Annotated in this window: 46 protein-coding genes (1 of these 46 only partly in view); 32 read left to right on the top strand and 14 right to left on the bottom strand. The window is 71.3% G+C overall.

Features of this window, described 5'->3' with window-relative positions; all coding sequences use genetic code 11:
• The first annotated feature begins 30 nt into the window (after window positions 1-30).
• From ACIO3P_RS33690 to ACIO3P_RS33680, 3 genes are all read left to right on the top strand, one after another.
• Complete coding sequence (locus tag ACIO3P_RS33690; protein WP_401851149.1) at window positions 31-225, top strand: DUF397 domain-containing protein; 195 nt, start codon at window positions 31-33, stop codon at window positions 223-225.
• 11 nt (window positions 226-236) lie between these two features.
• Window positions 237-551, top strand: coding sequence for a hypothetical protein (locus tag ACIO3P_RS33685; protein WP_401791341.1), 315 nt, complete (start codon window positions 237-239; stop codon window positions 549-551).
• A gap of 101 nt (window positions 552-652) precedes the next feature.
• A complete protein-coding gene (locus ACIO3P_RS33680; protein WP_401851151.1) occupies window positions 653-1,900 on the top strand; it encodes an NlpC/P60 family protein in 1,248 nt (415 codons plus the stop codon).
• Here the strand turns inward: ACIO3P_RS33680 and ACIO3P_RS33675 are convergent.
• The gene (locus tag ACIO3P_RS33675; protein WP_401851154.1) at window positions 1,897-2,754 is read right to left on the bottom strand and encodes an SDR family NAD(P)-dependent oxidoreductase; all 858 of its coding nucleotides are present in this window, start codon (window positions 2,752-2,754) and stop codon (window positions 1,897-1,899) included. The genes ACIO3P_RS33680 and ACIO3P_RS33675 overlap by 4 nt on opposite strands.
• Window positions 2,755-2,843: 89 nt before the next feature.
• Here ACIO3P_RS33675 and ACIO3P_RS33670 point away from each other — a divergent pair, with 89 nt between their 5' ends.
• The gene (locus ACIO3P_RS33670) at window positions 2,844-3,293 is read left to right on the top strand and encodes a MarR family winged helix-turn-helix transcriptional regulator (protein ID WP_401851156.1); all 450 of its coding nucleotides are present in this window, start codon (window positions 2,844-2,846) and stop codon (window positions 3,291-3,293) included.
• Between the two features lie 120 nt (window positions 3,294-3,413).
• Here ACIO3P_RS33670 and ACIO3P_RS33665 read toward each other — a convergent pair whose 3' ends face one another.
• Complete coding sequence (locus ACIO3P_RS33665; protein ID WP_401851159.1) at window positions 3,414-4,205, bottom strand: helix-turn-helix domain-containing protein; 792 nt, start codon at window positions 4,203-4,205, stop codon at window positions 3,414-3,416.
• A 95-nt stretch (window positions 4,206-4,300) separates the two neighbouring features.
• On the opposite strand from ACIO3P_RS33665, the gene ACIO3P_RS33660 reads away from it, so the two are divergent.
• Complete coding sequence (locus ACIO3P_RS33660; protein WP_401851161.1) at window positions 4,301-5,152, top strand: NAD(P)H-binding protein; 852 nt, start codon at window positions 4,301-4,303, stop codon at window positions 5,150-5,152.
• A gap of 30 nt (window positions 5,153-5,182) precedes the next feature.
• Here ACIO3P_RS33660 and ACIO3P_RS33655 read toward each other — a convergent pair whose 3' ends face one another.
• The 5 genes from ACIO3P_RS33655 to ACIO3P_RS33635 form a co-directional block, all read right to left on the bottom strand.
• Window positions 5,183-6,418, bottom strand: a complete 1,236-nt coding sequence (locus ACIO3P_RS33655; RefSeq protein WP_329829418.1) for a styrene monooxygenase/indole monooxygenase family protein — start codon at window positions 6,416-6,418, stop codon at window positions 5,183-5,185.
• Between the two features lie 88 nt (window positions 6,419-6,506).
• Entirely contained in the window at window positions 6,507-7,145 is a 639-nt protein-coding gene (locus ACIO3P_RS33650; RefSeq protein WP_401791583.1) for a GTP-binding protein, read from the bottom strand.
• 121 nt (window positions 7,146-7,266) lie between these two features.
• A complete protein-coding gene (locus ACIO3P_RS33645; protein WP_401791349.1) occupies window positions 7,267-7,680 on the bottom strand; it encodes a DUF742 domain-containing protein in 414 nt (137 codons plus the stop codon).
• Window positions 7,677-8,183, bottom strand: a complete 507-nt coding sequence (locus ACIO3P_RS33640; protein ID WP_401791351.1) for a roadblock/LC7 domain-containing protein — start codon at window positions 8,181-8,183, stop codon at window positions 7,677-7,679. The genes ACIO3P_RS33645 and ACIO3P_RS33640 overlap by 4 nt, the downstream gene beginning before the upstream one ends.
• A complete protein-coding gene (locus tag ACIO3P_RS33635) occupies window positions 8,180-11,113 on the bottom strand; it encodes a nitrate- and nitrite sensing domain-containing protein (protein WP_401851746.1) in 2,934 nt (977 codons plus the stop codon). Before ACIO3P_RS33635 ends, ACIO3P_RS33640 begins: the two co-directional genes overlap by 4 nt.
• Before the next feature lie 458 nt (window positions 11,114-11,571).
• Between ACIO3P_RS33635 and ACIO3P_RS33630 the strand changes: the two genes are divergently transcribed.
• The gene (locus tag ACIO3P_RS33630; RefSeq protein WP_401851163.1) at window positions 11,572-12,354 is read left to right on the top strand and encodes a hypothetical protein; all 783 of its coding nucleotides are present in this window, start codon (window positions 11,572-11,574) and stop codon (window positions 12,352-12,354) included.
• Between the two features lie 70 nt (window positions 12,355-12,424).
• Here the strand turns inward: ACIO3P_RS33630 and ACIO3P_RS33625 are convergent, their stop codons facing one another.
• Window positions 12,425-12,919, bottom strand: a complete 495-nt coding sequence (locus ACIO3P_RS33625) for a MarR family winged helix-turn-helix transcriptional regulator (protein WP_401851165.1) — start codon at window positions 12,917-12,919, stop codon at window positions 12,425-12,427.
• A gap of 208 nt (window positions 12,920-13,127) precedes the next feature.
• Between ACIO3P_RS33625 and ACIO3P_RS33620 the strand changes: the two genes are divergently transcribed.
• Window positions 13,128-13,976, top strand: coding sequence for a lysozyme (locus ACIO3P_RS33620; RefSeq protein WP_401851167.1), 849 nt, complete (start codon window positions 13,128-13,130; stop codon window positions 13,974-13,976).
• Between the two features lie 78 nt (window positions 13,977-14,054).
• Here the strand turns inward: ACIO3P_RS33620 and lon are convergent, their stop codons facing one another.
• Complete coding sequence (gene lon / locus ACIO3P_RS33615) at window positions 14,055-16,484, bottom strand: endopeptidase La (protein ID WP_401851169.1); 2,430 nt, start codon at window positions 16,482-16,484, stop codon at window positions 14,055-14,057.
• A 335-nt stretch (window positions 16,485-16,819) separates the two neighbouring features.
• Here lon and ACIO3P_RS33610 point away from each other — a divergent pair, with 335 nt between their 5' ends.
• The 14 genes from ACIO3P_RS33610 to ACIO3P_RS33545 all read left to right on the top strand — a co-directional run bounded on the left by ACIO3P_RS33610 (window position 16,820) and on the right by ACIO3P_RS33545 (window position 33,322).
• Window positions 16,820-17,395 carry an RNA polymerase sigma factor gene (locus ACIO3P_RS33610; RefSeq protein WP_401851172.1) on the top strand — a complete coding sequence of 192 codons (576 nt, stop codon included), beginning with the start codon at window positions 16,820-16,822 and terminating at the stop codon, window positions 17,393-17,395.
• Window positions 17,392-18,345, top strand: a complete 954-nt coding sequence (locus ACIO3P_RS33605) for a zf-HC2 domain-containing protein (RefSeq protein ID WP_401791357.1) — start codon at window positions 17,392-17,394, stop codon at window positions 18,343-18,345. Before ACIO3P_RS33610 ends, ACIO3P_RS33605 begins: the two co-directional genes overlap by 4 nt.
• 26 nt (window positions 18,346-18,371) lie before the next feature.
• Window positions 18,372-19,205: an ABC transporter ATP-binding protein gene (locus tag ACIO3P_RS33600; RefSeq protein WP_401851175.1), complete on the top strand. Its 834-nt coding sequence runs from the start codon at window positions 18,372-18,374 to the stop codon at window positions 19,203-19,205.
• Entirely contained in the window at window positions 19,202-20,641 is a 1,440-nt protein-coding gene (locus tag ACIO3P_RS33595) for a hypothetical protein (protein ID WP_401851177.1), read from the top strand. Before ACIO3P_RS33600 ends, ACIO3P_RS33595 begins: the two co-directional genes overlap by 4 nt.
• A gap of 77 nt (window positions 20,642-20,718) precedes the next feature.
• Window positions 20,719-21,318, top strand: coding sequence for a hypothetical protein (locus ACIO3P_RS33590; RefSeq protein WP_329829701.1), 600 nt, complete (start codon window positions 20,719-20,721; stop codon window positions 21,316-21,318).
• Window positions 21,319-21,433: 115 nt separating this feature from the next.
• Complete coding sequence (locus ACIO3P_RS33585; RefSeq protein ID WP_329829405.1) at window positions 21,434-22,180, top strand: spermidine synthase; 747 nt, start codon at window positions 21,434-21,436, stop codon at window positions 22,178-22,180.
• Window positions 22,181-22,279: 99 nt separating this feature from the next.
• Window positions 22,280-23,017 carry a response regulator transcription factor gene (locus ACIO3P_RS33580; protein WP_329829404.1) on the top strand — a complete coding sequence of 246 codons (738 nt, stop codon included), beginning with the start codon at window positions 22,280-22,282 and terminating at the stop codon, window positions 23,015-23,017.
• 143 nt (window positions 23,018-23,160) lie between these two features.
• On the top strand, window positions 23,161-24,243 hold the full coding sequence (locus ACIO3P_RS33575) for an ATP-binding protein (protein WP_401791364.1): 1,083 nt from the start codon (window positions 23,161-23,163) through the stop codon (window positions 24,241-24,243).
• Window positions 24,244-24,535: 292 nt separating this feature from the next.
• Window positions 24,536-28,387: a multifunctional oxoglutarate decarboxylase/oxoglutarate dehydrogenase thiamine pyrophosphate-binding subunit/dihydrolipoyllysine-residue succinyltransferase subunit gene (locus ACIO3P_RS33570; protein WP_401851179.1), complete on the top strand. Its 3,852-nt coding sequence runs from the start codon at window positions 24,536-24,538 to the stop codon at window positions 28,385-28,387.
• Window positions 28,388-28,836: 449 nt separating this feature from the next.
• Entirely contained in the window at window positions 28,837-30,612 is a 1,776-nt protein-coding gene (locus ACIO3P_RS33565) for an ATP-binding protein (protein WP_401851182.1), read from the top strand.
• An 83-nt stretch (window positions 30,613-30,695) separates the two neighbouring features.
• Window positions 30,696-31,115 (top strand): roadblock/LC7 domain-containing protein, encoded by a 420-nt coding sequence (locus ACIO3P_RS33560; protein WP_329829399.1) that lies wholly within the window; start codon window positions 30,696-30,698, stop codon window positions 31,113-31,115.
• The gene (locus tag ACIO3P_RS33555; RefSeq protein WP_329829398.1) at window positions 31,112-31,465 is read left to right on the top strand and encodes a DUF742 domain-containing protein; all 354 of its coding nucleotides are present in this window, start codon (window positions 31,112-31,114) and stop codon (window positions 31,463-31,465) included. The genes ACIO3P_RS33560 and ACIO3P_RS33555 overlap by 4 nt, the downstream gene beginning before the upstream one ends.
• The gene (locus ACIO3P_RS33550) at window positions 31,446-32,060 is read left to right on the top strand and encodes an ATP/GTP-binding protein (protein WP_329829397.1); all 615 of its coding nucleotides are present in this window, start codon (window positions 31,446-31,448) and stop codon (window positions 32,058-32,060) included. Before ACIO3P_RS33555 ends, ACIO3P_RS33550 begins: the two co-directional genes overlap by 20 nt.
• On the top strand, window positions 32,057-33,322 hold the full coding sequence (locus ACIO3P_RS33545) for a cytochrome P450 (RefSeq protein WP_329829396.1): 1,266 nt from the start codon (window positions 32,057-32,059) through the stop codon (window positions 33,320-33,322). The genes ACIO3P_RS33550 and ACIO3P_RS33545 overlap by 4 nt, the downstream gene beginning before the upstream one ends.
• On the opposite strand, the gene ACIO3P_RS33540 is transcribed toward ACIO3P_RS33545, so the two are convergent.
• Complete coding sequence (locus ACIO3P_RS33540) at window positions 33,303-33,971, bottom strand: TetR family transcriptional regulator (protein ID WP_401851185.1); 669 nt, start codon at window positions 33,969-33,971, stop codon at window positions 33,303-33,305. The genes ACIO3P_RS33545 and ACIO3P_RS33540 overlap by 20 nt on opposite strands.
• A gap of 168 nt (window positions 33,972-34,139) precedes the next feature.
• Window positions 34,140-34,745: a dihydrofolate reductase family protein gene (locus ACIO3P_RS33535; RefSeq protein ID WP_401851187.1), complete on the bottom strand. Its 606-nt coding sequence runs from the start codon at window positions 34,743-34,745 to the stop codon at window positions 34,140-34,142.
• Window positions 34,746-35,105: 360 nt separating this feature from the next.
• Here ACIO3P_RS33535 and ACIO3P_RS33530 point away from each other — a divergent pair, with 360 nt between their 5' ends.
• Window positions 35,106-35,852 carry an SDR family NAD(P)-dependent oxidoreductase gene (locus ACIO3P_RS33530; RefSeq protein ID WP_401851190.1) on the top strand — a complete coding sequence of 249 codons (747 nt, stop codon included), beginning with the start codon at window positions 35,106-35,108 and terminating at the stop codon, window positions 35,850-35,852.
• A 60-nt stretch (window positions 35,853-35,912) separates the two neighbouring features.
• Here ACIO3P_RS33530 and ACIO3P_RS33525 read toward each other — a convergent pair whose 3' ends face one another.
• The gene (locus ACIO3P_RS33525) at window positions 35,913-37,046 is read right to left on the bottom strand and encodes a hypothetical protein (RefSeq protein WP_401851192.1); all 1,134 of its coding nucleotides are present in this window, start codon (window positions 37,044-37,046) and stop codon (window positions 35,913-35,915) included.
• A 421-nt stretch (window positions 37,047-37,467) separates the two neighbouring features.
• On the opposite strand from ACIO3P_RS33525, the gene ACIO3P_RS33520 reads away from it, so the two are divergent.
• A complete protein-coding gene (locus tag ACIO3P_RS33520; protein WP_329829387.1) occupies window positions 37,468-38,208 on the top strand; it encodes an NUDIX domain-containing protein in 741 nt (246 codons plus the stop codon).
• A gap of 2 nt (window positions 38,209-38,210) precedes the next feature.
• Here the strand turns inward: ACIO3P_RS33520 and ACIO3P_RS33515 are convergent, their stop codons facing one another.
• The gene (locus ACIO3P_RS33515; protein ID WP_401791380.1) at window positions 38,211-39,584 is read right to left on the bottom strand and encodes a hypothetical protein; all 1,374 of its coding nucleotides are present in this window, start codon (window positions 39,582-39,584) and stop codon (window positions 38,211-38,213) included.
• 191 nt (window positions 39,585-39,775) lie between these two features.
• On the opposite strand from ACIO3P_RS33515, the gene ACIO3P_RS33510 reads away from it, so the two are divergent.
• The 9 genes from ACIO3P_RS33510 to ACIO3P_RS33470 all read left to right on the top strand — a co-directional run bounded on the left by ACIO3P_RS33510 (window position 39,776) and on the right by ACIO3P_RS33470 (window position 47,492).
• Window positions 39,776-40,567, top strand: a complete 792-nt coding sequence (locus ACIO3P_RS33510; RefSeq protein ID WP_329829384.1) for a fumarylacetoacetate hydrolase family protein — start codon at window positions 39,776-39,778, stop codon at window positions 40,565-40,567.
• Between the two features lie 70 nt (window positions 40,568-40,637).
• Entirely contained in the window at window positions 40,638-41,495 is an 858-nt protein-coding gene (locus tag ACIO3P_RS33505; RefSeq protein ID WP_329829382.1) for an acetaldehyde dehydrogenase (acetylating), read from the top strand.
• Window positions 41,496-41,509: 14 nt separating this feature from the next.
• Window positions 41,510-42,535 carry a 4-hydroxy-2-oxovalerate aldolase gene (gene dmpG / locus ACIO3P_RS33500; RefSeq protein WP_329829380.1) on the top strand — a complete coding sequence of 342 codons (1,026 nt, stop codon included), beginning with the start codon at window positions 41,510-41,512 and terminating at the stop codon, window positions 42,533-42,535.
• The gene (locus ACIO3P_RS33495; protein WP_329829379.1) at window positions 42,532-43,536 is read left to right on the top strand and encodes a beta-ketoacyl-ACP synthase III; all 1,005 of its coding nucleotides are present in this window, start codon (window positions 42,532-42,534) and stop codon (window positions 43,534-43,536) included. The genes dmpG and ACIO3P_RS33495 overlap by 4 nt, the downstream gene beginning before the upstream one ends.
• Window positions 43,526-43,756 carry an acyl carrier protein gene (locus ACIO3P_RS33490; RefSeq protein WP_329829378.1) on the top strand — a complete coding sequence of 77 codons (231 nt, stop codon included), beginning with the start codon at window positions 43,526-43,528 and terminating at the stop codon, window positions 43,754-43,756. The genes ACIO3P_RS33495 and ACIO3P_RS33490 overlap by 11 nt, the downstream gene beginning before the upstream one ends.
• A 7-nt stretch (window positions 43,757-43,763) precedes the next feature.
• Window positions 43,764-44,609: a CoA ester lyase gene (locus tag ACIO3P_RS33485; protein WP_329829377.1), complete on the top strand. Its 846-nt coding sequence runs from the start codon at window positions 43,764-43,766 to the stop codon at window positions 44,607-44,609.
• The gene (locus ACIO3P_RS33480; protein ID WP_329829376.1) at window positions 44,606-45,136 is read left to right on the top strand and encodes a MaoC family dehydratase; all 531 of its coding nucleotides are present in this window, start codon (window positions 44,606-44,608) and stop codon (window positions 45,134-45,136) included. The genes ACIO3P_RS33485 and ACIO3P_RS33480 overlap by 4 nt, the downstream gene beginning before the upstream one ends.
• 9 nt (window positions 45,137-45,145) lie before the next feature.
• The gene (eis, locus tag ACIO3P_RS33475) at window positions 45,146-46,315 is read left to right on the top strand and encodes a GNAT family N-acetyltransferase (protein WP_329829375.1); all 1,170 of its coding nucleotides are present in this window, start codon (window positions 45,146-45,148) and stop codon (window positions 46,313-46,315) included.
• 274 nt (window positions 46,316-46,589) lie between these two features.
• Complete coding sequence (locus ACIO3P_RS33470) at window positions 46,590-47,492, top strand: TIGR03619 family F420-dependent LLM class oxidoreductase (protein ID WP_401851198.1); 903 nt, start codon at window positions 46,590-46,592, stop codon at window positions 47,490-47,492.
• A 33-nt stretch (window positions 47,493-47,525) separates the two neighbouring features.
• Here the strand turns inward: ACIO3P_RS33470 and fxsT are convergent, their stop codons facing one another.
• A protein-coding gene (fxsT, locus tag ACIO3P_RS33465) for an FxSxx-COOH system tetratricopeptide repeat protein (RefSeq protein ID WP_401851200.1) crosses the window boundary here: on the bottom strand, window positions 47,526-48,481 show its 3' portion. It continues 2,563 nt past the right edge of the window; 956 of the gene's 3,519 nt are visible here — the last part of the coding sequence; its start codon lies beyond the right edge, outside the window — the gene reads right to left on this strand; it ends in the stop codon at window positions 47,526-47,528.

Below are 48,481 nucleotides of genomic sequence, written 5' to 3'. Positions count from 1 at the left end.
CGCACGTAGGCCCACCGAGGAGAACTAGGCGTGTCCGCCCTCCACTGGCAGAAATCCTCCTACAGCGGCGGCGGGAACGGCTGCGTCCACCTAGCCGCTGCCCCCGACGGCACCATCAAGCTCGTCGAAAGCGACGACCCCGACGTCATCGTCACCACCACCCCCGACAAACTCCACGCCTTCATACTCGGCGTCAAAGCCGGAGAGTTCGACCACTTCGTCTGAGACTGGGACCCGTGAGAAGCGAAAACACCCCCTTCACCGGCGGTCCGCTCGACGGGCGCGTCCTGCCCGTGCTGACCGGACCGACCGGGAATCCGCCGAAGTGGTACGAGGTCCCCGTACCGGCCGCCGACGGCGGGGCGCCCACCGTGTACGCGTATCTGCGTGAGCCCGCCGGGTACACCAAACGCCTCGGGATCCAGCGCGGCTGGAAGTACGTGTACGTCCCCGAGGGGCGCGGGGAGCGGGGTCCCAGGTGGCCGTGGTCGAAGCCACGGGGCTCTGTGGCGTCGCGGCAGGATCCTCCGGCGGAACCCCCGCAGGGGTGATGTCGTTGCGCCACCCCGCCCATTAGTCCGCTCTTCTCATCATCCGACGCCTCGTCATCTCTTAGTACTGGACGCCTCGTCCCGCAACCCGAGGTGATGACGTGTCAGGAAGACTGCTGCGATCCGTCTGTACGGCGGCGCTGGCCGCCGCGACCCTCCTCGTCGCGGTGCCGTTCCCCGCGTACGCCGCCCCGGAGCCCCCGCTCCCGCTCCCGCCCGTACCGTCGGCACCGAGCGCTTCGGCTCCGGCGGCCGGCGCCCTCGGCGCGCCGCCCGCCACCGTCTCCGGGCTGCTCGGCCGGCTCCAACTCCTCTACCGGCAGACCGAGCAGGCCACCGAGGCGTACAACGCCACCGAGGTCGAGCTGATCCGGCAGCGCGTCGAGGCCAAGAAGCTGGCGGCCGATCTCGCCCGGGCGCGGGCCGCGCTGGAGCGGAGCCGGGGGGACGCGGGGCTGCTGGCTCGCCGGCAGTACCAGGGGCAGTCCGACCTCTCCGACTACCTGCGGCTGCTCCTCTCCCCCGACGCCGCGCACATCCTGGACGACGGCCATCTGCTGGAGCGCGTGGCGCGCTCCCGGGCCCGCACGATGCGGGGGCTGACGGCCGGCGAGCAGCGCGCCGACGCCCTCGCGAGCGCGTCCCGTACGGCACTCGACCGGCAGCAGCAACTCGTCGCGCGGCAGAAGAAGCAGCGCGACACGGTCGGCGACCGGCTCCGGGAGGTCGAGAAGCTGCTCGCCTCCCTCAGCGGTACGGAGATCGCCTCGATCGCCGCGCTGGAGAAGTCCGGCACGGAGCGGGCCCAGCGCGAGCTGATCGGCTCCGGCGCCCTCGGGGACACCGTCGGTGCGGCCGGTGCGCCAGGGGCGCCGGGTGCCCCCGCCGGGGCGCGCGGCACGCCGTCCGCCGCGGGCGGCCGGGCGGTGGAGTTCGCCGCCGGGCAGATCGGCAAGCCGTACGAGTGGGGCGCGGAGGGGCCCGGTTCGTACGACTGCTCGGGGCTCACCTCGCAGGCATGGGCGCACGCCGGGCTCGCCATCCCCCGTACCAGCCAGGAGCAGTGGCGCGACCTCCCCCGGATCCCGCTGCGCGAGCTGCGCCCCGGCGACCTGGTGATCTACTTCCCGGAGGCCACGCATGTCGCGATCTACCTGGGCGACGGCATGGTGATCCAGGCGCCGCGCCCCGGGGCGTACGTCAAGGTCTCCCCCATCGCGGCCAACCCCCTGCTGGGCGCCGTACGCCCGGACCCGGGCGCTGCCGCCCTGGCCCCGGCGGCGTATGTGCCGCCTCTTCTGCCGGAGGGCGCGACGGAGGGGTCCGACGCCGGGTTCGGGGAGAGTTAGCGAACGAGTTCGGCCGTGGTCTCCCACAGGGAACGCTGCACAGCTTCGTCCCGCCCGATCTCGGGACAGCGCAGGGGCTTGGCAGTCCTGGCGGCGAAGTAGCCACCGGTACCGCGGGCGAACGCGGGGTCGGTCGCGAGCTTCACGATGATGTCGGCCCCGTGCCGGGGGTCGCCGATGTTCAGCGCGGTGAGGGCCCTCTCCAGGGCCCCGGCGAGCGGGAGTTCACGCCCCAGGCCGGTGGCGTTGAAGCCGGGGCAGCAGCAGGTCACCGCGACGCCCGTGTCCTGGAGCTGACGGCCGAGTTCCTGGGTGAACATGATGTCCATCAGCTTGGACAGGCCGTACCGCGGGCTCGACCCCCGACGCGTGAAGTCTGCCGTGTCGGTCAGGTCCTTCAGCGGGTCGACGGCGCCCGCCCGCAGCGAGGCCCGGGACGCGACGGTGACGATCCGGGCGGGTGCGGATGCCGTGATCCGTCCGCGCAGGGTGTCGGTGAGCACCCAGGGCGCGAGATAGTTCACGGCGGTCATCTCGGCATAGCCCTCGGAGGTGACCCGCTGGGAGAAGGCGTGCAGGCCCGCGTTGTTGATCAGCACATCGATCCGCGGGTAGTGCGCGGCGACCTCCTCGCCCGCCCGGCGGACCTCGGCGAGCAGGGACAGATCGGCCAGGAAGACGTCGATCGGGCTCCCCGGCGCGACCCGCTCGATCTCCTGCCGCAGCGCATCTGCCTTCGGCCGACTGCGGGCGACGATGCCGAGGCGGGCGCCGCGGCGGGCCAGGTCGAGAGCGGCGAGCCGGCCGATGCCGTTCGTCGCACCGGTCATGACGATGACGGGGCGCGCGTCCATGCGGATCTCCCTCTCGGGTAATGTTGAGGTACCTCATCAACATAACACTGAGGTACCTCAACAGTTGAGAGACCGGAGGAGCGGTGGCCGTGAGCGGTCGGAAGGTGACCCCCGTAGAGGTCGGACTGCGGTACCTGTCGCTCGGGTACCACCTGCGGAAGGTGGTCGACGGCGGCATGACGGCGGGCGGTCTCTCCCTTGCCCGTACGAAGGTTCTGCAGGTGCTCGACCGCCAGGGCGCCGTACGGCAGTCGGTGTTGGCACGGGAGCTCGGTCAAGCCCCTCGTTCCGTCACCCAGTCCGTTGAGGCACTGGAGCGTGGGGGGCTGGTCGAGCGGACGGCGGATCCTGCCGACGGGCGCTCCAAGCTGGTGCGCCTCACCCCGGAGGGAGCCGAGGCGCTCGCCGCGGGGACGGCGGCGGGGGAACAGGTGCTGCGAGAGGTGTTCGGGGCGATGGGACGCGAAGAGCTGGCGAACCTGGACCAGTTGCTCGACGCTCTCCAGGCGGGCCTGCCGGGAGCCGCCGGGGATCTTTGACGGCCGGGGTGTCCGAGCCGGCGGTACGGCGGAGTTCCGCGGGAAGCAGGTCGGTCAGTTCCCGAACTGTTCCGAGCGCCAGGAGAGGCCCGTCTCGTACGTCCTGTTCACTGCCGGGTGTCAGCACGGCTGGGCCGCGGGCAGGCGGCCCGCGTGGAAGGCATGGGGAGGGGCTCCCATCACGTCGTGGAAGTCGGCCGTCATGTGGGACTGGTCGTAGTAGCCGGATTCGGTGGCCAGTTGGGCCCATTGGCGCTGGCCGGGGCGGCGGGCGAGCACGCTGCGGACCCGTTCGATGCGGGCCAGGTGCTTGGGCGAGAGGCCGACGCCGTCGGTGAAGAGGGTGCGCAGGTGGCGTTCGCTGACGCCGAGTCGCTCCGCGAGGGCCGGTACGCGTTCGGGGCGCTGGTGGGCCCGGGTGGTCAGGGCCTGGGTCGCCGTGTGGAGGAGGTCGCTCCGTGACAGGTCGGCGGGTGTGCGGGTGGTGAGGCGGGCCAGCAGTTCCGCCTCCAGGTGTTCCAGGACGAGCGCGGGGTCGGGGCCGAGGCGGGCCAGTTCGTGGGCCAGGCGGTCGGCGGGTTCGCCCCACAGGTCGCCGAGCGGGACGACCCGGTCGGCGAGTTCACCGACGGGCACGCCGAGGAGGGGCCGGGCGCGGCCGGGCCGGATGCGGACCTTGAGGCAGAACGGCACGTCCTTGCCGGTGCGGTACGAGGCGCGGGTGCGTGGCCCCATGACGAGCAGGTCGCTGCGCCCGGCGGCGGTCGTACGGAACACCAGCGCAGTCGCCGGGTCCGGCAGGTGGGTGAAGGGCCGCTGCCCGAATCCGGCGACGGTCAGGACGCTGATGTCGGCGATCCACGGCCGCAGAGGTGCCGACGGAGTCGGTGCGCTCTCGTTGGTGACGGTCACCGCCCCACGGTAGTCGGCCCGGAGTGCGCGCCCCAGGCCGCGGGAGTGCCGAAACTTCCTAGAGGCCGGGGCGTCGCGCTGGCAGCGTGGCCGACATGATTCTGGTGACGGGTGCCACCGGCACCATCGGCAGTGAAGTGGTCCGGCTTCTGGCGGAGCGGGGTGAGCCGGTCCGCGCCCTGACCCGGGACCCGGCCCGGGCGAGCGTGCCGTACGGCGTCGAGGTGGTACGGGGCGACTTCGACGACCCCGCGTCCCTGGAACGGGCGGCGGCCGGGGCCGCGGCGCTCTTCCTGCTGAGCGCGCCGGGGCCCGCGGTGGCGCTCCACGACCGGGCGATGCTCGCCGCGGCGCGGGCGGCGGGCGTCGGCAGGGTGGTGAAGGTGTCGGCCATCGGGACCGGTGAGGCCGACCAGGCCGCGGTGGGGTCCTGGCATCTCCCGGGGGAGGAGGCCGTGCGGGCGAGCGGTATGGCGTGGACGCTGCTGCGCCCGTCGAGCTTCGCCTCGAACGCCTTGGCGTGGGCCCGGTCGGTGCGTACGGGAGAGCCGGTCCCGAACATGACGGGGACCGGCGCCGTGGGCGTCGTCGACCCGCGTGATGTGGCGGCGGTCGCGGTCGAGGCCCTGGTCTCGGCGGGGCACGACGGTCGGGCCTACACCCTGACCGGCCCCGAGTCGCTGAGCGTCCCGGAGCAGACCGCGCGGCTCGGCCGGATCCTCGGACGGGCGATCGGGACCGTGGACGTACCTCCCGATGTGGCCCGCGCGCAGTTGCTCGGCTCCGGAATGGACGCCTCCTTCGTCGAGGTCGTCATCGACGGCAACGCGTTCATCCGGTCAGGACGCGGCGCCGTCCTGACCGGTGAGGTGGAACGCGTCCTGGGGCGCCCGCCTCGCGCCTTCGACACCTGGGTGGACGACCACCGGGATGCCTTCAGCACCTGACCGGCGGGGCGGCGGCGGGCCCGGTCGCCGTCAGGCGGCGCCGGCCTCGGCCAGGTACGCGGCCGTCTTCTCCGGCTCGTAGAAGTAGTTCTCGAAGTCCGACGGGTCGTCGAAGCCGTTCGCGAACCGGTCCGCGACCGGCTGGAGCTGCCCCGCCGCGCCGATCAGGCCGAGGACGTGCTCCGGCGGCTCGCCCAGCATCGCGTTGGTCCACTTGGTGACGTGTCGCGCCACCTCCCAGTAGCGGTCGAACGCCGTGCGCATCCACGCCTCGTCGAAGGGCCGGTCGCCGTGTTCCACGATCGAGTCGAGGTACGAGGCGGCGCACTTGGCGGCCGCGTTGGAGCCCTGCCCGGTGACCGGGTCGTTGGCGACGACGACGTCCGCGACGCCGAGGACGAGCCCGCCGCTGGGCAGCCGGCCGACCGGGTTGCGTACGGTCGGCGCGTACCGTCCGGCGAGGGTGCCGCCGGCGTCCGTCAGCTCGACCTTCGTGGCGCGCGCGTACTCCCAGGGGATGTGGCGCTCCATCAGCTCCAGCGTGAGCGAGAGGTGTTCCGCCGGGTCCTTGACGCCCCGGAAGACGTCGAGCGGGCCGCCGGGTATCCCCTCCCAGAAGAGGATGTCCGCGCGGCCCGAGGTGGTGAGGGTCGGCATCACGAAGAGTTCGCCGACGCCCGGCACCAGGTTGCAGCGGACCGCGTCGAACTCGGGGTGCTCGGGGCGCGGCCCGAGCCCGTGGACGTAACTGACCGCCAGCGCGCGCTGCGGGGTGTCGTGCGGCGAGCGGGCCGCGTCGCGGCCGAACATCGAGACGAGCTCGCCCTTGCCCGCCGAGACCAGGACCAGGTCGTACGTACGGGAGAAGTAGTCCAGGTCGGAGACCGCGGCGCCGTGGATCACCAACTGGCCGCCGCGCTGCGCGAAGGTGTCCAGCCAGCCGGCCATCTTGACCCGCTGGTCGACGGATTGGGCGTAGCCGTCCAGCGTGCCGACCCAGTCGATGGGGCGCGAGGCGTCGGGGGCCGCGACGGAGACGCCGAGGCCCTCTATGCGCGGCGCGTGCGACTCCCAGAAGTTGAGCTGGAGGTCGCGTTCGTGCTGGAGCGCGGTGGCGAACATGACCTGGGTGGACATGATCCGGCCGGACCGTATCTCGTCCGCCGTACGGTTGGACATCAGGGTGACCTCGTACCCCCGTGACTGGAGTCCGAGGGCGAGCTGGAGCCCGGACTGACCGGCTCCGACGATGAGTATCTTCCGCATGGGCGGTTCTGTCTCCGTTGCGTGCGTGGTGCGGCGGCGTGCGGCGCGTGGTGCGGCGGCCCGGACGCGTGGCCGGCGCCGGCCGGCACTACTCGGGAGAGAACTCCAGGGCATGGCGTACCAGCGCGAGCAGCGAGTCGACGGCCGTGCTCCGGTCCCGCGCGTCCATGATCAGTACAGGGATGCCCGGCGGAATCGTCAAGGCGTCCCGTACATCGTCCGGGTCGAACGCGTCGGTGCCGTCGAAGCGGTTGACGGCCACGACGTACGGCAGCCCGCAGCTCTCGAAGTAGTCCAGCGCCGGGAAGCAGTCGGAGAGCCGGCGGGTGTCGGCCAGCACGATGGCGCCGATCGCGCCGCGCACCAGGTCGTCCCACATGAACCAGAAGCGCTGCTGGCCGGGCGTGCCGAAGAGGTACAGGACGAGGTCGTCGTCGAGGGTGATGCGCCCGTAGTCCATCGCCACGGTGGTGGTGAGCTTGTCGGGCGTCGCGCTGAGGTCGTCGATGCCGGCGCTGGCCTCGGTCATCAGCGCCTCGGTCTGGAGCGGGGCGATCTCCGAGACGGCGCTGACGAAGGTCGTCTTGCCGACGCCGAAGCCGCCCGCGATCACGATCTTGGTGGAGATCGGTGCGCGGGTACGGTCCAACTGCCAGGTCTGGACCTTCTCCTCGGGCTCGGGCTCTGGCTCCGCCTCGGGCTCCGGCTCCCGTACGGGGTCGAGCACGGTCTCCCGTACGGGATCGGGCCCGGTTTCCCGTACGGGCGCCGGTGCGGCCTCCTGTACGGAAGCGCGCCCGGAGGCGGCGGTGACGTCCGACACTTCGGAGACGTCGGAGTCGGCGACGTCAGAGACGGCGGAGTCCACTCAGCACCCTTTCCAGCAGCGTATGGTCCGGTTGGCCGGTGCCATGACCGGTTCCGTACACACGGATCTTTCCCTGATCGGCCAGGTCGCTGAGGAGCACCCGGACCACGCCCAGCGGTATCTTGAGCAGCGCCGAGACCTCGGCGACGGTACGCATCCGCCGGCACAGCTCGATGATGGCGAGCATCTCCGGCATGACGCGGGACGGGGCCCCGCCGTCCGTCAGTTCCCTGCGGACCTCGCCCGGTTCGAGCGCGGCGACGAACGTCTCCACCAGCAGGACGTGCCCGGAGCGGGTCCGTCCGCCGGTCAGCGAGTACGGGCGCACGCGGGAGGGCCTGCGGTCCGCCCCGCGCACGGGCAGCCGGGGCGCTCCATCGGCGGCCGGGGTCATCCGGTGCCCTCCACCGAGGCGCGTAGTTCGTCCCTCAGCTCCGGGGTCAGCTTGTGTCCGGCCCGGCCGACGAAGAGCGCCATGTGGTAGGCGACGACGCTCATGTCGCAGTCCGGGGTGGCGTGCACGCCGAGCAGCGAGCCGTCGCTGATGGCCATGACGAAGACGCTGCCCTCCTCCATGGCGATCATGGTCTGCTTGACCCCGCCGCCGTCCATCAGCTTGGCGGCGCCGAGGGTGAGGCTGCCGATGCCCGAGACGATGGTGGCGAGGTCGGCGCTGGAGCCACGCGGGCCTTCTCCGCGTTCGGTGGGGGCGGTGGCCGCCTCGGCGGTTCTGTCGGGGTCGGAGGAGAGCAGCAGCAGTCCGTCGGACGAGACGACGGCGACCGCGTGGACGCCAGGCACCTCCTCGACGAGGTTGCTCAAGAGCCAGTGCAGATTACGCGCTTCGTTGCTCAGCCCGTATGTGCCTGTGTCTGTGCCTGCGCCGGTCGCAGTCAACTGCGTGCCTCCTTGACTGTCTCCCCCGTGGTCTCTCCGGTGTCCAGCTCTGGGGTCCGCTCCGAGGGTGGGGTCTGCTCCGGTAGTTCCGCCGCGGCAGCCGGTGCCGCCTCGGCGCTCAGTTCCGCCTCGGCGTTCAGCTCCGCTCCCAGTTCCGCCTCGACATCGCGGCGGCCCTCGATCACTCCCTGCTGGAAGCCGCCGAGCCTGCGCCGCAGGTCTTCCGCGTCGACGCTGCCGGTGCGCGCGGTGGGCGCTGCGGCGGGCTTGACGATGCGGGGGGTGCGCTTCGGGAGCCCTTTGTCGGTGCGGGGTTCGGCGCCAGAGGTGGGAGCGGCGGGGCCGGTGGTGCCGGCGGCCGTTCCGGCCGGGTGCTGGGGCTGCGGCTGCGTGGGCTGCTGGGGCAGCCGCATCAGGAAGGTGTCCTGGTCGACGCCGGCGGTCCGGGGTGCGTCGTCGGGGACGCGCTCGTGGCGGTCGGGGCCGATGCCGTACGGGGCGGCGGGCTCGGCGGGGGCGGGCTGCGCCTGCGCCTGGGCCGCGGCCCGCTCGTCCTCGGCGCGCTTCGCCTCCTCCGCCCGGCGGATCGCGGCCTCGGCCGCGACCACCAGCGGATCGCGCTCCCCGTCCTGGTCCCTGCCCCGGCCCGTACGGGTCGGCAGGGCGGGCGCGCATGCCTCGGCCGGTGCGGCGTCGGGAGCGGGCTGGACCATGACCGGCGGTACGGGGGCGGGCGGCGCGGCCGGGAGCAGCGACTTCGGCAGGACGACGATCGCCGCGACCCCGCCCTGCTGGTGCTCCCGCAGCTCGACCTGTACGCCGTGGCGCGCCGCGAGCAGCGCGGCGACCCGCAGGCCCAGGCCCTCGTTCTCGGCGCCGCTCCCGCCGCCCCGCGCCGGGCGCGGCGGCTCTCCGGGGCTCTCCGGGTCCGCGAGGCGCTCGTTGAGCTCGGCGAGCCGGTCCACGGACATCCCGATGCCCTGGTCCTGCACGGAGAGCATCACCTCGCCGCTCTCCAGCATCCAGCCGGAGAGCCGTACCTCGGTCTCGGGCGGCGAGAACGACGCGGCGTTCTCCAGCAGTTCCGCGACGAGGTGGCTCAGGTCGTCCGCGGCGAAGCCGGCCACCTGGCTGTGCGAGGGCAGTTCCTGGATGATGACGCGCTCGTACCGCTCGATCTCGCTGACCGCCGCGCGCAGCACGTCCACGAGCGGGACGGGCCCGGTGGAGCCGTGGCCGTGGTCGTGGCCGGCGAGCACGAGCAGGTTCTCGCTGTGGCGGCGCATGACGGTCGCCATGTGGTCGAGCTTGAAGAGGGTGGCGAGACGTTCGGGGTCCTGCTCGCGGTCCTCCAGGCCCTCGATGACGCCGAGCTGACGCTCCACCAGGCCGAGGGTGCGCAGCGACAGGTTGACGAAGGTGTGGTGGACGGTGTGGCGCAGCCGCTGGAGCTGGGCGGCGAGTTCGGCCGTACGGTCCTGGAGTTCGGCGCGCTGCTCGGCGACCTTCTCGCGGGCGCCGAGCAGGTCGCTGCGGTCGCTGTCGAGCCGGTCGGCGCGGCCCGCGAGGTCGACCAGCTTGCCGTGCAGGGCGTTGACGGACCGTACGACCTGCGCGAACTCGTCGTTGCGGCCGGTGAAGCGGATGGGCTCCTCGGTGGCGGGCGCGGAGGAGAGCCGGGCGGCACCGATCCGTACGACCGCGAGCGGCCTGGTGAGCGTACGGGCGACGGCGGTGGAGACGCCGACCGCGATGATCAGGCAGCCGCCGAGAAGGGCGAGCTGGAGTTCCAGGCCGGTGACATCGTCGTCACGGAGCTGTTCGAGGCGCTCGATCTGGGCGGCGCCGAGGCTCGACTCGACGCCGCGCATCTGGTCGATCCTGGCGGAGAGCGCGGACTCGACCTCGTCCTGGTCGGCCTTGCGGTCGGCCGCGGAGAGTTCGGGCCGGTCGGTGAGGCGGGTGAGGTAGCCCTCGGCCGTCTTGACGTCGGGCCCGGTGACGGTGGAGGTGAGGGATTCGCGCGCCGCGGTGTCGGCGCTCTGGTCGAAGTCGGCCAGCGCGCCGAGTTCGCGGACGCGTGACTTCTGGGCGTCGGCGCTGAGTTCGTCGCGTACCTGGTCGTTCTTCTTGTTGCTCGCGTCGGCCGAGGACTCGACGGGCAGCCCGGTGACCGGGTCGTACTGGGGGGCCGAGGCGGTGGGGCCCGGCACGGCGAGCGCGGCCAGCAGCAGCCCGCGGGTGGCGGACGCCTGCTCGACGGCGCGGCCGAGCGCGCCGGGGGCGCGGGTGCCGTCGGCCGCCTCGGGCGGGGTGTTCTCGGCCAGCTCGTCGGCGAGGGCCTGGAGTTTGGCGATGACCTCGGAGTACGCGCGGTACGCCTCCATCGCCGAGCCCTTGCCCGTGAGGGCGGCGCGCCGGATGGAGGGGACGGTGGAGAGGTCGCGCAGCAGTCCGGGGGAGGCCGAGGCGGCGGCGTGGATCTCGTCGATCTGGCGGTCGACCCGGGCGCTGCGCGTCTCGGAGATCGTGTACTTGGCCTTCTCCGGGTCCGTACCGCCGGGCTGCGCGTCGCGTCCTGCGGCGATGTAGACGATGACCTCGTCGCGTTCGTCCGCGAGGGAGTGGCCGAGGGTGACGGCCTGCTGGTTCAGCTCGGCGAGGGTGACCAGGTTCTGGGCGTCCTTGAGCTCGGCGGACGCGCTCAGTACGGCGGGGGTGCCGGCCACGACGACCGTGACGCCCACGAAGGCGACCCCGGCGACGAGCCGGTTGCGTACCCGCACCCGGCGTCCTTCCTGAGGCTTCCCGCCTGCTGCGCCGGTGGCCGCGGTGGCCTCACCGGGCGTGCCGGTACCGGTAGGGGTCACAGCGCTGGTGGCCGTGCCGGTGGCCGTGACACTGTTGCCCCGAGGCCGCTTCTTCTGCACCGGTGCTCGCATTCTTGACTCGTCCGCCCATGAAGCAGAGGTGACGGCCGGTCCGGTCTGACAACGCGGTAACCCCACCCCCACCCCTGGTTTGGCTTTCGGCTGTCGACCATTCCAGCGCTCCGGGGGAGGAAGGCGCGCATCGGCCGCTCCGCCACCTGGACGAGTGAACATCACGAGGAGGGGGCGAACAACTCTTCCCCGCCGGGCGGCTGCTGGAACATGGCGTGCCAGGTGGACCTTCCGGGCGGGCTTTGGCAAGATGCCCGCCCGCAGCTCGCCGGGGCCGCCGGTGCGGCCGGCCGGGTCGGCTCGATCCGCTCCTCCGGCGCTCTCACGCGCGCTGATTCTGACCGAATCACAGCGGTTGACCTGGCGTGACGTGGAGACCGACATGACGTGTGGATCATGTGGAGAAACCCTGCGGGTGGTGCGGGGAGTCAGGCAGACTGGAGCGCATGCGCGTCGAACAGGCCACCGCCCCCGGTCACACCGCCCGCCCCAATGAGGACTGGGCAGGCGTGGTGCTGCCCGCGGCGGGCGAGGGCGGGGCGCTGGTGATGCTGGACGGGGTGACGCCGCCCACCGGCGAGGACGGTTGTGTGCACGGTGTGCCGTGGTTCACGTCCAGGCTGGGCGGGGCGCTCGCGGAACTGTCCGGTTCACGACGGGATATGACGCTGGCACAGGTTCTCGCCGCGTCGATCGGCCGCACGGCGGATGCCCACCGCGACACCTGTGACCTTTCTCACCCGCGCACTCCGCAGGCCACGGTCGTCCTGGCGCGCTGGGGCCGGGAGGCCGTCGAACATCTCGTACTCTCCGACTCCACGCTGCTGCTGGAGTCCCCGGACGGGGCGGTACGGGCGGTGCTGGACGACCGCCTCGACCGGGTCCCGCGCGAGGTGCTGCGCTCGGTCGCCGCGACGGACGCCCTGCGCAACGCGGAGGGCGGCTTCTTCACGGCGGCGGCGGACCCGTCGGTCGCGGAGCGCGCCGTGACGGGCCGCACCCCGGCGGCGGAGGTACGGTCCCTGCTCGCCCTGACGGACGGGGCGACCCGGTGGGTGGAGGTGTTCCGGGAGGGCGGCTGGGCGGACTGTCTGGCGCTGGTGCGCAAGAGCGGTCCGCAGGAGCTGCTCGACCGGGTGCGGGCGGCGGAGTCGGCGGATCCGGACGGTACGGCGTTCCGCAGGGGGAAGACGAGCGACGACGCGACGGTGACGTACGTGGAGCTGTGAGGCGGCGCCCGCCTGCCCCTGCTTCCGGTGGCTCGTGGTGCCCCAGCTCTGGACGGTCAGCTCTCGGCGGTCAGCTCTCGGCGGTGGCGTTGAGCTGGTGCAGCAGCCGGGCCAGTTCGGCGATCTCGGCACGGTCCCAGCCGGCGAGCTGCTGTACGTACCGCTCCCGGCGCGCTCCCCGGACCCGGCGGAAGCGGTTCCCGCCCTCGTCGGTGATCCGGATGAGCCAGGCGCGCCCGTCGGCGGGATCGGGCTCGCGGCTGACCAGGCCCAGTTCCTCCAGGGCGCGCAACTGGCGGCTCATGGTGGCCTTGCCGACGCCGAAGTACGCGGCGAGTTCGGTGGCGCGCTGGGGGCCGCCGAACTCCAGACGTACGAGGAGCCCATAAGCCGCCGGTTCCAGGTCCGGATGGACTTCGCGCGCCATTTCCCCGGAGTTGGCGCGGGCGCGGCGCAGAAAGACCGCCAGTTCCCGTTCGAGGGCGAGGAATTCCTGGTCCACACCACTCGTCACCGCGGGGTCCGGTTCCGGTTCCGTACCGCTTCCGTGCACGTCAGCAGCCATCGTGCGCTTTTCCACTCCTGAAAGTTTCTTTCGCCGACGGCCATTGCCGCAGCTTGTTCAGTATTTCAGGGGTTTATACCAACGGCACCGGCGTGGCACCCTTCCGCCGTCCGGGTCTACGTGCGTAGCTTCAATACTGACATGTTCACTCCACTGACATGTCGCCAGGTCATGATCTCCCCCCACCGAGGTCTTCGGAGGCACACCCATGCCCGTCCCCAGATCCCGCGTCCCAGGCCGCTCCAGGGTCGCCGCGGCCACCGCCCTCCTCTCCGCTCTCGCCCTGCTCCTCGCTCTCCCCGGTGCGGCGAGCGCGGCCCCCCACCCGGCGGGCCCGCCGGCGCCCATCCCCCCGCGCGGCTCGGCCCACATGGGCATGGGCGTCCTCGCGCACGACGGCCAGGGCCCGCTGCCCCAGGGCGACCGGGCCGCCCAGACGGAGGGCGTCGACGTCTCCAGCCACCAGGGGAACGTCGACTGGCCGGCCCTGTGGAGCAGCGGGGTGAAGTGGGCCTACGTCAAGGCCACGGAGGGGAACTACTACAAGAACACCTCCTTCACCCAGCAGTACAACGGCTCGTACAACGTCGGCATGATCCGCGGCACGTACCACTTCGGTACGCCCAACGACTCCAGCGGCGCCAACCAGGCCAACTACTTCGTGGACGGCGGGGGTGGCTGGTCGCCCGACGGCAGGACGCTGCCGGGCGTGCTCGACATCGAGTGGAACCCGTACGGGGCGACCTGCTACGGCAAGACGGCGTCGCAGATGGTCGACTGGATCCGCGACTTCGTGAACACCTACCGGGCGCGCACCGGCCGGGACGCCGTGATCTACACGGCGACGAGCTGGTGGAAGACGTGCACGGGCAACTACGCGGGCTTCGGCACCACCAACCCGCTCTGGATCGCCCGCTACGACTCGACCGTCGGTGAGCTGCCCGCGGGCTGGGGGTTCCAGACGATCTGGCAGTACACGTCGACGGGGCCGATCGTGGGCGACCACAACCGGTTCAACGGGGCCCTGGACCGGGTCCAGGCGCTGGCCAACGGCTGACGCGCCCCGCACGCACGAGACTGCCCGGCCCCCCTCCGCCGAGGGGCCGGGCAGTCCGGTGTCGCGGCCGGTGATGGATCAGGCCGCCGCGGGGACCCGTACGGGCTGCTCCGCGGGGGCGAGCGCCAGCTCCAGGACCTGGCGGACGTCCGTCACCGGGTGGACCTCCAGCTTGCCGAGGATCTCGGCCGGGACATCGTCCAGGTCGGCCTCGTTCCGCTTGGGGATCACGACCGTCGTGATGCCCGCGCGGTGGGCGGCCAGCAGCTTCTGCTTGAGGCCGCCGATGGGCAGGACACGGCCGGTCAGCGAGACCTCGCCGGTCATGGCCACATCCGTACGGACCTGACGGCCGCTCAGCAGCGAGGCCAGCGCCGTCGTCATCGTGATGCCCGCGCTCGGGCCGTCCTTCGGCACCGCGCCCGCCGGGAAGTGGATGTGCACGCCCCGGTCCTTCAGATCGGCCACCGGCAGTTCCAGCTCCGCGCCGCGCGAGCGCAGGAAGGAGAGCGCGATCTGTGCCGACTCCTTCATCACGTCCCCGAGCTGGCCGGTCAGGGTCAGCCCCGATCCGCCCGTCTCGGGGTCGGCGAGTGACGCCTCCACGAAGAGGACGTCGCCGCCCGCGCCCGTGACCGCGAGGCCGGTCGCCACCCCCGGGACCGCCGTACGGCGCTCCGCCGGGTCCTGCGCCGACTCCGGTACGTGGTGCGGACGCCCGATCAGGGCGCGCAGGTCGTCGGCGCCGAGGGTGAACGGCAGCTCCCGGTCGCCGAGTTCGTGTTCGGCCGCGACCTTGCGGAGCAGCCGGGCGATGGAGCGCTCCAGGTTCCGTACGCCCGCCTCGCGGGTGTACTCGCCCGCCAGCCTGCGCAGCGCTCCGTCCTCCAGGGTGACCTCGCCGGGCTCCAGGCCCGCGCGCTCCAACTGCCGGGGCAGCAGGTGGTCCCGGGCGATGACGACCTTCTCGTCCTCCGTGTAGCCGTCGAGCCGCACCAGCTCCATGCGGTCGAGGAGAGCCTCGGGGATGGCCTCCAGGACGTTGGCCGTGGCGAGGAAGACCACGTCGGAGAGGTCGAGTTCGACCTCCAGGTAGTGGTCGCGGAAGGTGTGGTTCTGCGCGGGGTCGAGGACTTCGAGCAGCGCCGCCGCGGGGTCGCCGCGGAAGTCGGAGCCGACCTTGTCGATCTCGTCCAGCAGGACGACCGGGTTCATCGAACCGGCCTCCTTGATGGCCCGCACGACACGCCCCGGCAGCGCGCCGACGTACGTACGCCGGTGGCCGCGGATCTCCGCCTCGTCGCGTACGCCGCCGAGCGCGACCCGGACGAACTTCCGCCCCATGGCGTGCGCGACGCTCTCGCCCAGCGAGGTCTTGCCGACCCCGGGCGGGCCCACGAGGGCCAGGACGGCGCCGCCGCGACGGCCGCCGACGACCCCGAGACCACGGTCGGCGCGGCGCTTGCGGACGGCCAGGTACTCGGTGATGCGCTCCTTCACGTCCTCCAGGCCCGCGTGTTCGGCGTCCAGGACGGACTGGGCGCCCTTGATGTCGTAACTGTCCTCGGTCCGCTCGTTCCACGGCAGTTCCAGGACGGTGTCGAGCCAGGTGCGGATCCAGGAGCCCTCGGGGCTCTGGTCGGAGGAGCGCTCCAGCTTCTCGACCTCCTTGAGCGCGGCCTCCCGTACCTTCTCGGGGAGGTCGGCGGCCTCGACGCGCGTCCGGTAGTCGTCGGACTCGTCCTCGCCCTCCTCGCCGTTCAGCCCACGCAGCTCCTTGCGTACGGCGTCGAGCTGACGCCGCAGCAGGAACTCGCGCTGCTGCTTGTCGACGCCCTCCTGGACGTCCTTGGCGATGGACTCGGCGACGTCCTGCTCCGCAAGGTGCTCACGGAGCTGCTGGGTGGCGAGCTTCAGCCGGGCGACCGGGTCGGTGGTCTCCAGCAGGGCGACCTTCTGGGCCGTGGAGAGGAACGGCGAGTAGCCGGAGTTGTCGGCGAGCGCCGACACGTCGTCGATCTGCTGCACCCGGTCGACGACCTGCCAGGCCCCGCGCTTCTTCAGCCAGTCGGTGGCCAGCGCCTTGTACTCGGTGACCAGCTCGGCCACGGCGCCGGGCAGCGGCTCGGGCGCGCTCTCGTCGACGCCGACCCCCTCCACCCACAGGGCGGCACCGGGCCCGCTCGTACCGGCCCCGATCCTCACCCGGCCACGGCCGCGGATCAGGGCACCGGGATCCCCGTCGGAGAGCCGGCCGACCTGCTCGACGGTCCCGAGCACACCGGTCCCGGCGTAACTCCCGTCGATACGCGGCACGAGCAGCACCCGGGGCTTGCCGCCGCCCCCGCCGCCCTCACCGTCATCGGCACGGACGGCCGCCTGCGCGGCCTCGACGGCGGCACGGACCTCGGCATCGGACAGATCGAGCGGCACGACCATGCCGGGCAGCACGACCTCGTCGTCGAGCGGCAGTACGGGAAGCGTGAGCGGTGTGGACGTGGAAGCCATGGTCTCCCCTTCGGCGTGAACAAGGCAGGTAAGGCAGGTAAGGCAGGTAAGGCAGATAAGGCGGTACAGCGGATGAGTCGGTGAGGTGGTGAGGTGGTGAGGTGGATCAAGCAAGTTGAGCTATACCGACTCAATGCTTATGAGCCTGGGATTGTTCCCCCACCTTTGTTCGCTCTGAGCGATCGCTCGGTGCTCGTCCGCACAGCGACAGCGCCTGTCCCCACAGCGCCTGTCCGTACGGCGGCATTCCCCGGGGGCACCGCGGTCCCCGGCGCGCGTGCGTGAACCGGTTCGGGCGCTGTCGGCGATAGAGGGGCGTGAGACTGTTCCGCCCCATGAGGGGAGACCGCGACGACGCCGCGCTGTTGCGTGCCGTCGCGAAAGGTGACGCGGCGGGGGCCGAGGCACTGGCCGAGTTGTACGACCGGCATTCCGGCTGGCTGCTCGCTCGGCTGACGCGGCGGTGTGCCGATCCCGAGACCGTGCGGGAGGTTCTTCAGGACACCTTCGTGACCGTATGGCGCTCGGCCGGGACGCATCGCGGTGGTGAGGCCGGCGGCTGGTTGTGGGTGATCGCGGCGCGGCGGCTGGTCGACGCGGTGCGGGCGAGTTCCCGGGCGGAGCGTGCCGCGTACGGGCGTCCCGGGTACGAGGCGCCGGCCGTCGCGCCCTCCGCCGAGGAGCGCGTGCTGGCCGGGCTGGAGTACGGCGATGTCGGCGCGGCCCTCGACCGGATCTCCCCCGAGCTGCGCGACGTGCTGCGCGCGACGGTCGTCGACGGGCTCACCACCCGCGAGACCGCGCGGCTCCTGGGCATACCGGAGGGCACCGTCAAGACCCGCGCGATGCGGGCGCGCAGGGAACTGCGTGCCGCGCTGGAGCGCATCGCGCCGCTGGGAGGCACCGCATGAGGGACAGAGCAGCCCGGTCGGCCGGGGCGTGGCACGTGGACGAGGCGCTGGCCGCCCGGTACGTGGCGGGCTCGGCCCCGGAGCCCGACGCCTGGTCGCTGGAGAAGCACATCGAGACGTGCGGCGCGTGCGCCGTCCGGGTGTCCGCGGCGGTACGGGGGACCGCCGCGGGCACCGTACTCGCCGACGTACGGGGAGCGGTGCTGGCCGCTGTGGCGCCACCGCCACCGCCCCCGGACGTCGGCCGGGCCCCGGCGATCGGGTTCACCGCGCGTGTCCTGTGGGCGGCGGGGCCCGCGCTGCGCGGGTCCTGGCTGGCGGCGCTGGTGCTGGTCGTGGTGGGGGCGGTCGGGCTGGCGTACGCCACCGGCTTCGCGGGCGCGCGCCCGCTGCTGCTGGCGCTGGCGCCGGTGCTGCCGCCCGCGGGGGTCGCCGTGTCGTACGGGCGGTACGCGGACCCGATGCACGAGATCGGCGCGGCCACCCCGGGCGGCGGGCTGCGGCTGCTGCTGATCAGGACCGCCGCCGTGCTCGCGGTGAGCCTGCCGCTGCTGACGGTGGCCGGGGCGCTGCTGCCGGACGACACGCTCGGCACACCGGGCGCGGCGGCCTGGCTGCTGCCGGGGCTGACGCTGACGCTGGCCGCGCTGGCGCTCGGCTCGTACGTGGGGTGCCGCGCGGCGGCCTGTGCGGTGGGCGCGCTCTGGGTGCTGGCCCTGGCCGTACCGCTGCTGACCTCGGCGTCCGCCGGGGCGGTCGGGGTGTCGCCGTCGGCGCTGACCGGACCGGCCGCGCCGGCCGAGCTGTCCGGGTATCTGGCCCGGTTCCTGTCCGGGGCGGCGGCGCAGGGCCTCTGGGCCGCGGGGGCGGCGGGGTGCGCGGCGTTGCTGGTGGCGCGGCGGCGCTCGTTCGACCGGCCCTCCTTCGGGGGCGGGGGATTCGCCCGATGAACGTACGTGAGGGAAAGCGTGTGGGAATGAGAGAGACCGACGTGACAGCGGTGGCGGTACACGGGTTGACGGTCAGGCATCGCAAGAAGGTCGCGCTCGACACCGTCGATCTCGGCTTCGGCGGTGGCGTGCACGGCCTGCTCGGCCCGAACGGGGCGGGCAAGACCTCCCTGATCCGGGTGCTGGCGACGGTCGCCGCGCCGGCCGGGGGCCGGTTGGAGCTGCTGGGCCGTGATGTCGCGGAGCACCGGGACCGCGCGGCGGTACGGCGGCGGCTCGGCTACCTGCCGCAGGAGTTCGGCTACTACCCGGGGTTCACGGTGCGCGAGTTCGTCGCGTACGTGGCGTGGCTCAAGGAGATGGACGCGGCGCGCGTGCCGGAGGCGGTGGAGCGGGCGGTCGAGCGGGTGGGGCTCGCGGACCGGATCGACGCGAAGGTGCGGACGCTGTCGGGGGGCATGGTGCGGCGGGTCGGCATCGCGCAGGCGATCGTCAACGAACCGGATCTGCTGCTGCTCGACGAGCCGACGGCCGGTCTGGACCCGGAGCAGCGCGTCGAGTTCAGGGCGCTGCTGCGGGAGGTGGGCACCGCGTCCACGGTGATCGTCTCGACGCACCTCGTGGAGGATGTCGCGGCGGCCTGTACGGAGGTGACGCTCCTGGAGGCGGGCCGGGTGGCGTTCCGGGGGACGACCGCGGAGCTGACGGCGCTGGGCGGGAACGCCGGGGACGGCGCGGCCGAGTTCGGTGACAACCCGATCGAGCGCGGGTACACGGCGGCGCTGCGCTCCCATCGGGCGACGGGCGCGGTACGGGGCCCTGCGGCGACCGCCCGCGCCGTCGCGGAGGGGGCCGAATGAGCGCCACCGGATCCATCGAATCCGCCGAATCCGCCGGGGCTTCCTCGGTCGAAACGGCGGACGCACCCGCGCCTGCCACGCCTCCCCCGCCCCCGCCTCCGCACCGGCGGCCCCGCCGCGTCCTGTGGACGGAGCTGCGCCGCGGGATCGGGCCCTGGTCCGCGGTCGCCGTGGTCGCGGTCTGCGGGGTGACGATGTACAGCAAGACGCCCCAGTGGCAGGGCCGCTGGACCGGGACCACCGATCTGCTGCGCGTCATGCTGCTGCTCTGCGGGCCGCTAGCCGTCGCCGTCGGCTGCTGGCAGGGCGGCCGGGAGCGGCGCCGCTCCACCGGGGATCTGCTCGCCTCGCTCCCCCGCGCCCCGCTGCGCCGGGCGCTGCTCGCCGTGGCGCCCGCCGCGCTGTGGCCGCCCGCCGGATATCTCGTCGCCGCGGCGGGGTGCGCGCTGGCGACCTGGCCGTACGCGGGCGGGGGACGGCCGTTCCTGTCGCAGACCGCCGCCGACGCGGTGGCCCTGGGGGCGCTCGGGGTGCTCGGTTTCGTGGCCGGCCGGCTGGTCCCCTGGCGGCTGGCGGCGCCGCTGCTCGCCGCCGTCAGCTACGTCGGGCTCGGCATCCCCGCGTACACGGACTCCCCGGCCCGCTGGCTCGGCCCGGCCTACGACCACGTGTACGAGTGGGACCGGCCGGTGTGGTGGTTCGGGCCCGCCTCGATGGTGTGGACGGCCGGGCTCGCCGGGGCCGCGCTGCTCGCGCTCGCCGCCCGGCGCCGTATCTCCGCGCTGCTGCCGCTCACGGCCGCCTGCGCCGCCGCCGTGGTGCTGACGCTGACCGGCGACGGGCTGTGGCGCCCCGACCCGGCGGCGGCCCGGCTGGTCTGCGACGACGGCACCCCGCAGGTGTGTGTCACCGCCGTCGACCGGAAGCTGCTGCCGTCGGTGTCCGCCGCGCTCGCCGACGTCAACGCCAGGCTGCGCGGCATCCCCGGCGCACCGGACCGCTGGGTCGACGGGCCCCACGTGTCCCAGCCCGGGAGGGAACAACTCGACGCCGCACCGGGCGTGATCGTCCGCAAGGTGGGGGAGCCTGTCCTGCTCGGATCCCGGGAGGCGCAGCTCCCCAACCCCTTCGGGCTCTCCGAGCGCGGGGTGGTCTCCGATCCGGTGCTGTACGCCAACTGGGCCGTCGGGTATCTCTTCTCGCAGGAGTGCTCGGGCACCGACTTCGACACGCCGGCCGCCCGGCGGGCCGCCGGCATCCACCTCGCCGTCAGCTACTGGCTCGCGCCGCCTCCGAACGCCGCCACCGTCCCGCCGTACCAGGGCGAGGCCCATCTCCGGCGGCTCCATGCCATGGACCCGGCGGAGGGGCGCGCCTATCTCGCGCGCTATCTGGCCGCGGATCGCTGCCTGGCCGACGAGGTGCCCGTCCCGTGAAACCCTCCACGCCCGTCTCCGCGCACCACTCCGCCCGCTCCCCCGTCCGCTCCCGGCGTCTCACGTCCTGGCGTCTCGTGCCGCTCGGGCTGTACGCCCGGTCGCGCGCCCTGCCCGCCACCCTCGGCACGCTGGCCGGGGTCGCGCTCACCGCCGCGTGGGCCGCGTGGTGGCTCCAGGCGCAACCGCGCTTCGACCATACCGCCCGGGTTCCGGTGGTGGTGCTCGCCCCGTTGCTCGTCTCGGCGGCGATCGGAACGGGCATGTACACGCACAGCGACGAGCTGGACCGTACGGCCGTACGCCCCTGGTGGCCCCGGCGGCTGGCCGTGCTCCTCGGTCTCACGGCGCTCGCCGCCGCGCTGCTCGCCCTCGGGGTGCCCGGGCACCCTGAGGCGTTCGGGGCTCCCGCGGCCGTACGGAACCTGCTCGGCGCCACCGGGATCACGGCGGGCGCCGCCGCGCTGCTGGGGGCGCGGCTGAGCTGGCTGCCGACGACGGCGTACCTGAGCACGGTCTATCTCGCGGCGCCCCGCGCGCACGGCGGCGCCGCCGCACTGTGGGCCTGGCCGGTCCAGCCGGGGCCGCAGGCGGGGGCGTGGGCGGCGGCGGTCGTGGCGTACGGCTGCGGCGCCGGTCTGTACGTGTGGCGCGGGGCCCGCCGGGAGGGCCGCTGACGGGGGTGGCCCGTACGACACGGGCCACCGCCGACGGCGGAAACCGGATTGTCCTGGTCCACCGCTCCCGACCAGGATGTTCCCAGCGTCCGTCAGCCGAGGGAGAGGCGCCAGCATGTCCGTACCCGTACCCGTACCCGTATCCGTCCCGGATTCCGGTCCCGTCACGCTCGACCGTCGCGAGGGGCCTTACGGCGAGGTCGTCCTGCGGCGGCGGGGCGAGGAGCTGGAGATCATCGCCAACGGCTGCTTCCTGATGGACACGTCGGACGGCCGTTCGGAGCGGCTGCTCATCGATGCCGCCTACGCCGCCCTCGCCCCGGCGGCTCTCGCTCAGACGGCCCTCGCCCCGGCGGCGACCTCCGCGGACCCGCGTCCCTCCGTACTCATCGGCGGTCTCGGCGTCGGTTTCTCGCTCGCGCACGCCGCCGCAGATCCGCGCTGGGGCGCCATCGCCGTCGTCGAGCGCGAGCAGGCCGTCATCGACTGGCACCGCGACGGCCCTCTTACGCGCATTTCGGGCGGAGCGTTCACCGATCCGCGCGTTGTGATCCATCACACCGATCTTGTGAAGTACGTACATACGACCACGGAGCGTTACGACGCGCTCTGCCTGGACATCGACAACGGACCCGAGTGGACCGTCACCGAGGACAACGAGAACCTCTACTCCCCGGCCGGACTCGCCGCGTGCCACGGCCGGTTGAAACCGGGCGGTGTCCTCGCCGTATGGTCGGCGAACCCCTCTCCGAGATTCGGTGAAGCGTTGCGGAATGCCGGATTCACCGGGGTAAGGGATGAAGAGATCCAAGTTGCCCGGGGAGTACCCGACGTGGTCCATCTCGCTGTTCGCACTGCGTAGCCGGAACCCTCCCGCTGCCTCTACGCTGCTCCCCACACACGGATGTGCATACTTCATGCACAGATCGCGGATCAAGGAACGCGTACCAGGGGCGGGGCGATGGAGCAGACACACACCAGCCACAACGGGGTCGCGGCGACGCCCGGCGCCCAGCGGCGGGTCCTCGTCGTCGAGGACGACGCGACGATCGTCGACGCCATCGCCGCCCGGCTGCGGGCGGAGGGCTTTCTCGTACAGACGGCGGTGGACGGACCCGCGGCGGTGGACGCGGCGGAGGCATGGCAGCCGGACCTGATGGTCCTCGACATCATGCTGCCCGGCTTCGACGGGCTGGAGGTCTGCCGTCGCGTGCAGGCGCAGCGCCCGGTGCCGGTGCTGATGCTGACGGCGCGGGACGACGAGACCGACATGCTGGTCGGCCTCGGGGTCGGCGCGGACGACTACATGACCAAGCCGTTCTCCATGCGGGAGCTGGCGGCGCGGGTGCATGTGCTGCTGCGCCGGGTGGAGCGCGCGGCGCTCGCCGCGGTGACCCCGCGCAGCGGCATCCTGCGCCTCGGCGAGCTGGAGATCGACCACGCGCAGCGCCGGGTGCGGGTGCGCGGTGACGACGTACACCTGACGCCCACCGAGTTCGACCTGCTGGTCTGCCTGGCGAACACACCGCGCGCCGTGCTCTCCCGGGAGCAGTTGCTCGCCGAGGTGTGGGACTGGGCGGACGCCTCGGGCACCCGTACGGTCGACAGCCACATCAAGGCGCTGCGCCGGAAGATCGGCGCCGAGCGGATCCGTACCGTCCACGGTGTCGGCTACGCCCTGGAGACCCCGGCGCCATGACCCGGCCGGGGGACACGGGGGGCCGGCGCGGTGACGGTCACGGCTCGCACGGGCGTGAGGGTTCCCGGAGTCCGCACGGGCGTGAGAGCTCCCGGAGTCCGCGCGGAGGTGAGGGCTCCCGGAGTCCGCGGGAGCGGCGGCGGGTGTTCGGTGCGGCCGACCGGTCCCTGCCGCTCTTCTCGATCAAGTCCAAGCTGGTCACCCTGGTCGTCGTCTCCGTCCTGATCACCACCGGTCTGCTGATCGTGGCGTCGCGCACGGAGACCGAGCTGCGCTTCATCACGGTCTTCTCGATGATCGCGACGCTGCTGATCACCCAGTTCGTGGCACACGGGCTGACCGCGCCGCTGGACGAGATGAACACCGTCGCCAAGGGGATCTCGCACGGCGACTACACGCGCCGGGTGCGCGCCGACCGCCGGGACGAGCTGGGGGACCTCGCCTCCACGATCAACCGGATGGCCGACGACCTGGAGGCCGAGGACCGGCACCGCAAGGAGCTGATCGCCAACGTCTCGCACGAGCTGCGCACGCCCATCGCGGCCCTGCGCGCGGTGCTGGAGAACGTGGTGGACGGGGTGTCCGCCGCCGATCCCGAGACGATGCTGACGGCGCTGCGGCAGACGGAGCGGCTGGGCCGGCTGACCGAGACGCTGCTCGACCTCTCCCGGCTGGACAACGGTGTCGTACCGCTGCGCGCGCGGCGCTTCGAGGTGTGGCCGTACCTGTCGGGCGTGCTCAAGGAGTCCAATCTGGCGTCCTCGCACCGCAGCCATGTCGCCGGTTCCGGGTCCGGGAACCACGCCCGTACGGACGTCCATCTGCATCTCGACGTCTCCCCGCCGGAGCTGACCGCGCACGCGGACGCGGAGCGGCTGCACCAGGTGGTCGCCAACCTCATCGACAACGCGGTCAAGCACAGCCCGCCGCACGGCCGGGTGACGGTGCGCGCCCGGCGCGGCACGGATCCCGAGTCACTGGACCTGGAGGTCCAGGACGAGGGGCCCGGCATCCCCGAGCAGGAGCGCCACAAGGTCTTCGAACGCTTCAACCGGGGCACGGTCCCCTCCCCGCACGGACCCGGCAGCGACGGCGGTACGGGGCTCGGTCTGGCGATCGCGCGCTGGGCGGTGGATCTGCACGGCGGACGGATCGGGGTGGCCGAATCGGCACGTGGCTGCCTGATACGGGTCACTCTGCCGGGGGCACCCCGAGCACACGCTTGACGTAGGGTTCGAGGGAAAGCGCATGATCTCCGGGTACGGAGTCGGGGACGAGTGGGCAACAGGGCCGTGGACCTGCCGTGGCTGGGGAGTGGCCGGTAAGTGATGTGTTCGGTCACATGCCCCTGGCACTGCGGAACCTGGCTTGTTTCCCGCCATTTCATACGCCGAAACCCGTCGTCGGATGTGACTTGCACGACGATGGCATGCCCGGCCTGCACCTCAGGGCCTGGTAGGCGTAGCCTTGATTCCCGCTGTCCATCACCTTGTGAAGCGGAAGAGGGCGGTTCACGCCGTGTCGTCTCAGTCCCCCAGTAACGCGAGCATCTCGACCGACGAAGCGGGCCAGGGCACCAACCCTGCGGCCGCCTTCGGAGCCAATGAGTGGCTTGTCGACGAGATCTACCAGCAGTACCTCCAGGATCCGAATTCGGTCGACCGTGCCTGGTGGGACTTCTTCGCCGACTACAAGCCAGGCACGCCCGGCGCGTCGGGCAGGTCCGAAGAGGCCACCACGGGAGCCCCGGTACCGGCCCCGCAGGCCGCGGCTCCGGCTCCGGTGAAGGCGGCCCCGGCCGCAGCGCCCGCCGCACCGGCTCAGGCCGCTCCGGCCTCGGCGCCCGCCCCGGCCGCGGCCGCGGCTCCGGCGAAGCCCGCCGCCGTACCGCCCGCCCCCGCGAAGGCGGCCCAGGCACCGGCGCCGGCTCCGGCGAAGCCCGCCGCCGCGCCCGCGAAGGCGGCCCCGGCCAAGGCGGCGCCCGCCACCGAGGCGCCCGCGGGACCTGAGTACGTGACGCTGCGCGGCCCGTCGGCCGCCGTCGCGAAGAACATGAACGCCTCGCTGGAGCTGCCCACGGCCACCTCCGTGCGCGCCGTCCCGGTGAAGCTGCTCTTCGACAACCGCATCGTCATCAACAACCACCTGAAGCGTGCGCGGGGCGGCAAGATCTCCTTCACGCACCTCATCGGGTACGCGATGGTGCAGGCCATCAAGGCCATGCCGTCGATGAACTACTCCTTCGCCGAGCGCGACGGCAAGCCGACGCTGGTCAAGCCGGAGCACGTCAACTTCGGTCTCGCCATCGACCTGGTGAAGCCCAACGGCGACCGCCAGCTCGTCGTCGCCGGCATCAAGAAGGCCGAGACGCTCAACTTCTTCGAGTTCTGGCAGGCGTACGAGGACATCGTCCGGCGCGCCCGCAACAACAAGCTGACGATGGACGACTTCACCGGTGTCACCGTCTCGCTGACCAACCCGGGCGGCCTCGGTACGGTGCACTCCGTGCCGCGTCTGATGCCCGGCCAGTCGGTCATCATGGGCGTCGGTTCGATGGACTACCCGGCCGAGTTCCAGGGCACGTCGCAGGACACCCTGAACAAGCTGGGCATCTCCAAGGTCATGACGCTGACGTCGACGTACGACCACCGCGTCATCCAGGGCGCCGCCTCCGGCGAGTTCCTGCGGATCGTCAGCCAGCTCCTCCTCGGCGAGAACGACTTCTACGACGAGATCTTCCAGGCGCTGCGCATCCCGTACGAGCCGGTCCGCTGGCTCAAGGACATCGACGCCTCGCACGACGAGGACGTCACGAAGCCCGCCCGGGTCTTCGAGCTGATCCACTCCTACCGCGTCCGCGGCCATGTCATGGCCGACACGGACCCGCTGGACTACCTCCAGCGCAAGCACCCCGACCTCGACATCACCGAGCACGGGCTGACGCTGTGGGACCTGGAGCGCGAGTTCGCCGTCGGCGGCTTCGCGGGCAAGTCCATGATGAAGCTCCGCGACATCCTCGGCGTGCTGCGCGACTCGTACTGCCGCACCACCGGCATCGAGTTCATGCACATCCAGGACCCGAAGCAGCGCAAGTGGCTCCAGGACCGGATCGAGCGCGGCGCGCACTCCAAGCCGGAGCGCGAGGAGCAGCTCAGGATCCTGCGCCGGCTCAACGCGGCCGAGGCGTTCGAGACGTTCCTCCAGACGAAGTACGTCGGCCAGAAGCGGTTCTCGCTGGAGGGCGGCGAGTCCGTCATCCCGCTGCTCGACGCGATCATCGACTCGGCCGCCGAGTCCCGCCTCGACGAGGTCGTCATCGGCATGGCCCACCGCGGCCGGCTCAACGTCCTCGCGAACATCGTCGGCAAGTCGTACGCGCAGATCTTCCGCGAGTTCGAGGGCAACCTCGACCCGAAGTCGATGCACGGCTCCGGCGACGTCAAGTACCACCTGGGCGCCGAGGGCACCTTCACTGGTCTGGACGGCGAGCAGATCAAGGTCTCGCTGGCCGCGAACCCCTCGCACCTGGAGGCGGTCGACCCGATCCTGGAGGGCATCGCCCGCGCCAAGCAGGACATCATCAACAAGGCCGGTACGGACTTCACGGTCCTGCCCCTCGCGCTCCACGGCGACGCGGCCTTCGCGGGCCAGGGCGTCGTCGCCGAGACGCTCAACATGTCGCAGCTCCGCGGCTACCGCACCGGCGGCACGGTCCACGTCGTGATCAACAACCAGGTCGGCTTCACCGCCGCCCCGGAGTCCTCGCGCTCGTCCATGTACGCGACGGACGTGGCCCGCATGATCGAGGCGCCGATCATCCATGTGAACGGTGACGACCCGGAGGCCGTCGTCCGCGTCGGACGGCTCGCCTTCGAGTTCCGCCAGACGTTCAACAAGGACGTCGTCATCGACCTGATCTGCTACCGCCGCCGCGGCCACAACGAGGGCGACAACCCGCAGTTCACCAACCCGCAGATGGTCCGCCTGATCGACAAGAAGCGCTCGGTGCGCAAGCTCTACACCGAGTCGCTGATCGGCCGCGGCGACATCACGCTGGAAGAGGCGGAGCAGGCGCTCCAGGACTTCCAGGGCCAGTTGGAGAAGGTGTTCGCGGAGGTCCGCGAGGCCACCTCGCACGCCGGTCCCGTCCAGGTCCCGGACGCGCAGGCCGAGTTCCCGGTGGCCGTGGAGACCGCGGTCTCCCAGGAGGTCGTCAAGCGGATCGCCGAGTCGCAGGTCAACATCCCGGACACGGTCACCGTCCACCCGCGCCTGATGCCGCAGATGCAGCGCCGCGCGGCCTCGGTGGAGGACGGCACGATCGACTGGGGCATGGGCGAGACCCTCGCCATCGGCTCGCTGCTGATGGAGGGCACCCCGGTCCGTCTCTCGGGCCAGGACACCCGCCGCGGCACGTTCGGCCAGCGCCACGCGGTCCTGGTCGACCAGGGCACCGGCGAGGACTACACCCCGCTCCAGTACCTGACCGCCGAGCAGGCCCGCTACAACGTCTACGACTCGCTGCTCAGCGAGTACGCGGCGATGGGCTTCGAGTACGGCTACTCCCTGGCCAGGCCGGACGCGCTGGTCATGTGGGAGGCGCAGTTCGGTGACTTCGTCAACGGCGCGCAGACCATCGTGGACGAGTTCATCTCGTCGGCCGAGCAGAAGTGGGGCCAGACCTCCGGCGTCACGCTGCTGCTGCCGCACGGCTACGAGGGCCAGGGCCCGGACCACTCGTCCGCCCGCCCCGAGCGCCTGCTCCAGATGTGCGCGCAGAACAACATGACGATCGCCATGCCGACGCTGCCGTCGAACTACTTCCACCTGCTGCGCTGGCAGGTCCACAACCCGCACCACAAGCCGCTCGTCGTCTTCACCCCGAAGTCGATGCTGCGTCTGAAGGCGGCGGCGTCCACGGCGGAGGAGTTCACCACCGGCGGCTTCCGCCCGGTGATCGGCGACGGCAGTGTGGACCCGGACGCGGTCCGCAAGGTCGTCTTCTGCACCGGCAAGGTCTACTACGACCTGGACGCCGAACGGCAGAAGCGCGGCGTCACGGACACCGCGATCCTGCGCCTGGAGCGCCTGTACCCGCTGCCGGGTGCCGAACTCCAGGCCGAGATCGCCAAGTTCCCGAACGCCGAGAAGTACCTGTGGGCCCAGGAGGAGCCGGCGAACCAGGGTGCGTGGCCGTTCATCGCGCTCAACCTGATCGACCACCTCGACCTGGCGGTCGGCGCGGACATCCCGCACGGCGAGCGGCTGCGGCGCATCTCGCGCCCGCACTCCTCGTCCCCGGCGGTCGGCTCGGCCAAGCGCCACCAGGCGGAGCAGCAGCAGCTCGTCAGTGAGGTCTTCGACGCCTGACGGCCCGCTCGGACATCGTACGAATCGAAGGGCCCGGCCCCGCGGTGACGCGGGACCGGGCCCTTCGGCATGCCCGGTGGCGGCAGGGCATGGACACGCGTCCCCGGTGGCTGGAAAGGTGTGAGTCAGGTGTGCGATGCCGCTGCCCGAAAGCCGATGGCGATCAGAAGTGATCGCAGATGTTGGCCAAGCGGAAAGAACCAGTGAGGATGCTGCACAACACCGGTATGTTGCAGGGAGATTGCTATCATCCTCAGATTACTTCCAGACAAAATCCCACCCGAGAGTGGGACGTGATGCCCTGGGCCGGACGCGGCTCCTGTGGGTTCGCGTGCACGCTGCAGGCGGTATGAGGGGGCCCGTACCTGTCGATGTCCCGATCTCGTCGCAGCAGCAGAAACCAGGCCGATCGGTCTGTCCCCCGTACCCGAGCACCGAGGGACCGCGGAATGTCAGTGCCAGCCCCCAGCCCGCACCGCACGCACCGGACCCGGGCGGTGCCGTGGGCCGTGCCGCTCTCCCTGCTGGTGGTGACCGCCGTGGCGGGCGGGGCAGCCGCCGCCGTCGCCCCCGGCCCCGCCCGCACCTGGGTGACGGCCACCGTCGCCGTCGCCTGGATCTGCCTGGCCGTCGTCCTCGTCGGCGCCTTCCTCCTCCTGCGCACCGCCCGGCGCCACACCGCCGCGGCCCTCGGTGAAAACGCCGACGCCCGGACCCAGTTGGGCCGGTACGCCTCGGACCTCGGCCACCTGGTGAACATCAGCCTGCCCGCCGCCGTCAACAGACTCCGCGAAGGCGCCGGCGCCCAGGAGGTCCTCACCACCGCACCGTCCCCCACGGACCCTCAGCTACGCCGCGTCCTCGACCTGTTCACCCGCGAGGTCGCCGACGCCCGGCAACGCGCCGCGACAGCCGCCGCCGACCGTGACGCGGCCCTGGGTCAACTCACCGAAGCCGCCGACGAACTGGCCCTCCTCGCCGGCACCACGCTGCCCGACGCGCTCACCGCACTGCGCTCCGGCCGGTCCGCCGACACCGTGCTCGCCACGCTCCCCGCCCCCGCCGATCCCCATCTGCGGGCCGTGCTCACCACCGTCGTCAGGGACTTCGCCACCAGCGAGCGCCGCGCCGCCGCCGCCCAGGCGGCCAGCGCCAAAGCGCTCACCCGTGTCCAGGCCAAGGCCGTCAGCATGCTCGCCGATCTGCGCGACATGCAGGACCGCCACGGCGAGGACGTCTTCGGGGACCTGCTCAAACTCGACCACAACACCTCCCAGATCGGCCTCCTCACCGACCGCCTCGCCCTGCTCATGGGCGGACGTGCCAGCCGCGCCTGGAACAAACCCATCCCCATGGAGTCCATCCTGCGCGGCGCCGTGGGACGTATCGCCGCCTACCAGCGCGTACGTCTCAACTGCTCCAGCAACGCCGCCATCGCCGGATTCGCCGCCGAGCCCGTCATGCACCTCCTCGCCGAACTCATGGACAACGCGGCCAACTTCTCGCCGCCCATCGACGAAGTCCATGTCTACGTCGAGGAACGCACCGCCGGCATCGTCGTCACCATCGAGGACAGCGGCCTCAAAATGGCCGGCGCGGCCATGCGCCGCGCCGAGGAGTCCGTCTCCGGGGACAACACCGACCTCGCCCTGCTCCAGGGCACCCGCCTCGGCCTCGCCGTCGTCGGACGTCTCGCCGCGAAGTACCACATCAGCGTCAACTACCGCCCCTCCTCCCGCGGCGGCACCGGCGTCGTCGCCCTCCTCCCCCCGCAGCTCATGGCCCAGCAACGCGATATCGCTCCCCGTCACACGCTTCGACGCCCCGTCCCCGAAACCGCCCCGCCCGTCACCGGCGCCCCCGTGGCCACCCAGGTCTCTCCAGCCGCGCCGCGCCCCACCCGCTCTCCTGCCCCGGTCACACCCCCGGCCGGCCCCGCGGCGGCCACCACGGCCACCGCTGCCACCACCGGCGGACTGCCCGTCCGCCCGCCCGGCCGCACCATGGCCGCCGCCGACCACGGCCGGACACGGCCCCCGGCCGAACCTCAGGAGAAAACCGCCTCCGGCCGCGACGCCGGCTCCCAGTTCGGAGCCTTCCACCGCGCCCGCCGCACCACCGACACCCCGGCTACCGACAGCCCGTCTGCCACCACCCCGGCTACCGACAGCCCGGCTACCAACACCCCATCCACCGACACCCCGTCCACCCCGCCACAGCCGTAAGAAACCCATCCCCCGTTCGGAACGCGAGAATGGAGGCACGGGCAGATGACCTGTTCTCAGGTCCATCCCGCCTCACCCACCCCATGCAGACCACAGACACCAGCCTGACCTGGCTCCTCGAAAACCTGCTGGAACGCACCCCCGGGACCCGGCACGCCCTCGTGCTCTCCCGCGACGGGCTCAAACTCTGCTGGAGCCGCCACCTCACCCTCGACCAGGCCGACCAGCTCTCCGCCATCTGCTCCGGCATCCAGGCGCTCGCCCAGGGCGCCTCGGTCGAATTCGGCAACGGCAGCGGCGGCGTACGCCACTCCATGACCGAATTCCACGGCGGGCTCCTCTTCATCGTCGACGCCGGTGACGGGGCGCACCTCGCCGTCATCGCCGGAGACGGTGCCGACCCCGGCGCGGTGGGCCATCAGATGACGGAGATGGTCGAGCAGATCGGTGAGCACCTGCGGGCCGAACCGCGCTCTCCCGCCCGGAACAGCTCTCCGTCATGAGCCGCAGGCCCGACGTCGGGGATCCCGACCGGCTGTACACCGTCACCGCCGGCCGCAGTCAGGCCGACAGCGACACCTTCGATCTGGTCACCCTGATCGTCGCCGAGTGCCGGCCGACCGCCGGCATGCAGTCGGAGCATGTCCGCATCCTCGATCTCTGCCGTCATCCCACCGCGGTCGTCGAGATATCCGCCGAGCTGAAACTGCCCGTCATGGTCGTACGGATCCTTCTCGGCGACCTCCTCTCCACCAGCCGCATCACGGCTCGGCACCCCACCGCGGCCCGCTCCGACGACCTGCCCGACTCCGCCCTCTTGAAGGAGGTGCTCCATGGACTCCGTAACCTCTGAGCTGCCCGCCCGGACCCCCCTGGCCGATGCTGCCGAGACCGGATTGAAGATCGTCGTCGTGGGTGGCTTCGGCGTCGGCAAGACCACCCTCGTCCGGTCCGTCAGCGAGATCCGGCCGCTCAACACCGAAGAAGTCATGACCGAGGCGGGGGTCGGGGTCGACGAAACCGCCGGACTGCCGCACAAGACGACCACCACCGTCGCCTTCGACTTCGGCCGTATCAGCCTCAACGAGCGCATGGTGCTCTACCTGTTCGGGGCGCCGGGACAGGAGCGGTTCTGGTTCCTGTGGGACCGGCTCTTCTCCGGCACGCTCGGCGCGGTCGTCCTGGTCGACACGCGGCGGATGAGCGATTCCTGGTACGCCATCGACCGGCTGGAACACCACCGGACGCCGTTCGTCGTCGCCGTCAACCGGTTCAACGACGACCCGTCCGAGTTCCCGCTGGACGAGATCAGGCAGGCGCTCTCCCTGCCGGAACACGTGCCGCTGATCGACTGCGACGCCCGCGTACGTTCGTCCGGCAAGAACGTCCTGATCACCCTCGTGGACCACCTCTACGAACTCGCCATCGCCCGGGAGACGACACCGTGACCGACCCCGCAGGACTCTCCGCAGGCCAGGACCCGCCGCCGGGCTGCCCGGCCCACGCCGGCGCGGTGCGACTGGCCGGTCTCGAGTACCGGCAGACCCCGGCGCAGCTCTACCGCTCCCTGCGCAAGGACCACGGCTCGATCGCCCCCGTCCTGCTGGACGGGGACATCCCCGCCTGGCTGGTACTCGGCTACAGCGAGGTCTCGTACATCACCAGCCATCACGAGCTGTTCGCCCGTGACTCCCGGCGCTGGAACCAGTGGCCGAACATCCCCGACGACTGGCCGCTGATGCCGTTCGTCGGCTACCAGCCCTCGGTCATGTTCACCGAGGGGGAGGAACACCAGCGCCGCGCCGGTGTCATCACCGACGCGCTGGAGGCCGTCGACCAGTTCGAACTCGCCCAGATCTGCCAGGACATCGCCGAAGGGCTCATCGACACCTTCGCGGGCAGCGGCCAGGCGGAGCTCGTCACCATGTACGCCCACGCGCTGCCGCTGCGGACCGCCCTCCATCTCTGCGGTCTGCCGTCCACCAGCACGGAAGCCGACGAGCTCGTACGGGACCTGCGGATCACCCTGGACACCGCCCCTGACGAGGACCAGGTCACCGCGTACGGGCGACTGGCCGAGCGCGTGGACCGGCTCATCAAGGACCAGCGCGACAACCACGGTCTCAACCTCACCTCCCGCATGCTCGCGCATCCGGCAGGGCTCACGGACGAGGAGATCCGCGCGGACCTGATCGCCATCCTCTCCGCCGTGCAGCAGCAGACGTCCAACTGGATATCCAACGGCCTGCGTCTGCTGCTGACCGACGACCGGTTCGCGCTGAACGTGGCCGGCGGACGGCTCAGCGTGGGGCAGGCGCTCAACGAGGTGCTGTGGCTGGACACCCCCCTGCAGAACTTCATCGGCCGCTGGGCGGTACGGGACACCCAGCTCGGCGGCCAGCACATCAAGGCGGGCGACTGTCTCGTCCTCGGCCTCGCCGCGGCCAACACGGACCTGAGCATCTGGCCCGAGGGGTACGTCGGCGCCGAGAACTCCGCGCACCTGTCCTTCGGCAACGGCGAGCACGGCTGCCCCTACCCGGCCCCCCTCCTCGCCGATGTCATCGCCCGCACCGCCATCGAGACGCTGCTGGAACGCCTGCCCGACATGATGCTGTCCGGGGAGCCCGAGGAACTGGTCTGGCGCACCTCCACCTGGTCGCGCGGGCTGCTCGCGCTCCCCGTGGACTTCACGCCCGTCGCCCAGTAGCCCCCGTACCCGAGCCGGTGGGGTGGAACAGCTCGGCCAGTACGGTGGTGACGCGGGCCAGGTTCTGGTCGAGCCGTTCGAGGAAGGCGTCGCGCCCCGCGTCGCTGTTGATCCAGTCGCGCAGCTCGGCGATGAAGACGCCCTGACACGCGCCGGCCGCCGCCATGGGAAGGGCGTCGCCGGGCGATCCGCCCGCGTGCCGCGCCAGATACTCGGCGATGACCCTCTTCCAGCGCTCCCAGTGTTCGTAGGCGCCGATGTACAGGGAAGGGCTGGTGTCCAGGATGTGGAAGCGTTCCAGCCAGACGTCGCTGCTGAACACGGCCGACCGGGTCGAGGAGACCACCGCCGCCCTGACCGCCCCCATGACGCCCGCGTCCGCGTCCCCGTCCGCCTCCGCGGGGGCGGCACGGAGTTCGGCTTCGAGCCAGACGATGGTCTCGTCGAAGGCGCACCAGATGACGCCCGGTTTCGTACCGAAGTAGCGGAAGAAGGTCGTACGGCCGATGCCCGCCGCCTCGACGATGGCATCCACGCTCACGCTCTCGTAGCCGTGGCGCTGCATCAGTTCGATCGCCACCGTCTCCACCTCCCCGCGGGTAGCGGCGCGCGGACGGCCACGCCCACGCCGGGCAGGTTGCGATGACATTCCAGGATTCTAGCCACTTCCCCGGTTGTGACTGAGCGCTTCATGTGGCCCCACGGCTCGGGGCCAGGTGGGCCGGGCGTCCCGACGTTGGCCGGCCCCTATTAGGTCGTGCTCCGCACCCGCCGGCGCCGGCCTGGCGGCCATCCGGACCGGCGGACCGGGGCGACGTCACGCAGGGATGCCGAGCGGCGGGTGCTCAAGCACGCGGGGCTTGTACTCGACCAGTTGGATGCGGCCGTCGAAGGTGCGGTGCTCGATCATCTCAAGGGCAACGTCCGGATAGCCGTCGTAGATGCGTTCCTCGCCCGTGGCCCCGGTGATCACCGGGAACATCACGACCCGGAAGCGGTCGACGAGTCCGGCTCGTAGCAGGGACCGGCACAGGCTGAGGCTGCCGATTGTGCTGAGAAGCCCCGAGCCACTCGACTTCATGGCGCGGACCGCCTCGACGGCGTCGTCGCGGACGAGCGTGGAGTTGGCCCACGTCAGCGGCGCCTCGAATGAGGAGGAGAACACCACCTTGGACGCTTGCGTGAGCTCGTCGACGGACGCCTCCTCTTCGGGCCTGAACTCGTCTTGGCCTTTCGGGACCTCCCCTGCGGCGAAGCCCGACATCAGGCGGTAGGTGTGAGCTCCCATCAGGTAGGTGACCTCGGGCTGCTCGCCGAGCCATGCGAGGTACTCCGGGCCTTCGAGGCCCCAGAACCCGGGCCACCCCTCTCCCGATGCGTAGCCGTCGAGGGAGGTGATGAAGTCGACGAGAAGCTCCGACATGGCGGTGTCCTTTCCTGGGGTGTCACGAGCTTGGACCGGCCGGGAGCCACAAACTCATCGGTCGCGCGGTGGAGTAACGAGAAACCCATGACGCTGCAGCCGATCAGATCGGCGGAGCGCCACCCGCGAACGTCCCGGGCCAACCGTCACGCTCAGCCAGCCGGGCCAAGTACAACGCTCAGGGGCCAACTGAAACGCTCAGTCACACCGGTCCGGTACGGGCGGCCGAGAATTCAGGCCATGGATTTCGGTACTCAGGCCCACTATTGTCTGAGGTCCGGCAGGCCCCGGACGGGGCCGCTCCGGCGGGACGCCCCTCAGGCGTTCCTCACCGGTCAGTACGTAGGGAAGGCGCACACGATGGGCAAGCTGGACGGCAAGGTCGCCATCATCACCGGGGCCGCACAGGGCATGGGCGAGTCACACGCCCGCAGGTTCGTCTCCGAAGGCGCCAAGATCGCGCTCACCGACCTCAACGAGGAGCGAGGACGGGAAATCGCCGCAGAGCTGGGCAAGAACGCACTCTTCCTGCGGCACGACGTCACATCGCTGGCCGACTGGGGCCGCGTACTCCGGGAGACCGAGGAAGCCTTCGGCACGGTGAACGTCCTGGTCAACAACGCGGGCGTCCTCGGCCCGGTGACCCCGACGGTCGAACTCGGCGAGGAGGAGTACCTCCACGTCTGCGCCGTCAACCAGCACTCGCAGTACTACGGCATGAAGACGGTCATCCCCTCCATGCAGCGGGCCGGCGGCGGCTCGATCGTCAACGTCTCCTCCATAGCGGGCATCGTCTCGATCGTCGGCTCGCCGAACCTCGCCTACGTCGGCAGCAAGTTCGCGTCCCGGGGCATGACCAAGCATGTCGCGGTGCAGTACGGCCCCGACAACATCCGCGCCAACTCGGTCCACCCGGGCTACATCAAGACCCCCATGATGGCCGCGGCGACCGATGAGAACGGCGGCGGAATCGCCGAAGCGGTTCCGCTGCGCCGCATGTCCGAGGCGGACGAGGTGTCCAGCCTCGTCCTCTTCCTCGCCTCCGACGACTCCTCGTACATCAGCGGCACCGAGCACATCATCGACGGCGGCCTGACCGCGCAGTGACGCCCCTGTCGGCACACCGACGAGGCCCCGGTCACCTCGGGGCCTCGTCGGAACGTCAGGCTATTTCAGGGAAGCCTCGCGGGCGCGTTCGTGCACGTGCCGCGCCATCGCGTTTCCGCGGTACGGGGCGAGGAGGGAAGGGATTCTCCGTACGTGCCCGTCGACCCTGCCTGAATGAATCCCGGGGTGCGCGTCCAGCACTTTCGTCCACGTGGCACAGGCTGCTTCGAGGTGACCGATCTCTAGCTGTCTTTCAGCAAGCAGAGAGCTGAAAATCACCCCTGATCTCTGCCGGTCGGTGGAGTCCCGCAAGCGAAAATGATCGTGGAGGGATTCGACGCTTCCCTTCACATCGCCGAGTGCGTGCCTGACCTCTGATGTGGAATACGCCAATGTCGCCGAGCTGAAACCACCGAACGTCCCGAGTTGGCTTTCCGCCTGATTCACCGCCCGTTCCGCCTCGCGGATACTGTTCCACGCATTTGTCCGCTCGCCTGCCAGCGCGTACGCGTGCGCCTGCTGCCCGGCCATGAAGGCCCTCATACGGGGAGTGGACTCGGGGGACGCCTCCGCGGCGGCGTTGGCGAGCCGCACTGCCGGTGTGCCGTGACCCAGATTCGCGGCTTGCACCGACATGCCCCGCAGAACGTGGCAATAGGTCATGTGGTCGCCACTCGCGCCCGCGAGCTCCAGGGCCTTTACGTAATACTCCTGCGCCCGGCCGTGCGCCCCCTCGTCCACCGCCATCCATCCGGTCAGGTAGCAGAGAAACGAGGCGGCGGACATCATCGCTTTGCGGGTTTCACTTGACGCGCTTGCATTCAAGTAAGGGGCAACCGTGTTGACCAGGAAAGCGGCAGCCATGGGGCGCGCATAGCGTCCACCGAAATCATCGTCGAGGTCCGACAGGCGATCGGTCATCGCCGATACGGCCCGAACCTCGGACGGCCCGATCCGCCGCTGCGGATCGGTCTTCATGGCCTCCATCCGGCCCACGACATCGGGCCAGCCCGGAATCGTGAGCGCCACGGAGAAAAGCCCCACGCCGAGGACGCTTCTGCGAGAACGGAGCGGTCGGCCTCGCTCGGAGCCGAGACCGCTCACTGCCTGGGTGAGTTGACGCAGCGTCAACTCGCTTTCCCGGTACAGCCGTTCCAGCCGTTCCAGCCCGACGTCCGGTAGGCGTGTCCCCATTCGCCAGCATCCTTCCCGCTGATCCCGCTTAACGCCTTTAACTCTTCGGCCTTCCGCAACGGTACCGCTCTGTGTAGCGGACCGGTTGCCCAGTGCGAGCAACGGCACTCGCGCAGGGCTACAGAAGGAGGCCACTCGATGAACCATCAGGCTGGTCAACCATGACGCGGATCGAGCGGCGCGGGTCGGGCACCCCGACGGGATCGGTTCGACCACTCCGCTGGAGTGTGCGCAACAGATCGCGGTGCACCCGCACAGACGGGCGGGTGATGCCACGTGACGCCCGAACCGCGCGACCGGACGATACCGAAGGCCGAGCGGGCGCTCGTGTCCGGCAAGCGCGGCGCCGCCACGACTGGGCTCCGCCGCGCTACTCGGCTGAGTTGGTGGTCAAGCCTGGAGTGGGTTCTACGATGAGCCGGTGACCGAAACACTGCCCCCCGTGGGCATTGATCTCTTCGACGTCGAACGGCTCCTGCTGACCGAAGCTCCGGAACCACCGCTGCCGCCCCATGACGCCGAGGCCCGGGACCGGGCGTGGGACATGGCGGTCCGAGCCAACCCCACCCTCTTCGACGGGCCTGTGGCGGCGTGTGGGGGACTGGAGCGGACCGGACCGCGCATCCTGCGCCTCTCCTGGGTGCGTGTGACCTACCGGCACTACGCGCTGCGTCGCGTTCCCGGCGCCACAGCGCTGCCCTCGTTGTTCGTGAACATCGTTCAGCCGACCAGCGACGGCCGTGTGCTGGCAGCAAGGATGTCGCCCTCTACGGCTGCCCCCGGCCGCTGGCAACTGCCGGGTGGGTCTGTGGAGCCTCCCCAGGACGGGGCGGTGCTGGACGAGTCGGCCCTGGCCGGCCAGGCCGCGCGAGAACTTGCCGAGGAGCTGGGGATCAGCACAACTGCCAAGGATCTGAGGCTGTGGGTCGTCACCCGCGGCGAGAACGGCAATGTCGGCCTGACCTACCTTGCACCTGCCCTTCCCGAGGCGACCTTGCGCGCGGACTTCACCTCTGCCGCGGCAGCCGAGCGTGTTCAGGGCCGTGAACCTGAACTCGACGACATCGCCCTGGTGCGTTCACCGGACGAACTGGCCACTCTGACAGGTCCACACGCGGACTACCTGAAACCGATCGTTCGCCGCTTCGCCGGGTGCCGCTGAGGTCAGGCGCCGGAGAGGAAGTCGCGTCCCCGTTCGTCGAGATCGGCCACGCACCGCAGGCCACGGGCCCGGAAGCGTCCGAGGTCACCTCGCATACGGGAGACCGCCTTCCGGGTGCGGACGGAGCGGACACCGTCCATGTGGTCGATGGCTCGGTGCCAGGTGGCGCACGCTTGCTCGATGCTGCCGCGCTTGAGGTGCATCTCCGCACCCGCGACCAGGTCCAGGGCGACGATCCGCGCATAGGTGTCCGCAGGGCGGGCCGTGGCGGCCAGTGCGTACTGCTCGGCGGCGGCCCGGTGGTCTCCTACGGTCTCGTGGACCTTGGCGGTGCGGGAGTACACCGACGCGGCCGGTGGGCCCCAGGCCAGCGCCCAGAACGGCACCTCATCGCCCGGGGCACCAGTCAGCAGGGTGCGGGCGTGTTCGGCCTCGGCGAGGGCCGCGCGGTGCTTGCCGCTCTTGGCCAGGGTGTGGGCGTGCACGACGCGGAAGAGCGCTTCGGTCTGGGCGTCCACCCGTCCCTTGGCCCGGTTCAGTCCGGTCTCGGCCAGGCCCAGGCAGTGCTCGGGGCGATGGAGCTTGAGGCCCTGCATGGCCATTGTGCGCATCACGAATCCGTCGTGCCCGCGCAGGCCGGATTCGGTGGCCAGAGCGTAGGACTGGAGATAATAGCGCTGGGCGAGTCCCTGCTGACCTGCGTCGTAGCTCTTCCAGCCCAGCAGGTGCACGCCTCGGCCGGCGGCGGACAGCATCTGTCGGCGGACTTCGTCGGTACGGAATCGGGCCCGGCACAGCGGGGCGACGTCGTCGCGGAGATAGGTGACCAGGGCGCTGCGGCCGTGTTGTCCGCCGTGGCGTTCGTCCATCTCGGAGAACGCGTGGATCATGTCACGGACGGCGGCGACTTCGGCCATGCCGATGGTGTAACCGGTGCGGGCGGCCTCAGTACGGGCGGCGATGTCCTGGACGTGGCTGAGGGGTAAGGCCGCGGAGGCCGCGGAGTAGGCGGAGGCCGTCAGGAAGCGGCGGCGGTCCAACTCGTACCTCCACATCGGCAGCAGAGCGTCCAGCGGGTCGCCCCCCAGGGACAGTCCGATGGTGTCATCCTCGGCCTTTGCTGGGGAGGGCAGGCCGAGATCGGCAGTAGTCAGAAGGCGGCCCAGGCGTCGGGAGAGTGCGACCGTGAGGTAGCGGGGTGTATCGCCGCGGGGCACGGATCCACTGAGCCAGTGCTCGACGTTGGACTTGTTCGTGCGTAAGTCTGCGCCGCACTCGGCGGCGACGGCGCGGACCGTCTTGGCCAGCGCCTCGTAGGTGAGGCCCGTTTCAGCGACAAGTGCGCTGAGCTGGACGTTCGGCGTGCGCGTGGTCATGAGCACCTGCCCCGTATATACGCGATATACCGCTTGCACTGCCCATCACCGTACCGCCGCGATGAGTGCGCCGGTTGACTGTTCATCAGGCCCGAACCCGGCGGCCGGCATCGTCAGGGCGCGCCGGATCTGCTCCCGTGCCCACGTCTGCGAATCGTATGTGATGCCTGATGCCCCGAGGAGGGATCGTCATGGACGAGCAGGATGATCGCTGGATCGCCGCTACGGCGTCGGCTCTGCTGGCGGCGGAGGACGAGCGAGTGCCGATCGACGCGCTGACCGTCCGCAGGCCGGAGCTGTCTTTGGAGACGGCCTACCGAGTGCAGGGGGCGGCGGTGGCCCGGCGGATCTCGGGCGGCGCCCGCGTCGTCGGCCACAAGGCCGGGGTGACCTCTCGGGCCATGCAGGAACAGATGGGCGTCGACGAGTCGGACTCGGGTGTCCTGCTGGACAACATGGTGCTGCCTACTGGCAGCACCATGGCCCGCTCCGTGCTGATGCAGCCGCGGGTGGAGGCGGAGATCGCTTTCCTGCTCGGCTGTGACCTGGCAGGTGAGAGCGTGAGTGTGGACGAGGCACGGGCGGCGGTGGAGAAGGTGTTCCTCGCCTTGGAGGTGATCGACACCCGGTTCACCAGCTGGCGCATCACGGTCGCGGACAGCATCGCCGACAACGCCTCCTGTGCCCGGGTGGTCACCGGGCCCATGGTGCCGCTCGGCGCGGACATGGACCTGGCCGCCGAGTTGCTGGTCGTCAGCGTCGACGGCACCGCGGTGGCCACCGGAGAGGGGCGCGCCGTCCTCGGAGACCCGCTCCGTGCCCTGGCCTGGCTCGCCGGGCGGATACATCGCGCCGACGACGAACTGCGCGCCGGGCAGCTGGTCCTGGCCGGGGCCGTGCACGCCAGCCTCCCGCTGGAGGTCCGGAGCACGGTGCGCGCCCGCTCGCTGCATCTCCCGCCGGTCGAGCTGCGCGTGCGCTGATCCGCAGCACCCTGCTGCCCCCGCACCTCTCACTCACGCACCACTCTCTCCGCGAATGAAGGAGCGGCCGATGGCTGCTGATGAACAGCGTCTGCGTGTCGCGGTACTCGGCGCGGGCCTGATCGGCGTCGACCTCGCCGACAAGATCCACCAGTCTCAGAAGCTGGAACTGGCCCTGGTGGCAGGGCGCGACCGGGACAGTCTGGGGCTGCGACGGGCCGCCGAGATGGGACACCCAACCACGCCCGGCGGAATCCACGCCGTAGTGGATGCCGGGCCCTTCCATGTGGTCTTCGACGCCACCAACGCCGACAGCCACGCCGAGCACTGGGCGGCGCTGCGCCCGACCGGCACCACTCTGATCGACCTGACCCCCACGGGACTTGGCACGGTCATCGTGCCGGGGGTCAACAGCCACCGGCCGACGGCCTACCGGCACGTGAACCTCGTCAGCTGCGGCGGGCAGGCGGCCATTCCGGTCCTGTACGCGATCTCCAAGGGCTGCACCCCCACCTACATCGAGGTGGTCTCCACCGGGGCGAGCGCGAGCGCCGGCCGGGCCACCCGCCTGAACCTCGACCAGTACATCGCCACCACCTCCACCGCGATCCGGACCTTCACCGGCACCCGGGACGTGAAGGTGATGGTCAACCTCAGCCCCGCCCGGCCCGCCCCGCCGTTCCGGGTGGCCATGACCGTCCTCGCGGACGGCATCCGCCCAGCACCGGTCCGTACGAGCATCGCGGGCGCCGCCCAAGCCGTGCGCGTCTACACGCCCGGGTTCAAGGTGACCTCGCTCGTCGTGGAACCGGGCCGCATCTCGGTCGCGGTGGAGGTGACCGCCTGCGGCAGCCGCCTGCCACCTCACGCAGGAAGCATCGACATCATCAACGCCGCCGCTGTCCTGCTCGCCGAACAGTCCCGATGAAGGGAACCCCACCCGTGAACTCACACCCGCACGAGCGGCCCCGGATCCTCCTGCACGACCCGACCCTGCGCGACGGCCACCACGCTGTCGGCCACCAGCTCGACGCAGACCAGCTCCGCGCCTACGCCATCGCCGCGAACGCCGCCGCAGTGCCGGTGGTCGAGGTCGGACACGGCAACGGCCTGGGCGCCTCCAGCCTCCAGATCGGCCGTTCCAGGCTCGACGACGTCACGATGCTCACCACCGTCCGCGAAGCCCTCACCTCGTCGCGGATGGGCGTCTTCATGGCCCCCGGCTGGGGCATCTCCGACGACCTGGAGGCCGCCGTCCGCCACGGCGCCGACATCGTACGGATCGCCGCGCACTGCACCGAGGCCGACGTCACCGAACGTCACCTCGGCGTCGTCCGCGGCCTCGGAGCCGAAGCCCAGGGCGTCCTGCTCATGAGCCACATGACCAGCCCCGGGAAGCTCGCCGAACAGTGCGCCTTGATGGTGAAGTTCGGTGCTCAGGCCGTCGGCATCATGGACTCCGCCGGGCACTACCTCCCGTCCGACCTCACCGAACGCGTACACGCAATCGCCGACGCCGTCGACGTACCGGTCATCTTCCACGGCCACAACAACCTGGGCCTGGCCGTGGCGAACAGCCTTGCCGCTGTGGACGCCGGGGCGACCGTCATCGACGCGACCGCCCGCGGGTTCGGCGCCGGAGCCGGCAACACCCAGCTCGAAGTCCTCGTGGCCGTCCTGGAGCGCCGCGGCGTCGAGACCGGGATCGGCCTGCGCGAGGTCCTGGCCGCCGCCGACGTCGCTGCCGACCGTCTGATGAAGGCCCCGCCGTCCATCGACTCGATCGCCGTGGCCGGCGGAATCGCCGGGGTGTTCTCCGGCTTCAGGCGGCCCGTCCTGGAGACCGCCCGCGCCGAAGGCGTCGACCCCATCGACCTGTTCCTCGCCCTCGGCGAGCGGCAGGTTGTCGCCGGGCAGGAAGACCTGATCGGCGACGTCGCCCGGCAGCTCAAGGCGGCCACCCGATGACCGTTGCATCCGTCACTGGAAGGGCTGCCGTGGTCTGCGGAGTCGGTGCGGCGCTGCCCCCGCGCATCGTCTCGAACGCCGACCTGACCGCACGTCTGGAGACCACGGACGAGTGGATCCGCTCGCGTACCGGCATCACCCAACGGCACGTTGCCGGGGCGGACCTGTCCACGACCGAACTCGCTGTACGGGCGGGCGCCCAGGCGCTCGCCGACCGCGAACCGGTCACAGTGGAGGCATTGGTGGTGGCCACGACCACCCCGGACCGCTGCTGTCCGGCCACCGCCCCCGCCGTTGCCACCCGGCTCGGCCTGACCGGCGTCCCCGCCTACGACCTGGCGGCCGGCTGCACCGGGTTCCTCTACGCCCTCGCGACCGCGGCCGGTCTCATCGCCGCCGGCACCGTACGGACCGTCCTGGTCATCGGCGCCGACCGCCTCGCCGCCCTTCCCGACCCCGAGGACCGCACGACCGTCCCCCTGTTCGGCGACGGTGCCGGGGCCGTGGTGCTGCGCCGCGGCAGCGCGGACGAGGCCGGGGCGCTCGGGCCGGTTGTGCTGGGCAGCGACGGCACCGGCGCCGGCCTGATCCTGGCCTCCCGCCCCCGCGCCCTGCACATGGACGGAGGTGAGGTGTTCCGGCATGCGGTCGACCGCATGTCCACCGCCTCCCGCCAGGCCGTCACCGCCGCCGGGTGGGAACTTGGCGACGTCGACCGCCTGGTCCCGCACCAGGCCAACAGCCGCATCACTGCCTTTGTCGCTCGTCGGCTCGGCGTCCCCGACGACCGCCAACTCAGCAATATCGCCGAGACCGGCAACACCGGCGCCGCGTCCATCCCCCTGCTCCTGGCCCGCTCCGCCGCCGACGGCGGTCTCAAGCCCGGCCACCGCACCCTGCTCACCGCCTTCGGCACCGGACTGACCTGGGGTGCCATCACCCTCACCTGGCCCAGCTTCTGCCGCAGCCACTCACCGGAAGGCGCCGGGCATGACCGGTGACCTCACCCGCATCCTGACCGACGACCTCAAACTGCCCGCCGACCGCCTCAGCGACGACGCCAGCCTCGACCACGCCGGATTCGACTCCCTCGCCGTCGTCGAACTGTCCGTCCTGCTGTCCGACCGCTACGGCATCGACATCAGCGACAGCGACATCAGGAACGCCGCCACCCTCGGCCGGCTCGACCTCCTCATCACCACCAAGCGCAACGGAAGGTGACCACTCCGTGACCAACAACAGCCGTCGGCCCGGACGGGCCTGGATCATCACCCCCGGCCTCCACGAAGGCCGCTTCGCCAACGCGCGGAGGTCAGGCGCCGCGGTCGCTGTCGTCGACATCGAGGACTCCGTCGCCCTCCCCGACAAGCAGACCGCCCGCACCACCTCTGAAGTGTTCTTCGCCCACCCCGACCCGCCGTGCACCCTCGGTATCCGGATGAACAGCCTCACGACGATCGACGGCATCAAAGACCTCGCCGCCCTCACCTGCTACACCGCCCGGCCCGACCTCATCGTGCTCCCCAAGGTGGAATCCCCCCGTGACATCGAACTCGTCGCCGCCGTACTCGACGCCGACGGCTACACCCCCGACATCTGGGCGCTGATCGAAAGCCCTCGGGCCTTCGACACTCTCCCCGCGATCATGCACGCACCCCGGCTCGGCGGCGTCATCTTCGGCTCTGCCGACTACGCCGCCTCCGTCCACTGCGGCCTGAGCTGGGAGGCCCTCCACTACGCCCGCTCGGCCCTCATCAACGCGGCGACCGCCGCGAACATCCCCGCCATCGACGCCCCCACTTGGGAACTCGACGACTCCGGCATCCTGCGCCGTGACGCCGAACGGGCCAAGGAAATCGGCTTCTACGGCAAGGGCTGCGTCCACCCCCGCCACGTACAGGTGATCAACGAGGTCTTCACCCCGACCACCGAGGAGATCGCACAGGCCCGCGCCATCGTCGCGGCCGCCGACGCCAGCGGCGGAACGGCGACCACCGTGAACGGGCAGATGCGCGGCACCCCCTTCTTCAACCGGGCTCGCGCGCTCGTCGCCGAAACGGACCGTACGTCATGAGCGCCGGCCCGCCTCACAGCTACCGACAGATCGGCGAGGACCGGATCCGCGAGAGCGTCGGCCTCTCCTACCCCGAACTCGCCCCCGGCCTGATCATCGAACACCGGCCCGGCCGGACCGTCACCGAACTCGACAACCTCCTCGGCGCCGCCTTGAGTGGCAATGTCGCGCCCATCCACACCGATGCCCACTACAGCAGCCAGACCCAGTGGGGCCGCATCCTGGTCTGCTCCGGCGTCACCCTCAATCTTGTGGCCGGCATGACCGTCCGCAGCATCAGCGGCCTGACCACCGCCAACCTGGCCGTCGACCACGTGCGCTTCACCACGCCCGTCCACATCGGCGACACCTTGTACGCCGAGACGAAGATCCTCACCCGCCGGGCCTCCGAGAGTCATCCCGACACCGGGGTCATCACCTGCCACACCACCGCACGCAACCAGCACCGCATCAGCGTCCTGACCTTCACCCGCACCTTCCTCGTGCCTCTGGACGCCGGCGCTGCCCGCGACGCCACCCACTACTGAGGGCGGACCATGAACCAGCAGCTGACCTTCGCCCCGGCCGACGACGGCCTGTGGGAGCAGTACGACCAGCTCGCCACCCGTGCCTACGGCCACCCGGTCGGGGACATCACCCACCTGCGCCGGCACGCCGACCTCCAGGTCGCCGTCCGCGCCGGCCGGGTTGTCGCCGGCGGACTGGGCCTCCTCGTCGATCAGTTCTTCGGCGGCGCTCCCGTCCCCAGCGCCTGCCTCGGCGACGGCTGCGTGGCCCCCGAGGAGCGGGGCGAGCACCTGGCCACCGACCTGGCCACCGAACGACTGCGCCCCCTGATCGAGCGTGGAGCGGTGATCTCCGCGATCGTGACTTCCTCCACCGGCTACGCTCGCCGCCTCGGATGGGAAGCTCCCACCTGCGTCTTCGCGTGGGCAGTGGCTACCGACGACCTCAAATACTCCTTCGCCAATGAGGACTTCGATGCCGAGCACGGACCAAGCGCCGAAGCCGAAGCCCTCCAACGCGACCTCGCCCGCCAGTGGAACGGCCCCGTCCACCGGCCCGCCTGGTGGACCCGGTGGAAACACGACAAGAGCAACCTCACCACCTACCGCTTCGCCCGACCCGGCCACCCCACCACCGGCCTGCTCAGCCTCACCACCAAACGGCACGAGCGCCACGGCATGAGCCTGGTCGTCCATGACTTCTGGGCTGCTGGCCAGCCCGCTGCCGCCGCCATGTTCGCTTTCCTCGGCCACCACAACACCCGCGCCCGCACCATCGAGTTCCGGCGCGGCGCCCTCCCGCCCTACCCCACCCTCCTCCACGGACTCCGCCACCACCGCGCAACCGCCGAAGCCTGGCACCCCTGGATGCTCCGCATCCTCAACATCTCCGAGGCCATCCGGCTCCGCGGGTGGCGCACCGACCTCACCACCGCCGTACCGATCGAGATCGAGAACGAGACCGGCGACTGGGCCCGGTGGATGCTTCGGGTCAGTGACGGAGCAGCCGAGATCATCCCCACCCACATCGAGGGACAGGTGGCCCTCACACGGCGCCAACTCGCTGTCTGGTACGCCGGCGGCTACCGATCCACCACCTCGGCCCGCATGGCCGGAGTCCACGCCACATCGGAAAAGGCCCTCAGGAACCTCGTCCACAGCACGGCACAGTTCGAGCCCTGGCTGCCCGACCATTTCTGACAGCCACGGGAGAGTCTCCCCCTTCTCACCTTGCCTGAGGGGCGCGAAAGCCTCCCGCCCCACTCGATCTCATCATGCAGCCGATGCGCGAGGGCGACACTGGTTGCAAGGACGCGGAACCGTCCGTCGACGCCATGACTGACCGGTCAACAGCGTTCTGCACGACGGGTGTTCGGCCAGCCGGTCCGTTTGTAGGGTGATGTCCCGCCCGACGAAGGCCATGTCGGTCGGGGCCGAAGACCTCGCCCGGCACAGACGCAGCGTGAAGGACGTCATGAAGATAGGTTTTGCCCTCCCGCAGTTCAACAACCAGGCCCACGGCGTCGCCCACACGGCCGCGTTCGCCTCCGCGATCGAGGAGGCCGGGGGTGCCAGTCTCTGGGTGGGGGACCGGAACCTGGCCGCGGTCCGGCCCGTCGTGGGTTATGGCGGGCAGGGCGACACCATCCCGCAGGAGCTCAACGCCGCCGCCGATCCCTTCGTGCTGCTCGGTGTGGCCGCCTCCGCGACCAGTCGGGTGCTGTTGGGCTCCCACGTTCTCATCGGCCCGCTCTACCCTCCTGTCCAGCTCGCCCGGTCGTTGACGACGATCGATCTGATCAGCGGCGGACGGCTGCTGCCCGGTTTCGGGATCGGCTGGTCGCCCGAGGAGTACCAGGCGGCCGGTGTGGACTTCACCCGGCGCGGGGCTCGTATGGACGAGTTGCTCGACGCCCTTGACGCCATCTGGACCACCGATCCGGCCCGGTACGAGGGCGCGCAGCTCTCCGTGCCCGAGCACCACTCGCCGCTGAAGCCGGTGCGCAAGCCGCGTCCGCCCTTCTACCTGGGGGCCATGTCCGAGCGCGCGCTGCGCCGTGTCGCCCGACGCGGCGACGGCTGGCTGCCGCTGGTCGTCGTGCCCAGTTACGTCGACGTCGACGGCCTCGTCCGGCAGCGCGCGCTGCTGGACGAACTGGCCCAGCAGGACGGCCGCGACCCCCGGGCGATCGACACCGTGCTGCGGGTCAACATCGACGCGGGGACGAGCACGGCGCGGGTCGCCGACACCGTCAAGGAGATCCACGAGCGGACGGGCATCGAGCACTTCATGATCGACTCGACGTACGAGGTGCACACCGTCGACGGCTCCGTCGAGCACGCCCGGGAGGTTCTCCGGCTGGTGACGAAGGGCTGAGCCCGCGGTGGGGCGCGGCGGTGTGCGCCCGGCTCAGATGATCTGTGGCTCGAAGTCCCAGTGTGTGCGGGCCCGGCTGCGGGCCCGTACCGTCGTCGGGTGGAGTGGGCCCAGGGTGGCCGACAGGCCGTCCAGGGCTTCTCCCTCCGCTTTCGCCGCGTTCTCGTGGCGGCCTTGTGCCCGGAGGCCCGCCGCGTAGCCCACCTGGCAGGCGAGGGTGAGGGGGTGGCGGGGGCCCAGGGTGCGGAGCGCTGTCGCGACCGTGGTGCGGCTCAGGGTGACGGCGTCGTCGTGGTCCCCTGTCAGGAGCCTCGCCGCCGAGGTGTTGAGCGCGCATCCCAGCGTCCAGGGGTGGTCGTCGCCGACCACGGCGCGCATGCCGGTGTGGGCCCGCTCGATCTCCGCGCGGCCCGGCTGCCGTTCGCCCAGGACCAGCAGGGTCAGGCCCCTGTTGCCGCGTACTCCGACGGTGAAGGGGTGGGCGGGGCCCAGCATGGCGGTGTAGCGCTCCTCCACCTCGGTGTGGCGGGCGAGTGCGTTGGCCGGGTCGCCCGTCTCGCGTTCCAGCCAGGCGCAGCTCGTCGCGATCATCTGGGTGAGCGGATCGTGGTCGCCGAGTACGCGTTCGCAGCGCGCCAGCATCTGTCCGAAGAGCGGTCGGGCACCGGCCGGGCCGGCGAGGTAGCGGCACAGTGCCAGATGGTGGCCGGCGCGCAGGGTCTGCGGGTGGTCGGGGCCGAGTTCCTGCCGGTGGCTGCGGAAGCTGTGGGCCTGGAGGGCCTCCGCCTGCTGGTAGTGGCCGAGCAGGCGCAGGTCGACGGCGTAGTTGATCTCGGAGTAGAGGCTGGAGGGGTGGGCCGGGCCCAGCACCTCACGGCGGGTCTCCAGGGTGCGCCGGTTGAGCTCCAGGGACTCCTCGTAGCGGCCGAGGAGTTGGAGCGAGACGGCCAGGTTGTTCTGCGCGTTGAGGGTACGGGTGTCGCCGGTCC

The sequence above is a fragment of the Streptomyces sp. NPDC087310 genome (genome assembly GCF_044744405.1).
Taxonomy (GTDB): Bacteria; Actinomycetota; Actinomycetes; order Streptomycetales; family Streptomycetaceae; genus Streptomyces.
This window is presented reverse-complemented; position numbering and strand designations above follow the sequence as displayed.

Coding starts and splice junctions, on each gene's coding strand:
- ACIO3P_RS33505 (WP_329829382.1), top strand. CDS start 40,638: ATGGCTGCTGATGAACAGCGTCTGCGTGTCGCGGTACTCGGCGCGGGC.
- ACIO3P_RS33655 (WP_329829418.1), bottom strand. CDS start 6,418: ATGCGGAAGATACTCATCGTCGGAGCCGGTCAGTCCGGGCTCCAGCTC.
- ACIO3P_RS33555 (WP_329829398.1), top strand. CDS start 31,112: ATGAGCCGCAGGCCCGACGTCGGGGATCCCGACCGGCTGTACACCGTC.
- ACIO3P_RS33595 (WP_401851177.1), top strand. CDS start 19,202: ATGAGCGCCACCGGATCCATCGAATCCGCCGAATCCGCCGGGGCTTCC.
- ACIO3P_RS33530 (WP_401851190.1), top strand. CDS start 35,106: ATGGGCAAGCTGGACGGCAAGGTCGCCATCATCACCGGGGCCGCACAG.
- ACIO3P_RS33515 (WP_401791380.1), bottom strand. CDS start 39,584: ATGACCACGCGCACGCCGAACGTCCAGCTCAGCGCACTTGTCGCTGAA.
- ACIO3P_RS33580 (WP_329829404.1), top strand. CDS start 22,280: ATGGAGCAGACACACACCAGCCACAACGGGGTCGCGGCGACGCCCGGC.
- ACIO3P_RS33495 (WP_329829379.1), top strand. CDS start 42,532: ATGACCGTTGCATCCGTCACTGGAAGGGCTGCCGTGGTCTGCGGAGTC.
- ACIO3P_RS33565 (WP_401851182.1), top strand. CDS start 28,837: ATGTCAGTGCCAGCCCCCAGCCCGCACCGCACGCACCGGACCCGGGCG.
- ACIO3P_RS33470 (WP_401851198.1), top strand. CDS start 46,590: ATGAAGATAGGTTTTGCCCTCCCGCAGTTCAACAACCAGGCCCACGGC.
- ACIO3P_RS33540 (WP_401851185.1), bottom strand. CDS start 33,971: ATGTCATCGCAACCTGCCCGGCGTGGGCGTGGCCGTCCGCGCGCCGCT.
- lon (WP_401851169.1), bottom strand. CDS start 16,484: ATGGCTTCCACGTCCACACCGCTCACGCTTCCCGTACTGCCGCTCGAC.
- ACIO3P_RS33490 (WP_329829378.1), top strand. CDS start 43,526: ATGACCGGTGACCTCACCCGCATCCTGACCGACGACCTCAAACTGCCC.
- ACIO3P_RS33535 (WP_401851187.1), bottom strand. CDS start 34,745: ATGTCGGAGCTTCTCGTCGACTTCATCACCTCCCTCGACGGCTACGCA.
- ACIO3P_RS33675 (WP_401851154.1), bottom strand. CDS start 2,754: ATGGACGCGCGCCCCGTCATCGTCATGACCGGTGCGACGAACGGCATC.
- ACIO3P_RS33550 (WP_329829397.1), top strand. CDS start 31,446: ATGGACTCCGTAACCTCTGAGCTGCCCGCCCGGACCCCCCTGGCCGAT.
- ACIO3P_RS33585 (WP_329829405.1), top strand. CDS start 21,434: ATGTCCGTACCCGTACCCGTACCCGTATCCGTCCCGGATTCCGGTCCC.
- ACIO3P_RS33510 (WP_329829384.1), top strand. CDS start 39,776: ATGGACGAGCAGGATGATCGCTGGATCGCCGCTACGGCGTCGGCTCTG.
- ACIO3P_RS33620 (WP_401851167.1), top strand. CDS start 13,128: ATGCCCGTCCCCAGATCCCGCGTCCCAGGCCGCTCCAGGGTCGCCGCG.
- ACIO3P_RS33610 (WP_401851172.1), top strand. CDS start 16,820: ATGAGGGGAGACCGCGACGACGCCGCGCTGTTGCGTGCCGTCGCGAAA.
- ACIO3P_RS33560 (WP_329829399.1), top strand. CDS start 30,696: ATGCAGACCACAGACACCAGCCTGACCTGGCTCCTCGAAAACCTGCTG.
- ACIO3P_RS33600 (WP_401851175.1), top strand. CDS start 18,372: ATGAGAGAGACCGACGTGACAGCGGTGGCGGTACACGGGTTGACGGTC.
- ACIO3P_RS33630 (WP_401851163.1), top strand. CDS start 11,572: ATGCGCGTCGAACAGGCCACCGCCCCCGGTCACACCGCCCGCCCCAAT.
- ACIO3P_RS33525 (WP_401851192.1), bottom strand. CDS start 37,046: ATGGGGACACGCCTACCGGACGTCGGGCTGGAACGGCTGGAACGGCTG.
- ACIO3P_RS33480 (WP_329829376.1), top strand. CDS start 44,606: ATGAGCGCCGGCCCGCCTCACAGCTACCGACAGATCGGCGAGGACCGG.
- ACIO3P_RS33660 (WP_401851161.1), top strand. CDS start 4,301: ATGATTCTGGTGACGGGTGCCACCGGCACCATCGGCAGTGAAGTGGTC.
- ACIO3P_RS33605 (WP_401791357.1), top strand. CDS start 17,392: ATGAGGGACAGAGCAGCCCGGTCGGCCGGGGCGTGGCACGTGGACGAG.
- ACIO3P_RS33625 (WP_401851165.1), bottom strand. CDS start 12,919: ATGGCTGCTGACGTGCACGGAAGCGGTACGGAACCGGAACCGGACCCC.
- eis (WP_329829375.1), top strand. CDS start 45,146: ATGAACCAGCAGCTGACCTTCGCCCCGGCCGACGACGGCCTGTGGGAG.
- ACIO3P_RS33645 (WP_401791349.1), bottom strand. CDS start 7,680: ATGACCCCGGCCGCCGATGGAGCGCCCCGGCTGCCCGTGCGCGGGGCG.